Annotated in this window: 45 protein-coding genes, 1 tRNA gene and 1 pseudogene (1 of these 47 running past the window's edge); 12 read left to right on the top strand and 35 right to left on the bottom strand. The window is 61.0% G+C overall.

The window, feature by feature from the left end:
• The first annotated feature begins 84 nt into the window (after positions 1-84).
• Positions 85-903, top strand: a complete 819-nt coding sequence (locus O4H62_RS23725; RefSeq protein WP_269391363.1) for a lysylphosphatidylglycerol synthase transmembrane domain-containing protein — start codon at positions 85-87, stop codon at positions 901-903.
• Here the strand turns inward: O4H62_RS23725 and O4H62_RS23730 are convergent.
• The 3 genes from O4H62_RS23730 to gmd are packed head-to-tail and all read right to left on the bottom strand — an operon-like array spanning position 881 to position 4630.
• Positions 881-1693, bottom strand: coding sequence for a class I SAM-dependent methyltransferase (locus tag O4H62_RS23730; protein ID WP_269391364.1), 813 nt, complete (start codon positions 1691-1693; stop codon positions 881-883). The two genes, O4H62_RS23725 and O4H62_RS23730, sit on opposite strands and share 23 nt — an antisense overlap.
• Positions 1671-3530 (bottom strand): hypothetical protein, encoded by a 1860-nt coding sequence (locus O4H62_RS23735; protein ID WP_269391365.1) that lies wholly within the window; start codon positions 3528-3530, stop codon positions 1671-1673. Before O4H62_RS23735 ends, O4H62_RS23730 begins: the two co-directional genes overlap by 23 nt.
• Before the next feature lie 26 nt (positions 3531-3556).
• Positions 3557-4630 carry a GDP-mannose 4,6-dehydratase gene (gmd, locus tag O4H62_RS23740; RefSeq protein WP_269391366.1) on the bottom strand — a complete coding sequence of 358 codons (1074 nt, stop codon included), beginning with the start codon at positions 4628-4630 and terminating at the stop codon, positions 3557-3559.
• A gap of 221 nt (positions 4631-4851) precedes the next feature.
• Here gmd and O4H62_RS23745 point away from each other — a divergent pair, with 221 nt between their 5' ends.
• A complete protein-coding gene (locus tag O4H62_RS23745; RefSeq protein ID WP_269391455.1) occupies positions 4852-5241 on the top strand; it encodes an SxtJ family membrane protein in 390 nt (129 codons plus the stop codon).
• 93 nt (positions 5242-5334) lie between these two features.
• Positions 5335-5409 (top strand): DUF5989 family protein, encoded by a 75-nt coding sequence (locus O4H62_RS26565; RefSeq protein ID WP_269391456.1) that lies wholly within the window; start codon positions 5335-5337, stop codon positions 5407-5409.
• A 107-nt stretch (positions 5410-5516) separates the two neighbouring features.
• On the opposite strand, the gene O4H62_RS23755 is transcribed toward O4H62_RS26565, so the two are convergent.
• On the bottom strand, positions 5517-6272 hold the full coding sequence (locus tag O4H62_RS23755) for a hypothetical protein (RefSeq protein WP_269391460.1): 756 nt from the start codon (positions 6270-6272) through the stop codon (positions 5517-5519).
• Between O4H62_RS23755 and O4H62_RS23760 the strand changes: the two are divergent.
• Positions 6260-6469: pseudogene (locus O4H62_RS23760) on the top strand (transposase); the annotation flags it as partial. The gene O4H62_RS23755 and the pseudogene O4H62_RS23760 overlap by 13 nt on opposite strands.
• A 182-nt stretch (positions 6470-6651) precedes the next feature.
• Here O4H62_RS23760 and O4H62_RS23765 read toward each other — a convergent pair.
• The 20 genes from O4H62_RS23765 to O4H62_RS23860 form a co-directional block, all read right to left on the bottom strand.
• Positions 6652-7569 carry a glycosyltransferase family protein gene (locus tag O4H62_RS23765; RefSeq protein WP_269391367.1) on the bottom strand — a complete coding sequence of 306 codons (918 nt, stop codon included), beginning with the start codon at positions 7567-7569 and terminating at the stop codon, positions 6652-6654.
• Positions 7570-7599: 30 nt separating this feature from the next.
• The gene (locus O4H62_RS23770) at positions 7600-8574 is read right to left on the bottom strand and encodes a Gfo/Idh/MocA family protein (RefSeq protein WP_269391368.1); all 975 of its coding nucleotides are present in this window, start codon (positions 8572-8574) and stop codon (positions 7600-7602) included.
• Positions 8575-8577: 3 nt separating this feature from the next.
• Entirely contained in the window at positions 8578-9453 is an 876-nt protein-coding gene (locus O4H62_RS23775; protein ID WP_269391369.1) for an aldo/keto reductase, read from the bottom strand.
• 45 nt (positions 9454-9498) lie between these two features.
• A complete protein-coding gene (gene pseB / locus O4H62_RS23780) occupies positions 9499-10512 on the bottom strand; it encodes a UDP-N-acetylglucosamine 4,6-dehydratase (inverting) (RefSeq protein WP_269391370.1) in 1014 nt (337 codons plus the stop codon).
• Positions 10513-10600: 88 nt separating this feature from the next.
• The gene (locus O4H62_RS23785) at positions 10601-12274 is read right to left on the bottom strand and encodes an ABC transporter ATP-binding protein (protein ID WP_269391371.1); all 1674 of its coding nucleotides are present in this window, start codon (positions 12272-12274) and stop codon (positions 10601-10603) included.
• A 15-nt stretch (positions 12275-12289) separates the two neighbouring features.
• Positions 12290-13129, bottom strand: coding sequence for an ABC transporter permease (locus O4H62_RS23790; RefSeq protein WP_269391372.1), 840 nt, complete (start codon positions 13127-13129; stop codon positions 12290-12292).
• 162 nt (positions 13130-13291) lie between these two features.
• Entirely contained in the window at positions 13292-14335 is a 1044-nt protein-coding gene (locus O4H62_RS23795) for a hypothetical protein (RefSeq protein WP_269391373.1), read from the bottom strand.
• The gene (locus O4H62_RS23800; protein WP_269391374.1) at positions 14328-15338 is read right to left on the bottom strand and encodes a Gfo/Idh/MocA family protein; all 1011 of its coding nucleotides are present in this window, start codon (positions 15336-15338) and stop codon (positions 14328-14330) included. The genes O4H62_RS23795 and O4H62_RS23800 overlap by 8 nt, the downstream gene beginning before the upstream one ends.
• Positions 15335-16192 carry a Gfo/Idh/MocA family protein gene (locus O4H62_RS23805; RefSeq protein ID WP_269391375.1) on the bottom strand — a complete coding sequence of 286 codons (858 nt, stop codon included), beginning with the start codon at positions 16190-16192 and terminating at the stop codon, positions 15335-15337. The genes O4H62_RS23800 and O4H62_RS23805 overlap by 4 nt, the downstream gene beginning before the upstream one ends.
• A complete protein-coding gene (locus tag O4H62_RS23810; RefSeq protein ID WP_269391376.1) occupies positions 16189-17319 on the bottom strand; it encodes a sialidase family protein in 1131 nt (376 codons plus the stop codon). Before O4H62_RS23810 ends, O4H62_RS23805 begins: the two co-directional genes overlap by 4 nt.
• 143 nt (positions 17320-17462) lie before the next feature.
• Positions 17463-19625 (bottom strand): hypothetical protein, encoded by a 2163-nt coding sequence (locus tag O4H62_RS23815; RefSeq protein WP_269391377.1) that lies wholly within the window; start codon positions 19623-19625, stop codon positions 17463-17465.
• A gap of 146 nt (positions 19626-19771) precedes the next feature.
• Complete coding sequence (locus O4H62_RS23820; RefSeq protein WP_269391378.1) at positions 19772-20644, bottom strand: glycosyltransferase family 2 protein; 873 nt, start codon at positions 20642-20644, stop codon at positions 19772-19774.
• A gap of 40 nt (positions 20645-20684) precedes the next feature.
• The gene (locus O4H62_RS23825; RefSeq protein WP_269391379.1) at positions 20685-22433 is read right to left on the bottom strand and encodes a UDP-N-acetylglucosamine 2-epimerase; all 1749 of its coding nucleotides are present in this window, start codon (positions 22431-22433) and stop codon (positions 20685-20687) included.
• Positions 22434-22439: 6 nt separating this feature from the next.
• On the bottom strand, positions 22440-23093 hold the full coding sequence (locus tag O4H62_RS23830; RefSeq protein ID WP_269391380.1) for a glycosyltransferase family 2 protein: 654 nt from the start codon (positions 23091-23093) through the stop codon (positions 22440-22442).
• The gene (locus tag O4H62_RS23835; protein ID WP_269391381.1) at positions 23075-24157 is read right to left on the bottom strand and encodes an N-acetylneuraminate synthase family protein; all 1083 of its coding nucleotides are present in this window, start codon (positions 24155-24157) and stop codon (positions 23075-23077) included. The genes O4H62_RS23830 and O4H62_RS23835 overlap by 19 nt, the downstream gene beginning before the upstream one ends.
• A 41-nt stretch (positions 24158-24198) precedes the next feature.
• On the bottom strand, positions 24199-25041 hold the full coding sequence (locus O4H62_RS23840) for a dTDP-4-dehydrorhamnose reductase family protein (RefSeq protein WP_269391382.1): 843 nt from the start codon (positions 25039-25041) through the stop codon (positions 24199-24201).
• A 35-nt stretch (positions 25042-25076) separates the two neighbouring features.
• Positions 25077-26273 (bottom strand): DegT/DnrJ/EryC1/StrS family aminotransferase, encoded by a 1197-nt coding sequence (locus tag O4H62_RS23845; RefSeq protein ID WP_269391383.1) that lies wholly within the window; start codon positions 26271-26273, stop codon positions 25077-25079.
• Positions 26270-27013 carry a glycosyltransferase family protein gene (locus tag O4H62_RS23850; RefSeq protein ID WP_269391458.1) on the bottom strand — a complete coding sequence of 248 codons (744 nt, stop codon included), beginning with the start codon at positions 27011-27013 and terminating at the stop codon, positions 26270-26272. The genes O4H62_RS23845 and O4H62_RS23850 overlap by 4 nt, the downstream gene beginning before the upstream one ends.
• 20 nt (positions 27014-27033) lie before the next feature.
• Positions 27034-28896: a hypothetical protein gene (locus tag O4H62_RS23855; RefSeq protein ID WP_269391384.1), complete on the bottom strand. Its 1863-nt coding sequence runs from the start codon at positions 28894-28896 to the stop codon at positions 27034-27036.
• Positions 28889-29875, bottom strand: coding sequence for a Gfo/Idh/MocA family oxidoreductase (locus O4H62_RS23860; RefSeq protein ID WP_269391385.1), 987 nt, complete (start codon positions 29873-29875; stop codon positions 28889-28891). Before O4H62_RS23860 ends, O4H62_RS23855 begins: the two co-directional genes overlap by 8 nt.
• 151 nt (positions 29876-30026) lie before the next feature.
• Here O4H62_RS23860 and O4H62_RS23865 point away from each other — a divergent pair, with 151 nt between their 5' ends.
• On the top strand, positions 30027-30956 hold the full coding sequence (locus O4H62_RS23865; RefSeq protein WP_269391386.1) for a hypothetical protein: 930 nt from the start codon (positions 30027-30029) through the stop codon (positions 30954-30956).
• On the opposite strand, the gene O4H62_RS23870 is transcribed toward O4H62_RS23865, so the two are convergent.
• On the bottom strand, positions 30947-31915 hold the full coding sequence (locus O4H62_RS23870; protein WP_269391387.1) for a hypothetical protein: 969 nt from the start codon (positions 31913-31915) through the stop codon (positions 30947-30949). The genes O4H62_RS23865 and O4H62_RS23870 overlap by 10 nt on opposite strands.
• Before the next feature lie 86 nt (positions 31916-32001).
• Positions 32002-33300 carry a DUF2793 domain-containing protein gene (locus O4H62_RS23875; protein WP_269391388.1) on the bottom strand — a complete coding sequence of 433 codons (1299 nt, stop codon included), beginning with the start codon at positions 33298-33300 and terminating at the stop codon, positions 32002-32004.
• Positions 33301-33503: 203 nt separating this feature from the next.
• Between O4H62_RS23875 and O4H62_RS23880 the strand changes: the two genes are divergently transcribed.
• Complete coding sequence (locus tag O4H62_RS23880) at positions 33504-34991, top strand: hypothetical protein (protein ID WP_269391389.1); 1488 nt, start codon at positions 33504-33506, stop codon at positions 34989-34991.
• A gap of 66 nt (positions 34992-35057) precedes the next feature.
• Here O4H62_RS23880 and O4H62_RS23885 read toward each other — a convergent pair whose 3' ends face one another.
• Positions 35058-36203, bottom strand: coding sequence for a glycosyltransferase family 4 protein (locus O4H62_RS23885; protein ID WP_269391390.1), 1146 nt, complete (start codon positions 36201-36203; stop codon positions 35058-35060).
• A gap of 310 nt (positions 36204-36513) precedes the next feature.
• Here O4H62_RS23885 and lepA point away from each other — a divergent pair, with 310 nt between their 5' ends.
• Positions 36514-38322 (top strand): translation elongation factor 4, encoded by a 1809-nt coding sequence (lepA, locus tag O4H62_RS23890; protein WP_269391391.1) that lies wholly within the window; start codon positions 36514-36516, stop codon positions 38320-38322.
• Positions 38323-38431: 109 nt separating this feature from the next.
• On the opposite strand, the gene O4H62_RS23895 is transcribed toward lepA, so the two are convergent.
• A complete protein-coding gene (locus tag O4H62_RS23895; protein ID WP_269391392.1) occupies positions 38432-39373 on the bottom strand; it encodes a DMT family transporter in 942 nt (313 codons plus the stop codon).
• Positions 39374-39624: 251 nt separating this feature from the next.
• Here O4H62_RS23895 and O4H62_RS23900 point away from each other — a divergent pair.
• A tRNA-Leu gene (locus O4H62_RS23900) sits at positions 39625-39711 on the top strand.
• A 345-nt stretch (positions 39712-40056) separates the two neighbouring features.
• Here the strand turns inward: O4H62_RS23900 and O4H62_RS23905 are convergent.
• Positions 40057-41994 carry an FAD-binding monooxygenase gene (locus O4H62_RS23905; protein WP_269391393.1) on the bottom strand — a complete coding sequence of 646 codons (1938 nt, stop codon included), beginning with the start codon at positions 41992-41994 and terminating at the stop codon, positions 40057-40059.
• Between the two features lie 154 nt (positions 41995-42148).
• On the opposite strand from O4H62_RS23905, the gene O4H62_RS23910 reads away from it, so the two are divergent.
• Positions 42149-42589, top strand: coding sequence for a MarR family winged helix-turn-helix transcriptional regulator (locus O4H62_RS23910; protein WP_269391394.1), 441 nt, complete (start codon positions 42149-42151; stop codon positions 42587-42589).
• Here O4H62_RS23910 and O4H62_RS23915 read toward each other — a convergent pair.
• Positions 42580-45141: a hypothetical protein gene (locus O4H62_RS23915; protein ID WP_269391395.1), complete on the bottom strand. Its 2562-nt coding sequence runs from the start codon at positions 45139-45141 to the stop codon at positions 42580-42582. The genes O4H62_RS23910 and O4H62_RS23915 overlap by 10 nt on opposite strands.
• Before the next feature lie 148 nt (positions 45142-45289).
• On the opposite strand from O4H62_RS23915, the gene O4H62_RS23920 reads away from it, so the two are divergent.
• The 3 genes from O4H62_RS23920 (at position 45290) to O4H62_RS23930 (ending at position 47284) form a co-directional block, all read left to right on the top strand.
• A complete protein-coding gene (locus O4H62_RS23920) occupies positions 45290-46249 on the top strand; it encodes a hypothetical protein (protein ID WP_269391396.1) in 960 nt (319 codons plus the stop codon).
• 226 nt (positions 46250-46475) lie between these two features.
• The gene (cutA, locus tag O4H62_RS23925; RefSeq protein WP_269391397.1) at positions 46476-46793 is read left to right on the top strand and encodes a divalent-cation tolerance protein CutA; all 318 of its coding nucleotides are present in this window, start codon (positions 46476-46478) and stop codon (positions 46791-46793) included.
• Positions 46790-47284, top strand: a complete 495-nt coding sequence (locus O4H62_RS23930; protein ID WP_269391398.1) for a hypothetical protein — start codon at positions 46790-46792, stop codon at positions 47282-47284. The genes cutA and O4H62_RS23930 overlap by 4 nt, the downstream gene beginning before the upstream one ends.
• A 23-nt stretch (positions 47285-47307) precedes the next feature.
• Here O4H62_RS23930 and O4H62_RS23935 read toward each other — a convergent pair whose 3' ends face one another.
• The 5 genes from O4H62_RS23935 to O4H62_RS23955 form a co-directional block, all read right to left on the bottom strand.
• Complete coding sequence (locus O4H62_RS23935; RefSeq protein ID WP_430538515.1) at positions 47308-47466, bottom strand: hypothetical protein; 159 nt, start codon at positions 47464-47466, stop codon at positions 47308-47310.
• Positions 47467-47689: 223 nt separating this feature from the next.
• Positions 47690-49924: a hypothetical protein gene (locus tag O4H62_RS23940; protein ID WP_269391399.1), complete on the bottom strand. Its 2235-nt coding sequence runs from the start codon at positions 49922-49924 to the stop codon at positions 47690-47692.
• Positions 49925-49961: 37 nt separating this feature from the next.
• Positions 49962-53357 (bottom strand): FtsW/RodA/SpoVE family cell cycle protein, encoded by a 3396-nt coding sequence (locus O4H62_RS23945; RefSeq protein ID WP_269391400.1) that lies wholly within the window; start codon positions 53355-53357, stop codon positions 49962-49964.
• The gene (locus O4H62_RS23950) at positions 53354-56194 is read right to left on the bottom strand and encodes a penicillin-binding transpeptidase domain-containing protein (RefSeq protein ID WP_269391401.1); all 2841 of its coding nucleotides are present in this window, start codon (positions 56192-56194) and stop codon (positions 53354-53356) included. The genes O4H62_RS23945 and O4H62_RS23950 overlap by 4 nt, the downstream gene beginning before the upstream one ends.
• A 5-nt stretch (positions 56195-56199) precedes the next feature.
• Positions 56200-57671: the 3' portion of a hypothetical protein gene (locus O4H62_RS23955; protein WP_269391402.1), read on the bottom strand. Its footprint extends 40 nt past the window's final position; only the last 1472 of its 1512 coding nucleotides appear in the window; its start codon lies beyond the right edge, outside the window; its stop codon occupies positions 56200-56202.

A 57671-nucleotide genomic window follows, 5' to 3' on the forward strand; every position in this document is an offset into this window, starting at 1 on the left:
AAGGCCTACATCAAATGGGAATGCCAGGATGCATGATCACCCCATCCGGGAATTTCCAGACAACAGGTTGCTCAATCCCTGATAATGTCATTTGTTCTGCTGCTCTTTGCGCTGGCGCTCTCCGCGATAAGATGGGTCCTGGTGTGCAATCTTACCGGAATCGGACTCAGCATATTGATGTCCGGAGCGATTGTCCTGATCGGGCATTTCTTCAATCAGCTCCTTCCAACCTCTTTCGGTGGCGACGCAATGCGTGGCTGGTGTCTGTGGCGTCAGGGAACGACGTTGAAGATGGCTTTCGCAAGCGTTCTCCTCGACCGGCTATTCGGTTTGACAGCACTCTTGCTTCTTGTAATCGGTGGACTGCCGCTATTGGCCATCCGTTTGGAGACAAACCTGCCGTTCGTTCTGGCCGGAGGACTCGTTGTCTCCGGAGCATTTGGGCTATTCCTGTTGCTGAATCTGCACGTTGCTCCATTAGCGCTTCGGCGCCGACGCTTTTGGTCGCTGTTTGAGAGACTGTCCCGTCATGCACGACGAATTTTGGGCTCACCAAGTAAGATAGCAATCATCATGGCCCTGTCTCTGGCGGTTCACGCAAGTGCTCTTTACACAACAGCCCTTTTGTCAAATGCGCTTGGTGCGCCGCTTACGATGACCGACGCCCTGCTCATTGTGCCATCCGTCCTCGTGTTGTCCGCGTTGCCGATTTCCATTGGCGGTTGGGGCGTACGCGAAGCGGGCCTTGCCGGCGGTTTCGCGCTCATCGGACTGGATCCTGGCATCGCGGTTACAACGTCCATTCTCTTCGGAACCGTCAACATCCTGGGAGGCGTCATCGGCGGCCTGGTCTTTCTCGCCATGGGCCGTCCCGGGCCGGTTACGTCCGAGGACGCTTCCTGAGCGCATAATAGACTAGGCATTCGCCCTCGTCCCTCACAGCCCGGTCCACGGCGCCAGCCAGCAAAGTCTCAATCACCGGCGCGGTAAGCGGACGCAATCCCGGCAAGAGAAGCCACCGCCTGAACAGTTTCTTTGCGATCAACGCAGGCAGCGCCAGGGGGGTCAGCAGGTCATACAGCGTCGAAATGTTCCTGGGAACATACGGGCGTTCAACCTCAACCTCGAACCCGGCCTGCTCGAACATCTGCCGCCACTCGGCCAACGTATGAACATTATAGTGTTTCCAGAAACGGTTATAGAATTTTCCATATCGTTTCGCCTGCTCCCGAAGACCGATGGCAGCGAGGAAACGTGCAATGAAGGTCGCGCGCTCAAGCTTGTCCGTTGGTATGGTGATGTAGAAGCGAGCGGTGTCGCTCATAAGCCGATGCACCTCCTTCAATACCGGCATGAGATCGGGAATGTGCTCCAGCACACTGTTTGAGAAGACGGTGTTGTAGGCGCCGTCCGGCTTTGGAATATCGTCGCCAAAACAAACAATCAGTTCATCATATTTGTCGAGACCTTTGGCACGCTCCACTTCACTGGCATCCGGATCAATGCCAGTCTCAATCCTGTCGGCAAACAGAATGTCTGCGAAGATTCCATCACCACAGCCGATGTCCAGGATGGGTGAAGGCCATTCCTTGCCGACGTGCAGGCCACACTCTATGGAGCGCTCCAATGCAAGGGCCGCCGGCGCGATCTTCAGATACTGCTTCAAAAAATCATTGTGAAACCGCACGATCATTCCTTTCCGGGGCGTAAACCACGTATGTTGAGTTCTGGAACACCGGCGTGAAATCCTCCGGGGATTTCAGCAAGTCGGTTTTCCGCAATAGCAGGTATTTGTAACTGTATATCCGATCAGCGCCCTCCTGTCGGACCCTCTCGATCCTCTCAACGAAGTCGGGGGCGACTTGTCCGCTTGCGAACAGGTCTGGGATCGCTGCATTGTAATTCTGGTAAATCAACAGCTGGTAGAAACCCACCGCCTGAAAGGCATCCTGGTCGTAAAGGGTTTTCATCGGGCCGTAGAGGTAGTCGTAAAATGCCGCGATCTGATCCTTCGTCGCATTCAGGATCGGCTCGATAATGTCCCGATTGTTGGCGATGAGATCAACTACGTGGAAATAACGCTTCATGAGTTCGTCAAATGGCAACGCAGTCATCCCATACAGACCGACAAAAGCCGTTGCATCCGTGTAAAAATCGATCAGCGTGGTGTCATCGATATTCCCGGAAGCCACGACATCACCAGACTTCGTATGTGCCGCCACCCACGATATTGCCTCATATCGATCACGTTCGAGAAACCCATACCACTTTTGCGGATCGTAAGGCCTGTTCATCTCGGATAAACCGATAAAGCCAACAATCAGCACAATGCTTGCCGGTATCTGCCAATACCACACGCGCTGCCTTGTCGATGCCGTGAACCTCTTTTCAAGTGCTCGTCCCACGATGCTCCACACCCACGCGGCCGCGGAAATGCACAAGGCGATACACAGGACGAGCGCAATCATCGTTGCTCCGCGCAACCAAAGCCGATCACCGAGCGTGACGCTGGTGCTCAACAGACCTATCAACATCGAGCCGAACAGGATCGACTTCAGCAGGACTTCTCTTGTGCCCCATTTGTATCCAATACGACCGATCAGGATGGGAATGAGCAGAACAAGGAAATTCCAGTTGATGTTGACGCCAATGAAACTGCCATGTCCGAGCTGGGCGCCCAGTTCGGTGTGGTAAAACCGGTAGAACGCCAACTGCTGCCATGCCAGCCCGACCAGTAGCGCAAGGGCGGCGGCCAGAAGCGGGAAATGAATGCGCCGCTGCCAGACGAGCACGAGCAGGAACGCAAGACCTACGCCCGCTCCAATATTCGCTCCCACAGCGATACTTGACGCAGATGTCAATGCGAGCAGTGCGCCCGCTACAAGGTACCGCGCGACGGTTGGTTTCTCCAGAAGAGCCAGGAGGGAGGCAATGGCAAGAAGGCCAAAGCTCCAGAACAGCGTCGGGCTCACCAAGCGCACGACATTGGCCTCGAAACGCCAAATATACTCGAAATTGGTGTAAATGGTGCCGGAGAACAGGCTCCACGAAAATGCATCAGAAACAAAGATGATGAGCCCGGCCAGCGCCAATGACGACGCGATGCCGAAGCGGTGATGCAGGATCTGCTGGAGAGCCACGAGCGCGGCGAACGCAAGCAGAGCCGTCTGGACCACCATCAATCCACCGAGAGACGCTGCTCGGTTGGGTGCGACCAACACTATCGCCTCGTAGATCAAGTGATCAACGATCAGTCCCGCTACATAGGTGCAGGCCAGTGGATTGCCACTTGCGTCGGGTTCATTTTCGTCCGCAGGGCTACGGCATGCGCTGGCGCCGCGCTTGAGCAGGCTGAAATAGAGATAATTGTCATTCAGGTCGGTGCTGTGGCCGGCGATGGGTACGCCGACACGGGTCTCATCAGACGACACACTCCGGCGCAGCATGTTCTGGTGGGCGATCAAAGCAATCATCATGGCGGCAAGCGCGTAAACGACGATGGAGCGCCATGTGGAGCCGCTATTGGTCATTGCCACTGTCCCGGGTTCAATCGACGTTACAGGTGCTCGATTCGCGACTCCAGCTCGCCCAACTGGAGCCTGCGCCGATCGGAATCGACCATTTGCCGAACCATGTCTTCGAACGACGTCTTGGGTTCCCACCCCAATACACGTTTTGCCTTGCTTGCATCGCCGAGCAGGTAGTCGACCTCCAATGGACGGAAATACTCCGCCGAGACCTCGACCAGGGTGCGGCCGCTTTCCCGGCAGATTCCCTTCTCTTCTACGCCACTGCCAACCCAATCGATTTTTCGGCCGCAGTGTTCAAAGGCCAGCTGGGTGAATTCGCGCACTGTCTGTGTCTTGCCGGTGGCAAGCACGTAGTCGTCGGGTTGATCCTGCTGCAACATCAACCACATGCCTTCCACGTAGTCACGCGCATGTCCCCAGTCCCGGCTGGCGTCGAGATTGCCCAGATAGAGAACCTCCTGTTTGCCTTCATCAATGGCAGCCACGGCCCGCGTGATCTTCCGGGTAACGAATGTCTCACCTCTGATGGGGCTTTCGTGGTTGAACAGAATCCCGTTCGAGGCGTGGATTCCGTAAGCCTCCCGGTAATTCGCGGTGATCCAGTAGGCATAGAGCTTTGCGACAGCGTAGGGGCTGCGTGGCTCGAAAGGCGTCGTCTCGGTCTGCGGCCTTTGGGGAGAGTTTCCAAACAATTCCGAGGTTGATGCCTGATAGAACCGCGTGCGCTCGTTGAGTTTCAGGATCTGGATCGCCTCAAGCAATCTCAGCGTGCCGAGCGCATCGGAATTGGCGGTGTATTCCGGCGTTTCGAAGCTTACATGCACATGGCTTTGTGCCGCGAGATTGTAAATTTCGTCCGGTTGAACTTGCTGGACAACCCGCAACAGGCTCAATGCATCCGTCATGTCTGCGAAATGCAGAAAAAGCCGGGCGTCTGGGTCGTGACGATCCTTGTAGAGCGGATCGATACGGCCTGTATTGAAGGAAGACGAGCGGCGCTTGACCCCGTGAATGACATAGCCTTTGTCCAACAGGAACTTGGTCAGATATGCACCATCCTGTCCCGTAATTCCGGTTATCAAGGCAGTTTTACGAGACATCGGTCACTCTTTCGGCAATTGAGGCAGGCACTATTGATCGAGGTATTTGAGTACGCCGGGTTCATACAGTCTCGACACGACCGAGTCCAATAAATGTTGCCTCGCTCACACGAGGTCATCGACACCTTCCAATCCTACAAAACCGTCCGCTTAGACTGGTCCGGCCATCCAACGCCAACGCAAATCGGACGGAGGGACCAGATGTCCAATCCCGCGAGGACATCGTCAAGGGATCGACGAACCGTAATTTCGGTACCGTCTTTGCAATCTTCTTCAGATTGATCGCCTCCTACGGTATCTACGCATCCACCCCGCACCGGCACTACTGGCTGGGCGCGGCGATTGTCATGGCTGGCATCACCATCGTTGCCCCCGGACTGCTCACGTACCCGAACCGGATGTGGGGCAAGCTCGGTGTGCTGATGTCTAAGGTCATCAGCCCGGTCGTCATGGGGCTGCTTTTCTACGTGATCATAACGCCGATCGCCGTGTTCATGCGGCTGATCGGCAAGGACCTGCTGAGCCTGAAATGGCATCCCGAAGCCAAGAGCTACTGGATCGAACGCGATCCGCCCGGCACCGCCGCTGAATCCTTGCGCAATAAATTCTAATCGACAGGTGTAGACAATGCTTTCGTTTATCCGCGAGTTCTGGCGTTCCTGAAGCATCGCAAGAAATACTGGCTTCTGCCGATCCTGATTGCGATGGCCGTGTTCAGCGGCCTGATCGTTCTGACAAAGGGCAGCGCCATGGCGCCGTTCATTTACACCCTGTTCTAGCAACAGGCTCTTGGGGCGATGGCCAGGATCGAGCCGGGTCACGCCGAAAGCAGAACCGAAAATCCTGACCTCGCGGGCAGGATCGGGATGAAGGTGACATCCGGGTACTAAAGCGCGTCGCGACTATTCAGATTCGGGATTCCCTGACTGATTGATTTGTGATTCACTTTGGCCATGGAAGGAGAACCGCCATGGGCAAGCCGCATCCGGTCGAGTTGCGTGCGCGTGTCGTTGGATTTGTAGAAGAAGGCAACAGCCATCGGGAAGCGGCTCGGCATTTCCGGGTGTCGCCGAGATTTGTCAACAACATGATGATCGTGCATCGGGCCACCGGCTCGCTTGCGCCTCAAAGGCAAGGCCATCCGCCTGGATGGCAAGCTAACACCGCATGGCGATTGGATTGGAGCCCGTGTCACCCAGAATGGTGAAGTGACGCTCGATGAACTCTGCGTCGAACTCGCCGGGCGTGGCGTTGGCGTGCACCGCTTGACGGTCGGCCGGTTTCTCAACCGGCTTGGGCTGAGCCATAAAAAAGTATCAAGGCAAGCGAACAGTTGCAGCCGGAGATCGCCCATGCCCGTGATCTCTGGATCAGGCGACGCCAGCGTTTCTTCAACGAGGCATTGGCGCGGCTGTTTTTTATCGATGGTGAGGCGGATCAGCAATCGATCCAGTGAATTGATAGCCAGCCGAACGCAACCATCACCAAGCTGACCAAACGCACCGGATGGTCTGCCAAAGGGCAGCGCTTCAGCGCCGGTTTGCGCAGTCACGGGTTGACCGCGCCATAGATCGTCAACGCGTCGATGAACGGCCGCATCTTCGAGACCTGGGTCGAGAAGATGGTTCGGCCAAAGGCGCATGGCTTCTCTTCCTGCCGCCCTACAGCCCCGATCTCAATCCCATCGAGATGGCCTTCTCAAAGCTCAAGGCGCTGCTGCGAAAACACGCTGCACGCAGCTTCGATGCCATCAGCATGGCGCTCGGAGAAATCGTTAGCCTATCCTCTGTCGCTGAATGCCGAAATTTCTTCAAGGCTGCAGGCTATGAGACAGAATAATGCGACACGCTTTAGGGATCCCTCTCCTGGCAAAACACAGCCCTGCTGCGTGACACACTACCGAAAGGCAGAATACGTACATCCTCGTATTCGAGGCCGTTCGCATCCCAGTGCACGCTGGGCTTAAAGGTGGGGAGAGCTTCCTTGCCGTCAGCCTTCAGATCCCGGAGCCGAAACCGCTCTCAGGTCGATGCATATTGTTCCAGAGCGCCGGCGATCAGACCGACTTCCCTGTAGCAGCGATGGGTCATCTCACGATCGCCGCTGGCGAAGGCCTCGTGCCCCAGCCGGCACAGTTCGATGATGTCGGCGTTCATGTCGCGGATGATGCCGGGGGAATTCCAGAAGGCGTGTGCCACCGGCGGCCGCTCGAGCCTGGCGCTTGCCGCTGCAACCTCGGGGTCGGTCTCTATCAGGGAGAGCACATCGGCGATCTGGATCACGCCGCCGGGCTTGTAGAGCCGGTCATAGACAAGCTTGAGGAAATCGAAATCCTCGGGAAAATCCAGCGACCAGTGGTGCCGCGACAGGTCGGGATCGTGGGTGTAATTGTCGATCCGGCAGGAGCCCGGGTGCAGGCTGAGATAGCTGAAGGCGTGGATGCGCTGCGACGGAGCCAGCGCATTGGCGTGCGCCAGAAGTACCGCGTCCCTGGTGATGACGTTGACATCCAGCCCTTCCGGGAAGGTCGGCGGATCGTAATTGTTGAGATAGTCGCAGCCGCTTTCGAAGAACCGGTCGATGGCTGCGCCGAGCATCATCGGATCAAGCAGCGGACAATCGCCGCCGACATAGACAATGATGTCGGCCTGGCATTCCTCGATGGCCTGGACGATGCGATCGAGCACGAATTCGGGATGTCCACGGACGACCGGAACGCCTGCGCCAGCGCCCAGTTCCGCAAGCGGATCGTCCTTTTCAAGATCGGTGGTGACCAGCGCCACTTCGTCGACGCCGGGGATCTGGCGGGCTATGTCGATCGCGTGTTCGACGACCGGCTTGCCGGAGAGCTGAAACAGCGATTTTCCCGGCACCCGCGTGGATCCCATCCGGGCAATGACCATGGCCACGACTTTCAGGCCTTCACGCTCTCGAGACATGACCATCCTCCCTTTCACCGCCGGTCGGGTTCAATCCGCCGGGATCCATATGTCCAGCGGCTGGCTCGCCAGGCTTTCGCAGATCGCCTGGGTGGCGACGGCATCGTCTATCGTTGCAGGCAGCGGCGCACCGGTATCGAGGAAATCGCCGATCGCAGTATAAACATCACCAAGCGCGGTCGATAAAGCCGTGGGGCCCGATCCGACCGGCAATTGCTCGAAATAACCCGGGAAAACCGGATCCGGGCGCACCTCGAAGCGCTCCAGTTGCATGCCGGACTGGGAATAGCGGTAGCGGCCCTTTTCGAACAGAAGGTCGATCTCGAAGATCGAGAACAGCCGCTCGTCGCCGACAAGCAACTCGATGTCGACGTCGTTGAACCGCACGGTGCCGGCAACGCTCGGATCAACCTCGGTGAAATCGAAAGTCTTGCGCCGGGCGATGCCGGCCTGCACCTCGCCGAAGAGAAACCGCAACAGATCGATGGCGTGCGAACCGTTGTGGCGGATCCCCTTGGAATACCAGACAGCGCCCGACAGCGGCTTGCCCAGAGCGCCGGAAACCATCTCGGACCGCAACTGGCGGACGCTCTGCTCGAAGCGCCGCTGATAGTTGACCATCAGCGTCTTGCCGGCGGCCTTGTAGCCTCCCGCGATGCTGCGGGCCTGCGCGATATCCTGGGTCAGCGGCTTCTCGCACAGCACCAGGCCTGTGTCATGGCGGAGCATATGTTCGAGATAGGTCGCGTGATGCGGGTCGGGAACTGCAATGACCGCGACGTCGAACGACCGCCCCATGACTTCATCCAACGTGGCCGCCACCGGCACGTCCCAAACTGCGCCCATGCGGCGCGCACGCTCCGTGTCGAGATCGAACAATGCCCCGCACTCAAAGCGGGGTTCGGCCTGAATGGCATGCAGATGGGTGAGGATTTGCTTAGAGGCGGGAGTGTCATATCCGCCGGCAATGTTACCGGCGCCGATAACCACGACGGAATAAGTCATTCTCTACCACATGCGCGGATCGATGATGGATGCATCATTGCAGGAAAGCCCGGCGAAGTCGATCTCGACACTTGCGGCAAGCGCCAGCGCGTCAGTGATCTCCTCGAGTTCCGCTGCACTGGTCACGCCGCAGACGACGGATTCGACATCCTCGTTGCGGGCGATGAAGGCCAGGCAGGCCGCCAGCGGGCTGATGCCGGCCTGTTCCGCCGCCGCGCGGAAGCGGTCGATATAGGGCATGGCCGCCCGGCGCTTTTCAGGGATGGCGGAGCGGTCCATCAACAGCAGTCCCTGCAGGAACGCCGACCTGATGTGGCTGCTCACCCCGTTGGTGCGGGCGACGCCCAATGCGCCGCTTGCCTGCATGCGCTGGTCAAGCACGTTCATCGGGGCCTGCATCACATTGACCGGATAGCGCTCCATCAGGGTCAGGAGTTCGGCGGGATCGTAGACCGATACGCCGATGGAGCGGACCAGGCCTTCGCTCTTGGCGTCGCTCAGTGCACCCCACAACAGGTCGCCGCCGCGGGCAAGCAGATCCCCCGGCCAGTGCACGAGCACACCGTGGAGGCTTTCAGTGCCAAGTCTTGTGAGCGATGTTTCGATCGACCGCCGAACCTGGTCGGCATCCTCGGCAAGGATTTCCTCGCGCCTGAACTGCGGCGTCTTGCTGATCAGCTTGAAGTCTGAAGCCGCCTTGAGTTCACCGAGCACCTGCTCGGACGTGCCATAGGCCGGCGCGGTATCAAGAATGTCGATACCGCGCTTCTTTGCCACGTCGAGAATGGCATGGGCATCATCCAGCGAAATCTGCCCCCGGGTGTTGGACACACCGTAGTTGAGGCCGAACTGCGCCGTTCCAAGCGAGAGCTTTGCCATGCACGTCACACCCTGCTGGAGTTCAGATACAGCGGCTCAGCTGGCCTATTCGGTTTCCACCGTCCGGTTGAGCATGTCCAGCAGGCCGGCGGGGCTGAGCCATTCGGTGTTGTTGTCGGAGCTGTAGGAGAAACCCTGCTGCACCGGCTTGCCCTTTTCGCCCAGCGCACTCTCGGTGTAGTCGGCGCTGACGGTGAAACTGATCGTCGGCTGAATGACGAAGTGCTCGTCGAATTCCAGCACGAGATGGGAGTCGTCGGCCGGGCACATGACTTCATGCAGCTTTTCGCCCGGGCGGATGCCGATGATCTTGTGCGGCAGGTTCGGCGCCATGGCCTGGGCCAGGTCGGTCATCTTCATCGACGGAATCTTCGGAACGAAGATTTCGCCGCCATGCATGCGCTCGAAGCTCTTGATGACGAACTCGACACCCTGGTCGAGGGTGATCCAGAACCGGGTCATGCGCTCGTCGGTAATCGGCAATTCGGCAGCGTTCTCCGCCAGAAGCTTGCGGAAGAACGGCACGACGGAGCCGCGCGAACCGACCACGTTGCCATAGCGGACAACAGCAAAGCGGGTCGAATGACCGCCGGCGATGTTGTTGCCAGCCACGAACAGCTTGTCCGAGCAGAGCTTGGTGGCGCCATAGAGGTTGATCGGGTTGGCCGCCTTGTCGGTCGACAATGCGATCACCTTTTCAACTTCGTTGGCAATCGCCGCGCGCACAACGTTTTCCGCACCGTAAACGTTGGTCTTGATGCATTCGAGCGGATTGTATTCAGCCGCCGGAACCTGCTTCAGGGCAGCCGCGTGGATGACAAAGTCAATTCCGCTGAATGCCTGGTTGACGCGGTCGTAGTCGCGGACGTCGCCGATAAAGTAACGGATCTGCGGGTATTTCGATTCAGGAAAGATCTGGCTCATCTCGAACTGCTTGAGCTCGTCGCGAGAGAAGATCACCAGACGCTTGACCTGGTATTCCGTCAGGAGCCGCTTGACCATGCGCTTGCCAAACGAGCCGGTGCCGCCGGTGATAAGGATGGATTTGTTGTTGAACATCGATATTCCCTTATTTGTCCTGTTGGCTCTTCAGCGCGTCGAGGCCAGCCCCATCGAAAGCTTCTCTATGCAGTCAGGTTGCTGCCGGTCAGCCCGTTGCAGCAACGAACTCGGTAGTTTTTGAAAGATCGCCAATCCGCAAGATGTCAAGATAGCGTGCGACTGCGGCATGCGGGCTTCCGTAAACCATTTGTTGCCCGTGATGCAAGAGCAACGCCTTGTTGCAGCGGTTGAGCACAAACGGAACACTGTGGGTAACGATGATGACAGCCTTTGCACGATCAATGGTTTCTTCCATCCGGCGCGCGGCCTTCTGCTGGAAACCGATGTCACCGGCGTTGAGCAATTCATCGAGCATGATGATATCGGGAGCCACGGCGGTCGCGATGGAAAACACCAGGCGGCTCTTCATTCCGTCCGAATAGAACTTGTAGGGCTGGTTGATGAACTCACCCAGCTCCGAGAATTCGACGATACTCTGATAGAGAGCGTCAGCCTCCTTGGTAGACATGCCCATGAAGCAGCAGGCCAGCCGGATGTTTTCCGAACCGGAAAGCTCGTCGCGGATGCCGAGGCCGGGGCTCAGGAGCAGCGGTTTGGCGTAGAGCGAGATGGCCCCTTCCTGGATCGGCACAAGCCCGTTGATCGCCTTCAGAAGTGTACTCTTGCCGGCGCCGTTGGCGCCGATGATACCGAGAATATCGCCGGGATAGACGTTGAAACTGACCCGGGAAACGGCATCGAATGTGGGCGCCTTGCGGAACCTGAGCAGATTCTGGGGCGCCCATTTCTTGGCCGGGTTCTTGAAGAGCCTGATCGTGACGCCCTCGACCTTGACCGATGGAACCGGCAGGTCATCGACATGACGCTTGCGCCAGGCGGCCGCGGTTTCCGCGGGCAATGCCGACAGGATCTGGTCGACGCCCCAGTCCGGGAACCCCTTGTTGACGGTGAGGCTCTTGTCGAGAAGGACAATCAGCTTGTCGCTGAGCGGCGCAAGATCGACGTCGTCGAAGGTTGCCAGAAAGTCGCAAACTTCGGTCAGATCGCCCGAGTCGATGATACCGTTGAGCTCGTCCTGCAACGTACCGCTTGCCGCGTGTTCAAGCCCAGTGAATTCACCATCCAGGCTCCACACCTCAAGGCCGTGTATCAAGGCCCCCAGATCCGCGGACTCATCACCCAGAAGATTGATCTCGAGCCGGTCGCTCTTCAGTTCGCCGTCGATCTTCTTGCGAAGCTTGAGCGTTCCGTTCACATAGATGCTGACGCGTGTGGGCGAACGCACCAGGGTGATGAACACCAGCTTGTTTTCCAGATGGATTACCGATGCCGTTTCAACCCAGGTAAGCGACTTGTTGCTGACCCGCAGGGAGCGCTGCTTTGTGCCGTCCATCGAGATGTAAAGATTGTGGTCGATGTTGGACGACAGGTCGATGAGCATGTGCATCGCCACCGAGCCGCTCCGGTCAACTGCACCCTGCCAGTTCAGTTTCACCGTCTCGCGAGACATGGCCACCATGTGAAAGCCACCCTGTTCAAGGAGAGTAGCACTGCCATCCCCTTCAACCTCGGCGCGGTCGAGCCAATGCTGGCTACCGTGCTCATAGGTCGAGAGCGTACGCTTGGCGTTGTTGACTTTCAGCAGCTGCTCAAGTTGCGCATTGTAAAGCGCACTGTCAGTCTGACCCTTAAGAGCCAGCTCCCTGATCCGCGCGCCCGTAGCAGGGGCGGCGCCCCGGTTCATGTTTGTCTCGTTCATAGTGAACTCCGGCGATCAGATAAACGAAAAGAAGTGCCGGCGGGCGCGACCCAAAAGCCTCAGCGCCCCGAAGGAACAAAGCAGCCCGATAACCGTGATCAAGAAGAGCGGCCAAAGTGGCGGCAGCTCATGCCTGAGTATGATTTCCCGATAGGCTGGCAGGATGTGCGCGAAAGGATTGAGGTAATAATAGGTAAGATACTGCTCCGGAATCCGCTCCACCGGATAGATGCCGGGAGAGAGATAGAACCAGATACCGGTAATGACGTTCACGCCTCCGGCAAGATCGCGCACAAACGCACCCGCGGTGGCAAACAGCACAGTCAGGAACAGCATGATCGAGAGCTGGGCCATCATCGGGAAGACAAGGTAGACGTAGCTGGGATGCGGCGGGTAACCCATCATCGTGGCAAACAGGAAGAGCACCATCAGGGCTACAAGGAACATCGCGAACTCGACCCCGATATAGGCCAGGATAAGCGAGAACACCGAGAAATTCGTCTGTTTGAGGACCGATGAATAGCTTGCAAAGGTAACGGGGGAACCATCAACCGTTTTGGCGAGCCAACGCCAGAACACCACTGCGATGTAGATGTTCAGGAACTGGCCGCTGGGCAGATTGCCGCGCATCAGAATTTGCGTCAGGAAGAAGTACACAAACGCCATGAAGATCGGCTCGATCGCGAGAAAGAAAATGCCGAGCGCTTTCTCGAAAACCTTGCTCTTCATTTCGGACTGAACGATCAACCGGATTTTTGACCATTCGGACGCCATCGTGCGCTTGGAATCTTCCCAGGTCAGCGGCGCGTAAGTGCTACCTTGTGGCGTGATTTTCTTGTAAAGGGACTTGTCCAACTGCCACTCCAGTTATCGGCATTTACCTGCCTTTAGAGGTCGGCCCGTCTCTATCACCCGCCTTGTCGCAAAGTCAAGGAATACACCCCACGGCAACGGCCATGGTGATCGGGCCGCGGAAGTCTGGATCTCCAGGCGAAATCCGCCGGCTTGGGAACCGGTCTAACGGCCCAAAACCGAGCGAATGGCTGCGCCGCATGCCTGCACGTTTTGACACTCGTTGACCCAGCTTGCGAACCGGCTGAGCCGAAGCCCCTGATAGGATTGATCAGGAAACCAGGAATAGCTCGGGACACCGGCACGGCCCGCCTCGGCCAGCAGCATCGAGTTGAGGCCGAAGGCGATGTCGGCGATCGCGAACAGTTCGGGCTTGTCGAGGTTATGCCCCTGAAGAACCAAACCGGCTTCATGCCGGGCGGCGAACGCCCCCCAGTCATGGGATTCCGCCGGGTGCGGACGGATCATCACATGCATCGGTCGCTCGGCATCTACCGACATGGACCTAACCTGCGCGACCAGTTCGTCGGCAGCGAGGTAGATGTCTTCTTCCTCCGCCTGATCCCATTGCCAGCCTTCTGAATCGGCAAAACCATATTCGGAGACGAACATCACCACGACGGCATCGGGGGCAATCCCGAGTCGTTCGCGAACCCGGGGCCCGAGCGCAGGGTCCGCCGGCGCCAGGGAAGCCCAGAGCAACGGATGCTCGAACGTTACGACCGTATCCACCGGACATCCCAACTCCTGCAGCCGGTCGCGGCACCATGGATCCGGAACGGCGATCGCGTCGGGCTGGTAGCGCCATCTGTCGGTAGGCGTATCGCCGGCAAACCGCTGCCAAAGGTTCCAGTAATGGTCGACAATGGAGATGACCGGGACGCCGGCCTGGCGGGCCGCCTCGATCAAAGCCTTCTCGATCGTGAATCCGACGGAGGCGCCGACGATCACACGGTCGGGCCGATGCTGTTTGACTGCCTTGCGGGCGATATCGCGAAGGTCCTCAGGCGACAACCCCGCCGCGAGCGCCTGAACCTGATCGGCGCGGTCTTCGAAATAGCGGTCAGCGGGACTTTCAAGCAGTACAAGCAGGGTGTCGTCGGCCGGACGCCCGCTCATGAAACGCGCTATCAGCGAGCCGGCGCCCGCCTCCCGCGCACCGACAAGCAGCCGGGGCGCGTCGAAGGCATCGGCCAGCAGGCTAGCCATCGCGGACAACCTGTCCGGTTTCCAGCGAGCGGCGGATCATGTCGCCAACACGGACGGTTTCAAAACCGTCGTTGACTGCCGATCCATCCCAGGGTCCGTTCTTCACCCGATCCAGGAACCGGTCGATCATCGGTTCGAAAAATCCGCGCTTGGCACCATGAATATCGACATATTCATAGGTGTCCGGAGCGATAACCGCGTTTTCGTCCTTGAACAGGCGCACGTTCATGTCGAAGTCGGCGACTTCGAGCGCTCCGCCGGATCCGCGAACCTCGAACACTGCCTCACGCGACGTGCCGGACAGGGGCGGCGTGACCCAGGAGATCTCAAGCACCGCATCGACGCCATTGGCAAAACGCAGGTTTGCGATCAGATAATCGTCCTTGTCGCGCAATCCGGCGCGGGACCGTGCGAACACCTCGACCACTTCACTGCCGGTTACCCAGCGCATGATGTCGACGTCATGCGGGGAGAGCCAGTAGACCAGATCGGTCTTGCCGAGCACGCGCTCGGCCCGCTTGCGATTGGAGTTGCGCCTTGCAAAGATGTGGCGCACCTCGCCGACTTCGCCCGCGTCCACCAGGCGCTTCATTTCGGAAAAGCGGGAACTGTAACGCAACACGTGGCAGAGCGCGCCGAGCTTGTCTGGCCGGTCCAGCAAAGTGACCAGCTGCTCGGCATCCGACATCGAGGTGGCGAAGGGCTTTTCCAGAAGGATATGCTGCCCCGCATCCACGGCGGCGCGTACCGGCTCCACGCGCACCCACTCGGGCGTCGTGATGATGGAGGTCGTGGCGTTGGGGAAATCCTTGTAGGGGGCGGCAAAATCGCTGCCCGGATATCCGGCAATGCCGTAGCGGTCGGCAAAGTCCGCGGTTTTCTCGGGGGTATTGCCGACAACCGCGACCAGTTTGCAATCGGCACGCTGGGCGATGATGCTGCCGTAGATATCGGCCATCAGGCCGGTGCCGATCATGACGATTTCTATGGGGGCCTGGCTCACGAGCGGTAAGTGTCCCTGTTGTCGATTTCCTCGAGCAGTTCGATAGCTGCCAGCGAGCTTTCGAGCGCGATTGACGACTTGCCGGGCAGGAACCCGTTCAGCAGGTGGTCCAGTTCGGCATGGTAATAGGCGCCATCCAACTCGACTGTCTCGATCTGCTGGCCGGCTTCATCGATGCGGCCGATGGAATAGAATTCCGGCGTATCGCGCACGAGGGTGAGCGATCCGGCATTGCCCGACTTCATGTCGAGGTGCAGGTGAATGAAGCGCGGACCGAAGGTGATCTGGTGTTCGGTAATGTCGTGGCCGGCCAGTTCAAGCAGCATTTCGAGGGCATGAATGCCGTAGAAGAATGCGCTGTTGAGGCGAGGATCCGGCCCCAGGTCGGTGCAGGCGGCCGGCGCCGACGCCAGATAGGTCGCCTTGCCCTTCGCTGCATTGCGGACGCTGACCAGTTCGGGCGTGAAGCGCAGCGGCGACGCCGAGCACAGGGCCACGCCCCTGGCGCGAGCAGCCTCGATCAGCTTGCGGGCATTGGCCGCGTTCTCGGTGAACGGCTTGTCGACGAATGTCGGGACGCCCGCCTCGATCGCTGACAGCGCGGGAGCGGCATGACCGTCGGCAAAGCGGCCGATGACCATCGCGAAGTCCACGTCCTGCAAGGCTTCGGCCGGCGTGGCCGCGACCTTCTCGATGCCGAGCGCCTTGGCCTTGCTGGCAGTCTGCTCGGGGTCTTCGCCCCAGATCGAGGTGACCCTGGCCACCGACGCGAATGGTGCGTCGGCGCCGTTGATGCGATTGGCGAAGGCTTCGGTGTGGGTGCTGTCGGAGCCCAGAAAAGCGATACGGATCATGGCAGCTTCCAGTGCGTGCCGCAGACGTGGCGGGTGCCGGTGTCATCAACGAAATAGTAGACCGTGAACATCTTGCCCGGCTCGAGTTCGATGCTGAACGGGTAGCCGCAATCCCAGGTCGGGCTATCATCGCGGATGATGATTTCCTCGTCGACCAGCCAGGTCTGGCCGCGGTCCTTGCTGATGGCGCAGCGGATGCCGTAAGGCGCGCGGCGGTAGCCGTAGGTCGCCAGAAGGTCGCCGTTCGACAGCACCATCAGGCTGCCGGGCTGGCCCCAGATCCCGGTTTGCTGCGGGAAAGTCCAGCACAGTCCGCCATTGAGGCTGCGTGCAGTGACCAGGTTGCCGACCATGCCGACCGGCATGAACTGGTCGCCGCTGGTGTGATAGGTCTCGTCGGCGCGGATCATCGCCAGCATTTCGCCGCCACCAAGCGAGATCAGAGACGTCTCGTTGTAGTTGATGCCCTGCAGCTCGGAGAAGCGGCCTTTCTCGTCCGAGGCGATGCGGATCGGCTCGCACCAGGTCCGGCCGCGGTCGAACGAGCGCACCACCCAGGAGATGTCGGAGCGCTGCGGCGCGCCGGTGTAGACGGGTGCCAGCCACGATCCGTCGGCCATCTCAACGATCGGGTCGCGCGAGCAGGACCCGCCGATCTCGGGCACGTCCTCGACGCCGATCTCCGTCCATGTCTCGCCATTGTCGGTCGAGCGCATGATCATGTTGCCAACGACGGAGGTCACCAGACCATGCTCGGCGCGATGCGAGAAGATCTTGCGCGGAGGTTCGCCACCCACGGCGCTGGTCGGGCGGATGTCGAGCGCGACGAAGCGGCAGATCACGCTGCCGTCGGCCAGCACGGTCATCGCCGGATCATTGACGCCCCAGCGGCCCTTGTAGACCAGGCGGCGGTTCTCTTCCGGCCAGGTCTGGCCCATGTCGTCGGACGTGATCATGTAGATCGCGCTGTCCGGATCGTGATGGGTGGCGACGTTGTTCTTGGCCGCGTCCGAGCTGAACTTTCCGGCCCGGCGGAAGGCGACCGCCAGTTTGCCGTTGGGCAGGATCACAACATGGGGAAAGGAACTGTAGGCGTCGCTCTCGCGATAAATGGTGACGTGCTTCACTTTTTAGCCTCGGGCTGGATCATTCGACATCGGTTTGGTGCCCTGAAACGGGCGGATGGTCCTCTAAGACGCGATTTTTTCATCGCTGGCCTTCGCTCTTATCTGTGCAATACGGTCTTTCTGCAACCCCGGTTTTGGATTGTTCATGCCGAATCGGCGGGATTTTGGGCGGTCCCGGTATCCGGCTTCGGGTACATCGAGTTCGTTATCATCTGCCGGAGTCCGGATAGCCAATTCGTTTGTGGCCTTACGATAATATCGGCAATGCGTTCGCAGCTCCGACCGTCATTGGGACCATTGAAGCGCCGGATACCGTGCCGCAAAAGCTCCCGCGCCCGTGCCGCAGTGGCCTCGTCGAAAAGCATGGCATGCACCATTTCACCGACACGGCTCGGATCACTACACCCCATGCTCAGTCCCTCCGCGACGAAATCCACCACTTCGGTCTTGCCGCTGAAATCGCAGATCAGGGTCGGGGTGCCGATAATGGCGGCTTCAATGGCAATGTTGGACACCACCACGATCAGCAGATCGCTGGCGCCCAGCAGCTGGCCGAGAGGATATTGCTTGACGATATCGATCCTGTCGCGAACCCCAAGCCGCTCGGCCATTGCCTCGAAATCAGCGATCTGGTCGCTTGGATGCAGCTTGAGAACGACATGCACGCCTTCGAGATTTGGCACCGCACCAAGAACGGGATCAAGCTCGGTTTCGGGGTCCGGGAAGGCTTCCGTCCCAACGGTGACCAGCTTCTTGCCTTTTGCGCGTGGGAAATCTTCCTCGACACGGTGCCGGTCGGCGTCGCGGTTTCCCCCGTGGTGCTTGTCGTAGGTATGGGCACCCACGACTTCTATCGTGTTTGGCTTTACTCCCGCCTTTACCATGTGGTCACGGATTTGATCACCATAGGCGAGATGATAAGGCGCCGGGAAGAAATAACCGTCTGGCCGATGTCCCAGAAGGATCGGGAAATGCCCAATCCACGGGGTGTGGTGCGCGACAGCCTTGCGCCCGAAAGCGACTGCAAGCGGCAAAGTTTCATTTATCGACAACACCGCGTGAACCCGGCCATTTCTTGCTATATGTTCGTAGAGATGATGCAAATCGCGCTGACGCCGCATGAAGTAAGGCCAATTCATTTCGAAATGGAACCGAATCGCCGAGGCCAAAAGTGGTTGGTCTTTGTTCAATTGCATGAGTGGCCAGTTCAGCTTTTCCCCGCGCAGCTCGCTCTTCTGCAGTGAGGTGTAAATCAAAGACAAACCTTGAACGTCTGTTCTATCCACGGTGAAAAGCGAATCTGTGACAAGCACAACTTTCATGCCGCGCGCTTCAACGGCCTGCGCAATTTTTATGGCCGGGTCCAGATTCACTTTTGAGCCGGAGTCACTGACGGTTATCAGAACCCGTTCTTGTTTATCAAGATTAGGTATTTCCTCGAAAGGTAACGACTCGGAGGTCGGCTTGATACCTATTAGAAATTCGGCAAGCTGCAATTTCCATTTGTTTAGGCTCGAGTTTTTGTCGGCATACTTTGATGTTTTCTGCCGTTGATAAATTCGTTCGCCGATGCGGTTACTCAACTGCATCAACCGTACGCCAATCCGCTTTCTTTTATTTGCAAAGAACTCGCTGATGTCACCTGTGTGAATTGCCCTAACGTTACGGAGGAATCGTAAGAAGCGGATTCTCATGCGCTTCTTGAAATTGCGTGCGCGCTTGTCGTTTCGGATCAGCGATTGTGGCAAAGTTAGGCGACGAACGAGGAGCGGATGTACTTGAACAAAGTGATTCACCATGAAGCGGAGACGCTTGGCATGAACAATCGGAAGATGCCTGTTTTGCCACCCGATCGCGAGGTGATCTGCGAGTTCCCGGCTTAGTCTTCGGGACGCCAGGCGAAAACACTCATACGTGTCTCGATCTACCAAAATCACGCAATTATGTGTGTTTGCAGCGGCTTTGTAGGCCAGCATGATGTGAAACCAGCTACTAGCAATCTCATGATAGCTGGTGAGCAACACGTCGTGTTTAGATCGCCACCTCACGGCCGAAACCAAATTGTCTACTAGTTGATAAGCCTGCCACTCGACCTCATTTATTTCGTGAGTCGTCAGCGTAGTGCGAAAGGGCTTAGCATCCCACCTTCGCTCTTCATACTCAAGTACAGTAGGGCTATTCGCAAGCAAGTTAATGCTGTCCGCTGGCCAGCCCATAATCTCGTCGAGCTGCCCAAGAAGCTCCAGATCATTTTTGTGGTTTCTAATGACCACAAAGTTGGCACGGTCAGGTTCAATGATAAGCATGCAAGCCTCTTGGGACCAACCGGTGTGGATGCCGAATGGCAAATCCCGCTCAACGGTGCCTCTGCGATTTCGCGCGACTTATCGGACATTTTGTCTGCCAGCGCAACACGATCAAGCGCCGGCAACCCGCCGAAAACCGATCTCTCTCACGACCAGAATCTGCGCACCTGCAGGTGCATGCGCGGCACCATCAGCCAGGAGTAGAGAAGGTTCCACACGCCCCTGGCCATCTGTGTGCGGGTCTTCAGCCGGCTGGCAGCATATTCGAGCGCTACATAGGCAAACAGGTGCCTGCGGATGGAACGATCAAGACGCGGATCGGACCGGTATTTTTGCAAGAGGTAATCGCCTGCGGCCTTGACCCTGGCGAAAACCGGCCGGCCTCCGAGATGGATGATTGCCAGCGGCTCCGGCACGACGGCAAGATCCCCACCCGCCAACGCGAAGCGGGCGAACCAGTCCACATCCTCCAGCCGCAGCATGTTCTGGTCATAGGGGCCGACTGCCTCGAACGCCTCGCGGCCAATCAGGACGGTCGAGCCCGGACAGAACCAGCAGCCGGAAAAGAACATCGACGGATCTGCGCTTGGGACCGGGACGCGCTGCTCGCGCCGCCCGTCCGCGAAGCGGTATTCGAAGCCCGAGGCAATCGCGGTCCGTTTCGGCTGGGCCCCATTGGCTGCAATGAAATCAATCTGGCGCTCAAGCTTGTGCGTGACCCATTCATCGTCGGAATCAAGCCAGGCGATCCAGGTTCCGCGCGCGGCCCGGGCGCCGGCGTTGCGCGCAGCCCCCGCTCCGCTGTTGACGGGCTGCCGCACCAGCCTGATGCGCGCATCGCCTTTCACGTCATCCGGCAGCGCGAAGGGCGGCGTGGAACCGTCATCGACCACGATCAATTCGAAATCGGCGAAGCCCTGCGCCAGAACCGAGCGGATCGAGGCGGTCGCCGTATCCTGGCGGTTGAAGACGGGAATGACCACACTGACCAAAGGAGTGTCATTTTGCGGCAAGCTCACGATACGATCATCCCATCAGGTCCGGTGCACACTGACACTCTCACGTGTTTAGACCCTCTGCTGCTGCGCCCGCATCGACCCGATCGGCAGTCAACCGGGCGATGCGTCTGGCGCTGTGCCCGTCGTTCGGCCCGTTGAACCGCTCGATACCGTCGTGCATTTTCCGGTTGGCAAGCTCCGCCGTCGCAGGGTCGAACAGGATGGCCTCGGCCTGCCGCCGGACTTCGGCGGGATTGGTGCAGCCCAGGCAGAGCCCCTCCCCGACGAAATCCAGAACCGCCGACTTGCCGCTGAAGTCGCAGACCAGCGTGGGCGTGCCGACAACCGCGGCCTCGATGATCACCGTCGACATGACCGACACCAGCAAGTCGGCGGCGCCGAGCAATTGTCCGAGCGGATAGCGGTGAACCATGTCGATCCGGTCCGCGACGCCAGCCCGCTCCGTCATTTTCTGCATGAAGGCCGGATCATCGTCCGGGTGCAGCTTGAAGATCACATGCGCGCCGGCGATCTGGGTGACCGCCTGCAATATCGGAACCAGTTCCGTCGCCGGATCGGGAAAGGCCTCGCTGGTCACGACAATCAGGCGATTGCCGGCCAGGCGCGGGAAATCGGCTTCCACCGCGGTCCGGTCCGCCGCCCTGTCGCGGCCCAGATGCGCATCGAATGCCGGGCTGCCTACGACATGGATGCTTGCCCTGTCCTTGCCGGTCGAGGCGATATGGTCGGCAAGCTGGCCCCCGTAGGCGAGATGCTCGCTCGCGGGGAAGAAATAGTGATCCGGGCAGCGCCCGATGGTGGCGCCGAAATGCCCCGACCAGGGCAGCGACCGCGCACGCGCCCAGAGCCCGGCGGCGATCGAGACCGGCAAGGTTTCGGGGATTGAAAGAACGGCCCGGATGCTGCAGAGCCGGCCGGCAATGCCGAGGACGCGCTGGCCCCGGTCGAAGCGGGTGACGTATTTCGGCCAGCCCCAGGCAAGCGACCTGTCAAGCGCGGTCACGAGCGTCTGCGGCAACGAACCCGCCGCGTCGACCGACTGCCATTTCGGCGACGCCGACGTGACCGGGAAGACTGGCAGGTCACCGTCAATCGTCAGCACGTTGCGCCGAGAAAGATCGGGATCTTCGGCAACCAGTGAAACTTCCGTGAGCAGCAGGATCTGCACCTTGAGGGCATCCAGCTCGGGAAGGATCGCCTTGAGAGGCCTCAGATTGATTCCGGTTCCCGAGTCATTGCACGTCACAATGGCAACCTTGCGGCCCGCAAGCCGGACCGCCGCGCGGGCTGCGGCAGGAAGTTGCCGCGCCAATCGCAGGCCACGCCTTGCAGGGCGCAGCAGCGAACGGATGCGGCGCAGCACGGAGGGCGGCGGTTCCGCGCCATTCTCTCCGGCTGGATCGAACGCGGCCATCATCGGCTGATCCATCAGCGCAAGTGCTACATCGCCCTGCATCAGGACTTCATGCATGGCGAGAACGCGCAGCGAACCGGTGGCGATTTCATGATAAGCGCTGGTGAGGATGTCCTTTTGAGCCCCGTCGTGTTGGGCATCGAGCAGCGCATCCGCCATCCCGTAGGCCTGCTCTTCGAGACGGGAAAGTGCGGCGGCACCAAGCGCTTCCTCTATGGGGACAATCTCCCGCTCGCCATCGGCGACTGCAAGCGAACCGGCGGCGGTTCCCACCACCCGACCCGCAGGCAGTTTCATACCGGCCAGCGCCGCTCGTGCCGCCTCGTCATCCCTCGCGATCAGGGTGGAAGCGCCATTCAGAGCCAGCCTGCGCATCGGCACTTACCGTCCGAAATGCTTGAAGAACGCGATGACGGCGGCACGCCCGATGATATAGTTGGCCTTGAGGTTGCCGCCGATGCGGGCCTGGCCGACGCGCGGCGCTGTCGGGACAGGCAGCTGGTCAAGCTTGCCGCCCTGGCGCACGATGAACAACATGAATTCGGTGCCGATCGAGCGATAGCTGTCGAACCAGCCGAGCTTTCGGTAATAGCTCATGCGGTAGGCCTTCATGCCGCAAAGCGGGTCCTGCAATCCGTAGAATTTGCGCGCCATGATCTGAAACGCCAGTTCCGAAACGCGCGGCACGAAGTCGCGAATGCCGACCACCAGGTCGGCACCTTCGTCGAGACGCTTGACGAACTCGGGAATGAGATCGCCGGGCAACTGGCCATCGGCATCGATGGTGATGGCGTAGTCGAACCCGAGCGCATCGGCACGGGCAAATCCGGACGACAAGGCGCCGTCATAGCCCTGGTTGACCTCATGGGTGACCACATCGGCGCCAAGGCTGCGCGACAGTTCGGCGGTGCCGTCGGTCGAACCGTCATCGACAACGATCGGCTGTCCGAAGGCGGACACGACCTTGAGCACCGGTGCAATCGTGTCCGCCTCGTTGAGAGCCGGAATGATGATGGCTAGTCGAGGTGAGCCCATGTGAGATGCTCCCCTTGCTTGACCGCTGACCGCAATGTTTTTCCGACGATCCGGTCTTCCATGTAGGGCGCAAAACCATCTCTGGGACAAGGACGCAGAGCCTCGAGATCGGCGCTGGTCAGAACCTCGCCCGGAGCCAGGTCACGCTTTGCACGCAGGCCGCGGCGCTGAACCACCACGGTGTCGATCTCGTTGTCCTCGACCTTCTTGATCCCGTCGCCGAGCGCCATTTCGAGCTCGCGGGTGCGATCCATCATGTCGCGCCAGGTGCGTGGGTCCATGGCGAACTTGTGGTCCGGACCGGTGCGGGTGGTGTCGTCGGTGAAGTGCTTTTCCATGATCCTGCCGCCCAGGGCGACCGCTCCGAGCACGGTTGCATGGCCGGGCGTGTGGTCGCTCAGCCCGAGGATCATGCCCGGATACATGGCGGCGAAGGTCTTGAGCACGTTGAGCTTGATGTATTTGAAGTTCTCGAGGCTCGCGGTGTAGTTGGTGTTGCACTGAAGCAGGGCAACCTTCTCGTTGACGGCAAGTGCTGCCTGCACGGCGCGGTCGGCATCCTCGGCGTTGGCGGCGCCACAGGCGAGAATCGTGGGTTTGCCCTTCCTGGCGACATACTCGATATATTGCGGCCAGGAAACATCGCCCGAACCGATCTTGTAGGCCGGCAGGTGCGGATCAAGCTCGTCGACAAGATCATAGGAATAGGGTGTGGTGAAAAAGCTCACGCCGGCGGCCTTGGAGGCCAGCTTCAGTTCCTCTGTCCAGTCGGGATTGACCGAGGCCGCCTGATAGACTTCGAAAACCGATTTCTCCCACTTCGACTGGTGCGACATGGCTTCGGCCGGCATGCTTCTGAAGCCGACATCGGAGACGATCGATTTCGCCTGGAAATGCTGGAACTTGACCGCGTCCGCCCCTGCGTCGGCCGCCAGCTTGATCAGGTCCTTGGCACGCTGCAATTCGCCATCGTGGTTGGCGCCAATGTCGGCAATGAAGTAGGTCGGATGATCGAGGCCGATGGTCTTGCCATCAATTTCGAATTCGGCGGCTGGCTTGTTCATTGTCAGTCTCCCTGGCGTCTTTGCATGTGACCTGACCGCCTCTAGAGGGCAGCGATCTCGTCTTTCAGATCTGGAAGCGTTACGGAAAACGCCTGTTCGAAGCGCGTAACGTTCATTCGCATGTCCCGTGGCCTATAGGCCATAAGCGACATGTCGGCAACGCTGCCCTTCTTCATCGCCCCTGCATCGAGCCCCAGATGCCCGGCCAGAACCAGCGCAAAATCGGCCTTCGACATGCCGCCGTGCGAACCGAGATTGAAGATGCCGGGGCGGCGCGCCTCGATGGTCCGGGTGATCATCGCAACCAGGCTGTCGAGCCCCAAGGGACTGAACAGCACATCGGTGAAGCCGGTGAACTCCGTACCCGCCCGCAGGGTCTTTTCCAGCCAGTCGCTGAAACTCGGCCGGCCCTCCAACTGGCTGTGACCGAAGAAGTTGGTCCGCAGTACCGTGGCCGGCATCCTCAACGCCGCGAGCTCCCCGGCATATTTCGAGAAGGCGTAGGTGTTGGCGACATGGACATCGTCCTCCCCGAACGGCCCGTTGCCTTCGTAGACCTGGTCGGTCGAGATCTGCACGAGATGAGAACCGGGTCGCTTCTCAAGGGCTGAGACCAGGTTTTCGACCAGCTTGACGTTGATGCGGTAGGCTTCGTTGGGGACCTCTTCGCAGCGGTCGACATTCGTCAGCGCCGCCAGGTTGACCACAACGTCGGGTTCTGAGGCGGCAACCAGATCGGCGGCAACAGCCGCATCGGTCAGGTCGCCGGCGACGTCCATTCCCTTGCTGTTGCCGTGAGCAACAACGTCCATGCCGGCAGCACGCAACGCCGGCACGAGGCTGTGCCCGAGCATTCCACTGGCTCCAGCCAAGAATACGCGCATTGAAGTCTCCCCCGGTGGCTCGAAATTGCTGCCGGTCAGGACAGGCTGGCGATGGTCTCTGCCAGGATTTCAGCCTGGCGGTCGGCCTCGGCGAGATCCCAGTAGTTGGTCTTGAACTGCATCAGCCGCGGCTGCAGGTCTTCGGCCACCGGGCAAAGACCGCGCTGGTATTTCGCCTTGTTGTCTTCGGAAATGAAGCGCTCGCGGCCGAGCAGGTTCATGTCGCGGAACATCGGCTCGAGATAGGTGAGCTGCCATGCGCCGTAGACGCCGTGACCGCCGCGCGACTTGAACGCGTCGCGGACCTTGTTCCAGCTGTGTTCGGGATGGCGCAGCTGGACGACATAGGTCCAGTAGCTGTTGACGCAATCGGCCGGCGTGAACTGCGGAATGAGCCATTCGCAGCCCTGCACCGCGGCATCGAGCTTCTTCGCCGCGTCGATGCGGGTCTGCACCAGCGGCTCGATGTTTTCGACCTGCGCAAGGGCAACCGCGGCGCAGAGTTCCGGCATGCGATAGTTCCAGCCCATGGTGACATGGCGCTCGTAGGTCGGCTCCTGGATGTCGTCCTTGGTGATCTTGCCCTTCTTGGCGCCGACGCCGGCATAACCCAGCGACTGCACCTTGCGGGTACGATCGGCGAGCTCGCCATCGTTGGTGATGACCATGCCGCCTTCGCCGGAGGTCAGGTGCTTGGAGCTCTGGAATGAGAAGCTGGCGGCGTGGCCGAGCATGCCGACCATGCGGCCCTTGTACTTGCCGAGGAAGCACTCGGCATTGTCTTCCATGACGAACAGATCATGCTTGCGCGCAAGCTCCATGATCGGATCCATGTCCGGTGACAGGCCGTAAAGCGCGACCGTGATGATCGCCTTGGTCTTCTCGGTGATCCGCTCGGCAATCGATGCGGCCGAAATCTGGAAGGTGTCGGGTTCGACGTCTGCGAACACCGGCGTGGCGTTGGCCTGCAACACCGCGAATGTCGTGGCCGACATCGTCAGCGGAGGCACGATCACCTCGTCGCCGGGGCCGATGCCCTGTGCCTCAAGAAGCGCATGCATGGTTGCCGTGCCATTGGTGAAGCTGAGGGAGTAATCACAGCCATACACCTGGCAAAACAGGTCTTCCAGCCGGCGGGTCATTATCGAGCCCTTGGAACTGCGGAAATCCGTCGCCAGCACCTCCAGGACATATTTTTCCTCGTTGCCGAAAAGACGCTTGGACGTGGTCATGAATTTTCCTCGTTCAGGGATTTGAGATAGCCTTCGTTGCGCACGGTGCCTGCATTGATGTCCCGCAATTCGGGCTTTTGCTTGAGCAGGGCGATCACGTCGCGATACGAAAACAGGTTGCTGCTTTTCCCCAATGCGGCGAAAATGGCCCGCATCAGTTCGAGATCATCGGGCTTGTCGACGGTCAGCCGCCAGTCACTGATGTTCTCCCGGTATTCGAAGTTCTTCACCTGGAACAGGTCCGGGTTCTTCCAGATGTAGGGTGTCACGTGTTCCCGCTCGGACGCAAGCCTGGCCTCGCGGTCCGCGCGGTCGAGTGCGGAAAACCGGAACACCTCGATGTCCAGCCCCTCGGGGAAGGTCGGATTGAGCGTGTTGCTGCAATAGTCGAGCGAGGGATCTGCCAGAAGCGCATCGATGGCCTCGTCGATCACCGCCGCATCCTTGAGCGGGTCATCGGCGGTGATGCGGACGATCATGTCGGCGCCGGCCTGGCGCGCGGCGCCGATGAAGCGGGACAGCACGTCGTCGGTCGATCCGCGGTAGACCGGCACCTTCAGCTCTTCATCGAGGTAGCGGGCAAGCCGGTCGTCATCGGGCTCTTCGGTTGTCGCCACGACGATCTGCTCGATGTGTTTGGAGGCGGCGCAGCGCTCGACCACGTGCCGGATCAGCGGACGGCCTTCGATGTCGAGCAAGACCTTGCCCGGCAAGCGGCTGGAACCAAGTCGGGCCTGCACTATTCCGATGATTTTCAAGGCTAAACTGAACCTTTCAGCTCGTGGTCCGCAAGAGCGTGCAACAGCCTTGCAATTCTGAGCGCGCTACGCCCGTCCGACGGTTTATTAAACCCTTTCATACCGGTCGGCAAGAGTTCCAGAGCCCGGCTGCGGAGACCATTTTCGTCGAGCATCGAGGGAAGAATCTGCGGCAGCCGGTCGGCTGAAAAGCACCCCAGCGCCAGCCCGTGACTGACGAAATCGAGCGGCGCGCGCTTGTTGGAAAAATCGCAGACAAGCGTCGGTGTTCCGAGCAGCGCGGCGTTGACAATGATATTCGACAGAACACAGACGAGCAGGTCGGCGGTGTGCAGCAGCGCATCGAGATCGCAACGCTCGACCAGCGTCACCCGCTCGGTCAAGCCGAGCCTGAAGAGGAAGTTCCTGAAATACTCGGCCGAATCCGCCGGGTGCAGCTTGAGCACAATCGTGACGTTCCCGATCCCGGCCAGGGTTTCGAGGACCGGCTGCAATTCTTCTTCCGGGCGCTGCAACGCTTCGGTGGCGACGACGACCAGCGGTGAACGGCCGTCCCATTCGGGTACGATGCCATCCCTAACGCGAGCGATATCCTGATCCTTGCTGCGCCCGAGCGAGACGTCGTAGTTCACGGAGCCGACCGACTGGACGGCGCTTTCCTCAAAGCCGAGCGCGATCACGTGGTCGCGCAGCTGATCGCCATAGACCAGGTGGGTCGTGGCCGGGAAATAGTCGCAGTCCGGCCGATCGCCCAGCAGCGCCGGCCAGTAGCCGCAGTCGGGAATGCCCTTCTGCTTCAGCCAGGAGAGCGCGAGGCCGGAAATGGGCGTGCCCTCGTTGATCAGCAGGCCGGCGCCGATCGGCGCGACATCGTGATGATAGCTCTCCAGCATCGCGGTTGCCGTGGCATGCAGCAGCAGCCAAAGCGGCAGATCCCCTTTCAGCGAACGGGCGAGGCGAGCGATATCGGGATCAACCGCATCCTTGCCGGCAAGAGCGCCCAACTGCGCAAAACAGGCTCGTGCGAATGCGATCCATTTCGGGCGCAGCAAGGTCGGCGACAGTTCGACCGGGCACAGGCAAGCAACGCCTTTGGCGGCTGCGAGCGCGTGGATGGTGCGGTTCGGCGTGAGGATCAACGCATCCCGACCTTGCGTTCGCAGCTGTTCGGCCACGGCGAATGCGGATGGCGAGTTGATCGCCGCCACCCCTTCCTGCACGGCGATCAGGACATGGGATTTTTCAGATGCCCTTGTATCGATCGCTCCAGCCGTCTGGTCGGCATCCGCATCCGCTCCGGCCGGAGCCGCAGCAGATGGCCGCAGCCGCCGCGTCAGCTTGGAGGTCATGGCCCCGGTGACGAACTTCACGCGGCGCCAGAAAACACGCAGCCTTTCGCCCAGGGAGCTTACCCGCCAGATCGTTGCAGGCATGGTTGAAAAGGGTCTTGTCGAGCGCGACGGGAAGATGACCATCGTCGGCCGGGCTGGGTCGGCAAGCAGTGCATCAAGCTGCAGAAACTGGTGCGACCGGTCGGCGATCGAATGGTAATAGGGCTGCAGCAAGCTCCGCAGCTCGCCATGCAGGCAGGCCATGAAGTCGTCCGCCTGCTGATAGGACTGCCGCCAGGCCCGGTTGTAGGCCTCGCCCCCCAGGGCGCTGCGCCAGTTCTCGATGCGCCGGTTGCCGCCGATTTCCGCAGCGTCGAACTCATCAACGAAGGTGACGACGCGCCCCGCGGGATGGCTGGTCCCGAAGGCACGGGCCTTTTCGAGAAGCCGGTCCCGCGCCGCCGGGGACAGCCGGGCAATTGCGCAAATGAGGTGTGCGGGCGGTTGGTTATCCCGCCCGGCCGTTTCAGCCATGAGTGGTTCTCGCGTAGCCGCCGATACGCTCGGCAAGGCCGACCAGGTCGATCGCGCTGTCAAGATCGCACAACCGCGTGTCCGCGGCGCCGCTCAGCCAGGCCTCGTGCTGGCGATAGAGCCCCGGCTTGAAGCGCTGGTCGAGATCATCGTCGAGCGGGATTTCGTTGACGGCGACCGAGCCCTTGTCGGTGACGTGCAGCTTCTCCAGCGGCCTGAAGATATAGCGGCGCGACGGGGTCAGCCATTCGAAGCCCCAGCGGCCAGGCGCATCCCAGTTTGCAGCATAGCTGAACGGCACGCCTTCGACCGTCACTCCAGAACCGGCAAATTGCGCCGTCGGGTGCCAGTCCAGCTCTCCCGAGGCGATGAACTGGCTGCGCACCGCATCGGGCAAACCCACGGGCAGGAAGGCGGTGTCGATGACGTGCATGCTGTTGGCCAGGATCCACCGCGCCTTGGTGGCCTCGGACTGGTTGGTCAGCGTGCGGATGATGTGCGACCACTCGGTGAATTCGAAATTGATGCTGGTGACCTTCTCGCCGCTCTCGGCAATCAGCGCCAGCGCCTTGGCCACGGAGCCGTAGTAGCGGCGGTTGTATCCGACCACCAGGCGTGCACCGGCTTTAGCCGCTGCGGCCTTCATTTGCTCGCCTTCCTGACCGTAAAGAACGGCCGGCTTTTCAATCATGATCTCGCGCACGCCTGCTTCGATGGCGTTGACCGTCTCGGCGGCAAGGCGCTCGACCGGCGCCGCAACGACGAGATGGCTGGGGGCGAATGTCTCGATCGCATCGCCAAGCGTTCCGGCGAAGAAATCCGCGCCCAGTTCCTCGACGGCGTCCTTGTTGCGCGCACTCGGAGCGCATACCGCGACCGCGCCGACACCAAGCCCCTGCAGCGCCGCGACATGGGCCCGGCCCATCTCTCCGGCTCCGGCGACGAGAACGCGGTGTTCGTTATTGGGGGACGTGGGCATGAAACAGTTCCTTTTTCTCTAAGCCACATACATGGTATCAGGGCATGGCTCACCGGGCTCGAATTCGCGACCTTGTGCCATGCATACAGTGTATATTGCACGCTTTTTTTGCGAGAAATCGCCCCTCATTTTGACAAAGGTGAAGGCTCCGATGGAAGTGAGATCTCTGCAAACCGATAGTTTTTACGGCTACGACAGGACAGCCGGAAAATTTTCGGACGGTGACGAGATTGGCGAACTCGTCCTGCAGGTCAAGCCTGCCATGCAGGCGCTGATCGAGCGGTATGACCTGGCCGATAGATCCATGATATCCATCGGCGCGGGCCGGGCTCACGAGGAATTCCATTTCCTCGAAGCCGGGTGCAAGGTCGACCTCCTGGACTTGCTGGACCCGGTGATCGATCCGCTTGCGGACAGCATTCGCCAGCGTATCGATGCCGGGCAAAGCCCGACCGAAACGTCGCTGAACTACATCATCAGCGATCTTTATCTGTTTCTGGAAGATGCCGTGACTTTCAGCCAGGCTAAATACGATGTCAGCTATATTTCCAGCTTTGCACCGGATGAGCTCGATCGCGAGGCTATTCAGCTTTCCTATCGCCGCCGGCGCACCAAAGCGGAAGCCTATGCCAGCTACCAGTCCTGGCCGGAGGGGATGCCGCCGTTTCAACAGGCGATCATGGATGTCGGCCAGTTGGTAAAAGACGGCGGGCTGTTCCTGCTTCAATCCTATCGCGGTGGTGTCAACATCCAGGAGAACCCGCATTACGGCCAACTGGTCCGGGACCAGCTCGCGCGCAACGATCTTTACCTCCTCGAGATCCACTATTTTACGCAGTCACCCAGCATTCTCCTGATTGCCGCCGTAAAAGGGAAAGATCAGCATCAGACTTGGATGGAACGCCTGGCGTCAAAACCCGGCCTGCCTGAGTTTCACGGGCGCTATCCCGATCCGGACATGCGGCGCGATATCAGCCGCTGGGAACCGGAAGCCGAAAAAGACGCCACGCCTGCGGAGGAAACAGAGGTCGAAACGGCTCCACCCCGCAAGACACGGTCTCCGAAGAACGCTCAGGTGTAGCGGAAGGGCTTTCCAATGCCGGCTTTTTCAAGACACTCATGCAAAAGGCGATGCGCCGTCAGGATCGTTGACAGGTCGGGGAGCTCGATTTCCGCTTCCGCCCAAAGCCCCGATACATGGTCCATCGGGAGATAATCCATGACGCCGCTTTCGATCACCTCGTAGTCCGCGCCACACCGATAGGGTGGCAATGTGGATTCGGGTTTCCGGACTGCCAGTTCCCATTCAAGCGTCCGCTCGTTGATGATCGCGGAGAAATTTTCCCCGGTGATCATCACCAGCGGGGCGACGCTGGAGGTGGGCACGCAGACATTCCGCATCATCCCGCGTTGGTTGCGAAGTTCGAATGTGCCGCCATAGTCCACGAAACGGTCGCCACGGCCGCTGCGGATGGTCGGTTCGAACAGTTCCACGCCACTCACATGTGTCGGAAGGTCTCCGGTCAGATAGAGGAACAGATCCATATGGTGGATGCCATTGCCGCCAATCCCGTAGGCTCCGCCATGAACGCTCATATGGATCTTCTCGGCAGTATCGCAGATGGCCTTCAGCCGGTGGAAAGGCGCCCAGGCTCGGCGGGTGAAATTCCCCGAGACCTGCGCGTCCGACATGCCTTTTCGGGCAAACAGACCGGCATAGGCTTCAACCTCGTCGGGATCGGAGGACAGGGGTTTTTCCAGCAGAACCCGTTCAGCCTGCGCCAAGTCCAGGAAACGCCCGACATTGCCAAAGCGCAAGTCCGCATGTTCGGTGAAAATCGCGGCTTGATAGGAGCCGGCGCCGGCCTCGACACGCTCGACAAGACCTTTATCCAGGCTGTTCCGCTCGAGATCCGCTGCCAGCGCTTCATGGGCGGCATCGCTGGGATCGAAACAGTCAACATGGTAGCCCTTGCGAACAAGACCGACGACATGGCGCCTTCCCATGATGCCCAGTGCCGATACATATGCTCGTTTCATTTCAGACCCCGTCGTGTTGATGCTTTTGACATGTCCGGCTCACGGACCGACCGATGCGGCCTTCATGCCGAGGCAAACCCTCCGCGTCAATAATATTCCTCGACCATGACAGCACCGGGCGCGCCGCTGCCACCCGCACGCGTGCCGGCTCCGGGCAAGGCTTCGCCACCGCCACCGCCGCCGCCATAGTTGCTTCCGTTCCGGGCCGGGTAGCCTCCGGCTCCGCCACCTCCACCGCCGCCCAGAAGGGCAGCACCGCCGTTTCCGCCGGCGATAGTGGCGGCCGATGCGAAGGAGCCGGAAATCCCCCATCCGCCCTGCAAATTGAGATCGCCGCCGACGCCTCCACCGAGAGTTCCACCGGCTCCGCCGGAGCTCGGCCCAGCATAGGCGCCGCCGCCGCCGCCGGTGGCGGAACAGTGCCCGCCAAAATGAGAGGCCGTGCCCGGACCTCCGGACGCGCCGCTTCCGCCGCTTCCGCCGCCGCCGACCGTGACCGCGACTGACGGCATTGCGGACACGTCGATCATCTTGATGCAGGCGCCTCCTGCCCCGCCGCCACCGCCGCCGCCAGTGGATGCCGCTCCACTGGCGCAACCGCCGCCACCACCACCGCCACCCTGCACGGTGACCTTGATGCGGACACAGCCGGACGGCCGCGTCCATGTTCCTGAACTGGTGAAGACCTGCAGGGTGGGAGGTTGACTTCCGGCGCCAATCCCGCTCACGCCGGATGGAAAGCTGACGATCCCGGTTGCATTGTCGATGACAAGGGATTCGTTCCAGCTCGCGCCATCGGCGCTGACCTTGAGATGATAAAGATCGTCGCCGGCAAGCCCCATTTCCGCCCTGCCGGAAAAGCCGTTCTGCATCAGCACGGAAGCCGTGTCGCCAACTCCGGCCTTGTTGATGATGAGCCGATGGCCGGCCCCTTCATGGCTGAACAGGCTCGCCGGACTGGCTACACACAACCGGTTGGTCGTGTCGGCCGTGGAATTTATCCCGACCAGACCACCGGTTGCCGGGTTGAGAATGCCTCCAGCTCCGCCACCCAAAGCACTCCATAGCGCGCCGTCCCACACCACGAGTGCAGCTTCGTCGGCCACCCAGCATCGCCATCCCTCTTGCGGCGTGTAAAACTCCCAGGCCCCGTTCTGGAAGGCCGCGATCAGGTTGTCCTTGCCTGTCCAGGCGCCGGAAGCCGGGTCTGCAACGATGTAACAATCGCCCTCATCGGGTGCTCCGGGAGGGCTCGCCAGATCGCGATCGATGGCAGACAGTTGCGCAATCACGTCCAGGCTTTGCAGCGCCTGATTGTGGGTTACATGCTTGAGCGCCTGGGCGGGCATGATGTAGGGCAAGGACAGTTTCGGGGTGGTATCCATGTCGTTTCATCCTGTCTGGTGGTGTGAAAACAGACGTCCATTTTACAACCGTGGCACCGCGCGTGGATGAAATGGGTTTGTCGGCGAGCCGTTTCCTTGCTAGTCGTCGATCGTCAAGCACCCCGGAACCGCTTTGAAACGATCGCGGCAATGCTCCAGAAATCACCATGACAGCGCACGCGGACCCATTGCCGGATGAAAAATTGTCCAGGCTGGACAAGGTGTTGCTGGACATTCCGCGTTCCACCGACGTGACCACGTGGCGGATCGACGGCCTGGACCTCTGGCCGCTGTTTGTCACCGTGATCGCCGGCCTGGCCTTGCACATCGATATCGGATACCGGCGTGGACGCATCCGCGTTGGAAGCCGGGCCTGGCAGGCGGCCATCCACGCGGATTACAGGCTTCGCCCGCTGCTCGCCAGGCTGTTCGGGCACCGGCATGCAGCCCCAGGGGAGTTGTTCGGGGACCCGCTGTCCGGCACCAACCTGCTGGTTGGCACGAAGAACCACGGTCGCAGGGTCGGTGACTATCACGTCATCCCGCCGCTGGATGTGCCGTCCCTGGCCTTGCGTACCGCAGGTCAGGACACCGTGCAATGGCTCATTGATGCCGACCTCGATGATCCCGTCCTGGCCCGGCTGATCCAGCAGCCGGCAAGCGGCATCGCGGCCATGATGCGGGAAATTCAGGCGGACGCGCTTTGCGCCCAACAAAGCCTCGGGCGTCTTGAGACCCTGCCGGGTCTGCGCACCTCGCTTGCGCGCACCGGTGCGCTGCTGCAGCTTAAGCCGGATTTCCTGATGATGTGGTTTGCCCGCCAGGTCGATCTGATGCTGTCCGCCCACCGGTCTTTTGGCGAGATCTTCGACCGGCAGGGCCATCCGAAGACCCTGATTATCGTCGCAGGAGGCTACTGGTGGTCCGCCGGGCTTTCGGCGGCAGCCCGTGAACGCGGAACCGTGGTTGTCGAGATCGAGCATGGCGCCGAACGCCCCTGCGCGCTGACGGCACAAGGGCAGTTGCATCATTTTTCCCGGTTCAACACAGCTCCCGAAGCTCTGGTCTCCTGGTCCGTCCAGGACCGCAATGACCCGCGTTTCCTGCCACTTGGTCCAGTGGGAAATCTGCTTCCGGCATTGGCCAAAGCCCGCCCCGCGCTGGACGGGACGATTCGAGCCCAGGAAGAGGCGCTGGCCAGACGGGCAGAACCGTTTCGGCGCGAAGTGCTGATCTCGTCCGACGATGCCAACGCCGATGCGTGGATTGCCGGCATCGTCAACAAGCTGCCGGAAGATGTGTTCTGCTGGATTCGCCGTCACCCCGCCGAGCGAGACCGGCCGTTGCCCGACGCCGGCACGCTGGATCCGCGCCGCTGCGACATCGACCTGGCATCCGGCGTCCTGTTGCCGCTGCTGCTGGCGCGTGTCGATGCGCATTTTACCCGGTTTTCCGCGGTCACGCTCGAGGCCGCGGCCATGGGCGTTCCTACCTTGGCGACCCAGCCCTATGCGGCGGCCCTGTTCGCCTCGCACGTGCCTGCGGATCTGTTCACCCTCATAGACCCGCAAACGGATGTTGCCCGCGAGTTGGCCGGGCTCAAGCCACGCCGGGAGAGGGGCGAGCCCCTGCCGGGCCACTCCGGCGACGAACTCGCCGGTTTCATCCAATCGCTTACCGCGACCGGGTAATCGAAGACCTTATGCTCGTCGCCATCCAGGGTCTTTGATTTGCCCAACGGACATCGCCGGGGGGATTCACTCCGGCCCGGCCACCTCCCGGTAAACCTCAAGCGTCTGCCGCCCGATAGGCTCGTTGGCATAAAGCTCTTCGGCGAGCTTTCGCCCTGCGGTTCCCAGCCGGTGCCGCAAGGCGGCGTCACCGCACAGTGACGCCAGCGCCGCGGCGAGTGGTTCCGGTTGGCGCGCCGGAACGATAAGGCCGTTGACGCCGTCCTGAACGGCCTGACGGCAACCGGGAACATCGGTGGTCACGATCGGCTTGCCGCTGGCCATGGCCTCAAGCAGCACCTTGGGGAGGCCTTCACGATAGGAAGGAAGGCAGGCTATATGGCTGTTCGCAAGCACAGCCGCGATGTCGGTGCGGTGACCGAGCCATTCGGCGACCCCTTCCTCTGCCCAGCGCTTCAGCTCGTCCTCGCCGATCGTGCCGCGATTGTGCGGGTCCGGCGCGCCGACAAGCTGCATCCGGACAGCGACCCCGTCGCGTTTCAGGATCCGGGCTGCCTCGACGAATTCGCGAACCCCCTTGTCGATCAGCATGCGCGCGACCAAGACCACCACCGGAGGGCCTTCCGGTTCGGGACGGACACTGAACTCATCGATATCCACACCGGCGCCGGGGATGAGCCGCGCATCGTTGCGCCGGATCGTGCCGCTTTCGACGAGGGCTTTCAGGTCGTCGGAATTCTCGAACACCACCTTGCTGCCGGCAGGATTGAGAGACGCCTTCAGGGCCAGAAAGAGAAGCGGTTTCAGTATTTGCGCCCGCAATGCCGAGGAGGAGAAGAAGTAGCCCATGCCGACCGGGGCATTGACGATCCGACTGATCCCAAGCGACCGGGCCGCCAGCGCCCCCAGAACGATTGGCTTGAGCGCGACATTGTGAACGATCGACGGGCGGTGGCGCTTGAAGATCGCCCGGACGGCAAGAAAATCCTTGATCGCCGCAAAGGGATTGAGGCCACGCCGGTCGATCGGCACGGATTCGAATTCGAACCCCATGTCCCTGATCCTGGCCGCCGACCCATTGTCACGTGCAACGATGATGCACCTGTACCCGGCTTGCCGGGCCAGACGGGCCCGGTCGAGAAAATGGGACAGGAAAAACCAGTCTTCGGACACAAAGAGGATCAGCCGAGGCTTGTTGTCATCTGACTGCATCAAATCTCTCTGTTTTCTGCGCCGCCTAGCGCAAGTGGCTCGTTCCCCGGCTCCGCGCCTGTATAGCCGCGGCCCGCCAATTTGCAAACGGGCATGGCCGGTGCAATTGAGCCCCCTGAAGCGCACCGCCCCTTCGGAACCGACCGGCGCGCCGCAAGGAAGCGGATTGCTGCAAATACCGGGATCAATTGCCGCAGCGCCCATCTTCTGCAGTAATGGCATCCGTCAAGCGAGATTTTTGCAACTGGATCAATGTCTCGAATCTGTTTCCGCGATTGCGTTTTTCCACCGGACTGCTAAATCGCCAGCTATGACAAACACGCCCCTTTCCCATATTCGCAATTTTTCGATCGTCGCCCACATCGACCACGGCAAGTCGACGCTGGCGGACCGGCTGATCCAGACCTGTGGCGGCCTCGCCGACCGGGAGATGAGCCAGCAGGTTCTCGATTCCATGGATATCGAGAAGGAGCGGGGCATCACCATCAAGGCCCAGACGGTGCGCCTGCACTACACCGCCAAGGATGGCGAAAACTATGTGCTCAACCTGATCGACACGCCGGGCCATGTCGACTTCGCCTACGAGGTGTCGCGGTCGCTCAGGGCCTGCGAAGGCTCGCTGCTGGTGGTCGACGCCTCCCAGGGCGTCGAGGCGCAGACGCTGGCCAATGTCTATGCCGCGCTCGACGCCGACCACGAGATCGTGCCGGTTCTGAACAAGATCGACCTGCCGGCGGCCGAACCCGACCGGATCAAGGAACAGATCGAGGAAGTCATCGGGCTTGACGCGTCGGACGCAGTGATGATCTCGGCTAAGACGGGCTTGGGCATTCCCGACGTGCTGGAAGCCATCGTCACGCGCCTGCCGGCGCCCAAGGGCGGCACCGTCAAGGATCCGCTCAAGGCGATGCTGGTCGACAGCTGGTACGACACCTATCTCGGCGTCATCGTGCTGGTGCGCATCATCGACGGGGAAATGAAGAAGGGCCAGCAGATCCGGCTGATGGGCACCGACGCGCGCTACACGGTCGAGCGGATCGGCGTGATCACGCCCAAGCTGGTGGCGACCGAGTCGCTCGGTCCGGGCGAGATCGGCTTCATCACCGCCTCGATCAAGGAAGTCGCCGACACCCGCGTCGGCGACACCATCACCGAAGAGCGCAGGCCGACAGCAGCGGCGCTGCCCGGCTTCAAGCCGGCGCAACCGGTGGTGTTCTGCGGGCTGTTCCCGGTCGATGCGGCGGATTTCGAGGATCTGCGCGCCGCCATGGGCAAGCTGAGGCTCAATGACGCCTCGTTCTCGTTCGAGATGGAAACTTCCGCCGCACTTGGTTTCGGCTTCCGCTGCGGCTTCCTCGGGCTGCTGCACCTCGAGATCATCCAGGAGCGGCTTGAACGCGAATTCAATCTCGACCTGATCGCCACGGCGCCGTCCGTTGTCTACCGGATGAACATGACCAATGGCGATGTGATCGAGCTGCACAACCCGGCCGACATGCCGGACGTGGTCCGGATCAAGTCGATCGAGGAGCCGTGGATCAAGGCGACAATCCTGACGCCGGACGAGTATCTCGGCGCCATCCTGAAACTCTGTCAGGACCGCCGCGGCATCCAGACCGATCTCTCCTATGTCGGCAAGCGGGCAATGGTGACCTATGCGCTGCCGCTGAACGAGGTGGTGTTCGATTTCTACGACCGGCTGAAATCCATCTCCAAGGGCTATGCCAGCTTCGACTACCAGATCACCGGCTACCAGGAGGGCGACCTGGTCAGGATGTCGATCCTGGTCAATGACGAGCCGGTGGACGCGCTGTCGATGCTGGTGCACCGGACGGCTGCGGAAAAGCGCGGCCGCGCCATGTGCGAGAAGCTGAAAGAGCTGATCCCGCGGCACATGTTCAAGATCCCGATCCAGGCGGCGATCGGCGGCAAGGTGGTGGCGCGCGAGACGATCTCGGCAATGCGCAAGGACGTGACCGCCAAGTGCTACGGCGGCGACGCCACCCGCAAGCGCAAGCTTCTCGACAAGCAGAAGGCCGGCAAGAAGCGGATGCGCCAGTTCGGCAAGGTCGACATCCCGCAGGAAGCCTTCATCGAGGCCCTGAAGATCGGCGACTGAGGCCTTGCAGCTTCGCCCGGCTTGACCTTCGCCTGGCTTGACCGGCAGACATTGCCCCGAACGCGACCCCTCATGCCTTGCTGCATGGGAGGCGTTCTGTCCTGTCCGGTCAATTCGGCAGCGGCAGCGCCGTGCGGCGGCTCATGTGCCATTGCCAGAGAATGTGGCCGACCAGTGCTAAAAACACCATGCCGCCGCCGACAAGCGTGCGGGGCGCGGGGACTTCGGCATGGATCAGCCAGACCCAGATAGGCCCCAGGACCGGCTCCATGGTGGAAATCAGCGCCGCCAGTGCCGAAGGGATCAGCCGCGCGCCGGTGGCGAACATCGCCATGCCGAGCCCGAGGTTGAAGGCGCCGAACAGGAACAGCAGGCCATAATCGCGGGCGCTGACGATCAGTCCCGATGACAGCGCCACGCCGACCAGGGTGCCGATGATCACCCCGAGGCAGACCGCCGGCGTCATGCGCACGCCGGAGAAGCGCCGGGTGATCACCGTGGCCGCGGCAAACACCACCGCGATCACCAGCGCCAGCCCGTCGCCGATGAACGACACGTTGGCGGCAAACGAATCGGACACCATGACGCCGATGCCGGCTATCACCGCCAGGATCGCCGCCCAGGTGACGCGATCGACCGCTTCGCGCAGAAAGACGACGCCGAGCAGCGCCGCGATCAGCGGCACGCCGGCCTGCATCAAGAGGATGTTGGCGACGCTGGTGTAGCCGAGCGCCACCACGAAGGAGATGGAGGCGGTGGCGAAACAGAGCGCCACGCCGATGCCGGGCAGTCCCATTGTGCGAAACAGCTTGACCGTACCCGCCGGGCCGTCGCGCCAGAGCATGAAGCCAATGAGGAACAGGGCTGCGAAGAACGACCGCCAGGCAATGATCGTCCAGGGATCGCCGACATCGAGCCCGCGGGCAATGGCGCCGCCGAAACTCCAGACCAGCGCGGCGCCGAAAACCAGCAGCACGCCATTCCTGGCGTCCGCGGCACCTGGCAGCGGGGACGTGGGGGGTGCAGCGGTGGCGGCGGTTCCAGAATCCATCGAAAATCCTTAGTCAGCCCGGCAATGTTTGAAAAGCCGGGCAGCGCGACATTTCGGGGCGCGAACAGACTGGCGAGCCGCGCCAGACCTGCCGCAGGGTCGCTGTCCGGCAAACCGTTCCTGCACGGGTGGCGGAAAATCACCCGAAAAGCAGCAATCGGTCCGCAGGCCGAAACAAAAACGAGATAAATGCGATAGCCGTGCATTCAGGCGTTGACACGGCCACGCGCAACCCCTAAATCGGCCCGCATGCCCAGATGGCGGAATTGGTAGACGCGCCAGCTTCAGGTGCTGGTACTGGCAACGGTGTGGAGGTTCGAGTCCTCTTCTGGGCACCACTAATTGGTGCTAACGCATTAAAAAGCCGTCGTAATCTGAAACAGATTGCGGCGGCTTTTTGTTTGTGTGCCCTGGTTGGGCGCCAGCTGGCCGGCATCGGACGCCGCGATGGAGCGGAACGCTCATGCTTCATAGCGCAATCACCCTTTTCCATGATCATCGCGCCGGAACTTGTGGTCCGGCGGCCCTTGCGGCGCGACCAGGATCGCCTTGGGTTTGCTCGGGGATCGCAGATGCGATGTCGGCTATCATTTCCGTGACCGCGGACCGTTTGCCGGGGCTATGGGATGCAAGCGGGCAAGGCGGCCGCGGCATGGATCTGGCTACCAACTCCGCCGTGCCGCTCAGTCCGCGTCGATCCGGGGAGCCTGCTCCAGCATGAAACCGTCAAAGAAAGTCTTGAGCGCATCATGGGCATCGATCGGCAGGACATGGGCGACATACTGGTCGGGGCGGACGATCACCAGGCAGCCCTCGCCCCGGTCGATGCCGCGGGCATCGAAGATGTCCGGCCCGTGCTTGAGATCGGAGCAGAACGTCTTCTCGTAGTCGACGAGGCCGAGCCTGCCCTTTTGCGGCTTCAAGAAAGCCGGCAGCGCTTCAAGCGCAAGCTCGTGCGGGGCCTGCTGGAAGATCGCGCGGACATCGAAGACAGCATCCACGTCCTGGTCCGGGCGGGTGAAGCGGCGCACGGGGGATGCGGGATCTTCGGAGAGGAAGCAGCACAGGCGGGCAATGGCGGAATCAGCCGATGACGGATCCTCGCCGGGGCAGAAGGCAAAAAGCCGCCACCGCGTGTCCGCCTCGATGACATGGCCGAGCTCGACAGGCTTGGCGTCAGCAAGACGGATGACCGGCGCCGAATGGAAGCGGGCGCCGATCTCGAAGCCCCGGGCAAGCGATTGCCATTGAGTGCTGCCGGTCAGCTGCGATACCTCGTATTTCACCGACATCCCGGCGGTGTAGCGGCCATGCTGGATGAAGTAGCGCTGGAACCGGGGCGCCTGGCCATTCTCGCCATCGCCCGCCTCGGGCGGCTCGCTCATGATGCGCGACCACTCCCGGTCGAAGTCGATCAGATCCTGCGCCACCGCCTGCCGTTCGGCGGAATAGCTGTGCAGGATGTCGGCGGGACAGAGCCCCCGCAGCACCGAGGCCAGTTTCCAGCCGAGATTGAACCCGTCACCCATCGACACATTCATGCCCTGGCCCGCCTTCGGGCTGTGGGTGTGGCAGGCGTCGCCGCAGATGAAGACATGCGGTAGGCGGGCGCCAACCTCGCTCTCGGGTACATCGTCGAACTTGTCGGTCAGGCGCTGGCCGATCTCGTAGACCGACCACCAGACCACCTGCTTCACGTCGATCGAATAGGGGCGGAAGATGCGTTGCGCGGCGGCGACCAGATGGTCGACGGTGATGTTGCGGGCGGCGACGCGTTCGCCGGATTTGAGCTTGTCGAGCTCGATGTAGAGCCGGACCAGATAGCCGCCTTCGCGCGGGATGACGATGATGTTGCCCTCGCCGGCGGACTGGATCAGGGTCTTGCAGCGGATATCCGGGAAGTCCGTGACGGCGAGGACATCCATGACCCCCCAGGCCTGGTTGGCGGAATCGCCTTCAAGTTCGCGGCCGATGGCCTTGCGCACGGCGCTGCGGGCGCCGTCGCAGCCGACGACGTAGCGCGCCTTGAGCTCGACCGTCTCGCCTTCACGGCCGGGATCGAGCCTTTCGAGCGTTGCCGTCACCGGGTAGTCGCCGGCAGCCGGATCGACGGTCAATCCCGCAAGCTGGAGGGAATAATCGGGTTCGAGCCGGGAGGGCGAATTGCGCATCACCTCGAGATACATGTCGTGCACGCGGGCCTGGTTGAGAATCATGTGCGGCATCTCGGAAAGACCATCCTCGACATCCTGGATGCGGCCGTTGCGGACAATGTTCTCCGGCGCCCGGGGGTCCGGCTTCCAGAATGTCGTCTCGTTGACCCAGTAGCCCTGCCTGAGGATCTTCTCGGCGAAACCGAAGGCATTGAACATTTCCATCGAACGGCAGGAAATGCCGTCAGCCTGGCCCTTGTCCATCGGGCCCGGCCGGCGCTCGACGAGCCGTGTTTTAATCTCCGGGAAGGCAGCAAGCTGGGCGGCGAGCGTCAGGCCGGCCGGGCCGGAGCCGACGATCAGCACATCCACCGGCGCGTTGAAATCCTGAACGGTAGCCGGCCGGCCGGCAGCGGCTTCCGACACTTCGGGATCGCCGGGGCGAAATCCGTCGAGATGGTACTGCATGATCGCTCCTCCAAATTAATATGTTGACTTATTATTATCCCGGAAATGTCCGCAAGGCAAATAGTATGTGTAATTATCATTTTGGGATAAGATGGCGCCGGGCGTGCCTGTGCCGAGGCCGCGTCCCGATGACATGCGAAGAAACGGAGAGACGATGACAGATGTATCGAGAATGCCCGGGCACCTGATCCGGCGGCTGCATCAGATCTCGACCCATGTCTTCATGACGCGCACCCGGGAGGCGGGCTTCGATCTTACGCCGGTGCAGTTTGCCGCCCTCGACACCATCCGCGAAAGCCCCGGAATCGACCAGGCGGGGCTTGCCGAGGCGGTTGCCAAGGACCGGGCCACCATCGGTGCAGTGGCCGACAGGCTGGAACAGAAGGGACTGGTCAGCCGGAAGGTGAATGCGCGCGACAAGCGGGCGCGAAAACTGGCGCTGACGGACGAGGGAGAAGCGCTGGTCGCGGCGCTCAGGCCGCTGGTGGAGCAGCTTCAGGCCGAGATCCTGCCGGGTCTCGACGAGGCAGAATACCGGCTGTTCGTCGAACTGGCCGCCAAGGCAGCCAAGGCCGCGGGCACGCCTCAGGCATAGAGAACCGAATCGTAGCCGTAGGTCTCGCTCAGCTTCTGGCCGAGGATGTGCTTGTGCTTGTGCTCGAAGGTGAGGAATTCGCTCAACGTCGTCGAGCTCTCGCGCGGCCAGAGCAGTTGCAGGCGACGGAGTTTCGTCGGCACCCTGATCCCCGCCGCTTCCGCACGCATAATGATGTCGGAAATGTCGTCCCAGGTCTTCTGCATTTCATGGGCTGCCGCGAACTCGATGATGGCGGCCTTCTTCTTCTCGTCGGTCGGGGTGTTCAACGAGGCGTTGTCAAGCTCGACCTGCGCCATCTTGCGCATGTTGACCGCGTTCGGCAGCAGCCAGGGTTCGATGTTCTGCATGTTCTCTGCAACGCTTCCGACCAGCTTCTCGTCGAAATTGCGCATGTCGAAATTGCAGCCGGATTCGGTCAGCAGGCCGCGCAGGAACTCCATCAGTTTCTTGGAGTCGTTGGGTAGAAGATCCGGATAATTCTTGTAGATGTCGGCAGCGATCCTGCTTCGGTAGTAGGCATTGCGGCCAAAGCGGGCGAGAAGGGATTCGTAATGCTGGCCGGCGACCTTGTCCCGCGCCAGGTCGGACTCGGTCAGGGTGGCGATCAGGTTTTCCAGCATTTCCTCGCTGGCGCCCTGCGGCTGCCAGCGTCCGCCGGCGGTGACGCCCGGGGCTGGACGCTTGGCGGTTTCGCCGAGCGCGCCATGGAATGCATCGAACACCTCACCGGCGTGCATAAGCTCCCCGGACAATTGCTTGAGCATGCCGCGCTCGATTGGCCTGGAACCGCCGTTGGGCTCGCACAGCGCCTCGAACAGCCCGGGTTCGCTGAAAGACAGCCACTCCCGGAACTCCTCGTCGCTGAGCCGGTCATCGATCAGATTGACCAGTTCCGCCAGTGCCGGCAAATCGTCACCGGCCGGGCTGAGATGGTTGATCCGGTAGATGCAGGTCTCGAGAACCGGGGTTCTCGCCAGCCGCATGATCAGGAATGCCGCGACGATCTGGTCTTCCAGCTGCGGCAGGGCGACGAATGCCTCGTCACGCCCAAGCAGGCTCAGAGCCCTGACAAGGATATTGCCGTCCCGCGCAACCCGGAAATCATCCTGGCCCGCCCAGAAATTCGGATTGATGGCATCCGCCAGCAGCCACGGCGCCGGATCGCGGGTGAACGCATCCCAGGCAAAGGCGCCCTCGGCGCTGCCCATTCCGTAATGAAGCGCCGAGTGGACCTTCAGCGGCGTGAAGTCGAACGGCGTATAGGGTGCTCCAACCCAGTCATGCTTCTTGCTCAGCGACGCCGGCAAGGATTCGAAATCGTGCGGTTCGGCCAGGGACGAGCGCTTGGCAGGCCGGTGCGCGTCGATTTCGGCAATCTTCTTGTGGCTGGTGGTGTAAACGCCGCGCAACAGCTGCAGACCGGTCGTGTTGGCCTTGAAGGCAATGATGCTGTCGGAGCTCAGATGCTGCCCGGCGCGCAGCTTGCGGCCCATGGTGTCGTAGAAAACCAGGTGGTCTCCGGCCGAAATCTCGTAGACGGAAAGCTTGACCTTCTCCCCGTTCTCGTTCGGCAGCACGTCGACAAAATAGTCAGGCGACGACAGTTCGAACCAGCGATGTTCCTGGGTGAGGATCTCGATGAGGTTCTGCCCGGCGTCTCCGACCTCGGCCTCGTCCCAGTCGCCGGTGCTGGCGAGCAGCTGACGGTAGGCTTCGACCAGATTGTCGCTGATCGACTGGAAGGTACCCGGATCGATATCGATGATATCGCTCCACTCGTTGGCGCGCTGGCGATGTGCCGAGACGTGAAGGAAATACAGGCCCTGCAGCAGGGGCCGGCTGCCCTCAATGGTCAGGACGGCGTTCTGTACCCGGTCGTTCTCGACCGAGGCCCGGGTGATGGCAGTCGCGTCGTCATCCCTTGCAACCAGTTCGGCTTCGGTGATGTCATAGCCCACCGGGAATATCTGCAGGGCGTCCTCGAGATGCGGGATCTCGAGCCGGAAGCTGGAGACGGCGACCACGTTGCCCATGCCATCGCCCTCGTGGGCACCCTCATGGACTGGCCAGGAAGTAAAATATCCTGCCCAGCCGATGGGGGCATTGGGCTTCTTGACATGATGAATGCGCTTGTCGGACCAGACGAAGCGGGCGTCCGGATTGTCGCCGGGCTCCTCGGGAAGCGCGATCACGACATTGCCGTAGCGGGCGTTGGGGACGAGGCCGTCCGTTTCGCGCGCCAGTTCGAAGGCCTTGAGCGGCCTTGCTGTCTGAGCGTCGTCAATCAGCAACTCGACCGAGTGGGTGCCGCGTGGCAGCCGAAGCGTCCTGAGGAAACTTTCCCCCGGACCGATCGAGAAAACGTCAACGACGATTCCCGAGCGATTGCCTTCCCGGAAGGCGTGCGGCTTGAGATGGCACAGGACGATTGCACCCTTGCGATGCTTGACCAGTTCCTCGCCCTTCGACGCAAAATATCCCAGAACCGCCTGGTCCTCGCCATCCCAGGCCAGCCAGACATTCTCGCAACCCCCACCCCGATAACCCATTCGACTCTTTCCTGTACTATTCAAATGGTTTATTGCTTTGTGGAACTTACAATGAAATTCAGCAAAAGGGAAAGCTGAATTGGCTGTTAATGATAACAACGAGATACATGTCGGGCTCACAGGACCTGTGAGGTCAGGTAAGACGAACTTGTTCGTCGACTTCGCAAAATGCGTCGAGTTGAACTTTCACGGGTTCCGGCAGCTGCACAATATCAAGATCGAGACCGACAGGGTAAACCGGAAACTACTTAGGAGTTACTATCGGAACCTGCCGGAGGCGACCGAGGGGGTCACCGACATCCGGTTTGATCTTGAACTGGATCTGCCGTCGGGCGACGGACTTCAGTCCGCCGCCACGCTTGATCACAGGCAATTCACCATTCACGTGCGGGACGCGCCGGGCGAAGCCGCGTTTCCAAGCAGCGACCTTTCGGGCAAGGCCAATCCGCACGCGGAAAAGGCCAAGGAGCTCGACGAATGGTTCTCAAAGGCCAAGGGGATTGTCCTGGTCATATCCGCCCTGAATGCCGGCACGGACAAGGGCTTCGAAGCACTGATCGACAAGGTGGAAGACTTTTTCGAGCGGGCCGGAAAGCCTGAATTCCAGAATCTTGAACGAGTGGCCATCGCCATCAGCATGTTCGACCTGTTGCTGCTGCGCTTTGGCAACCGGTCGCGGGATATCGCCACCGAGCCCGAGGCGGTGCTGGCGATCCTGCATGCGCACATGCGGCCAGCCTTTGACATCATCAAGGATTTCAGGCCGTTTCCCTCACAGGAGCGGGATATCGACCTGCGCTTCATCGCCACGTCGAGCTACGGCTTCCACCCGCAACTGGGCTGCGCCAACATCGACGCCAACGCCGAAATACTGGATCCGGGCAATTCCCGGTTCCCGGTTCCGTTGACGCCGGACAATGTCCGCTATCCCTACATGACCGCCGATCCCTTCATCTTCGCAGCACTCGGGCTCGACAGTCCGTTCCTGTTCACGCGGGACGAGATCCTCAGCGGGATCCTGAAGGAACGGGAACCGGTCGTCGTCGCGCCGCCCGCTGCCAGTCCGGCGTCGCCGGCGGCTGAAAACGCCGACAGCACCCAGGTCTGATCTCGGGCTGCCTGATCTCGGGCCTCCTGAGTTCAGGGTGAAACATGCCCAGTTCGGGGAAATATATCATCGCAGGGAAACGGTCGATCTCATTCTTTAGGTGCGTTCCGAATTCGATATTAATCTGCTCGTCCTAAATTCTAAATCTGAGCCACATTTCGGTTGTCTACAACGCCCTGCGTCACTACGTTAGACGGTGAAATGTCAACAGAATAAAGAGGCTAGTATGGCGACGATGGTCGGAACCACTGTATCTTCAATGGAAGAAGCACGAAAAATCGCGGCAGCGTGTGTCGAAGCAAAACTGGCAGCATGTGCGCATATAGACGAAATAAATAGCATGTTTTTTTGGGACGGTAAGGTCCAGGATGAGAAGGAATTCCGAGTTTTCCTGAAGACAACGGAATCATCGTACGATGAGATCGCAAAAATCATATTGCAACATCATAGCTACGAGGAACCCGCCATTTTTTGTATACCTATTACCCATGGGAGTGTAACATATTTAAAGTGGATCGATGACAATTCAACTCCAGTGAAATGATATTCGACTTAAAAATCATTGAGATCGCGGCACAAGTCGCAACAATTTTCGCCTTATTCTTGGCAATAATTGGCTTTTTCAAGGAAAGAAGAATCCGAAAAGAGCTTCAATATAGAGCCAAGGTGTTGGTCTGGTCTGACATTGCGAAGATTCGAGGATTAATGACAGACCTCGAAAAACCGTGCGATGAGGGTTTTGATTACGGTAAGCATCAAGCGGTTGGCAAGCTGACATCAATGTATAGGGATAAGATCAGGCAGGTCTATGAGCTTTCGCCGAACGTTACGCCGAACGACATACAGTTGTGGCGAAAGTCTGGAAAAATTGCCTCGGACTGGCAAGAGGGATGTTTCTGGGAGGTATTTCCACAGGGCAATCTGGACAGCGTGGCTACATACAACAAATTTTCCGCGGTTGATGAATTACCAGAGACGCACTCGATGGCTGCAAAGCCAGTAGAAGCGAATAGGTCTAGTAGCGAACCGCTCTAACGGGGTTTTGAGTCGACCGTGATCTACGCGATTTTGGCGGTTTGATTGATGATCGATGTGGCCCAGATTTGGAGCCAAAGAAGCCTGATCCATTTGAGGATGAGACGGAAGTTGTATCCGATGGCAGCGAGGATCGGGTTGATGGCGTCGTCTTGTTCGTGGGCGAGGTAATTGCGGTCCATTCACGCTGGTTTCTTGCAAAAACGAATACTCCAGTTGCCTCAATCAGTCAGTCAATTCATAGGCTTGTGAATTCTTGACGGACGACTCCTGATCTCCGGGGAGCGATTGGCCGGGATATCCGCGCCGGGGCTTGCCATGCCATGAAATGCCGACGGTGCCCGGTGAAATCCGACCGGACGCCGCGCTTGTGTTGCCGGTTGCCGCGCCCCGAGGCGCGATGCCTCAGATCTCGCGCCTGAAATTCGGTCTGACCACCACCGGACGGCGGCGGCGCGGCCGCTGCGCCGGATTTTCCTCGGTCTGATCGAATGCCTCGGCCCCTGAAACAGCCACTCCCGGCTGGGCCGCGATCGTCTTTCCGGCCTGCCTGTCTTCGCCGACAATGCGGGCAGCGGTTTCGCCTGGGACAGTGGCGGTATCGCGACTGTCACCAGCGATGCCGGCGTCGACGGCGGCGATTTCCGGTTCAGGCTGCGCATTCCTGTTCTCGACGGCTTCATTGTGCTTTCGGATCCGGCGCCCGACTTCCGCCAGACCCTGTTCCGATATCAGAATTCCACGGCTGGTTTTCCTGGCCAGCTGCTTGCGGAACAGGTTGTCGACGATCAGCCGCATCTGGCTGCGCATTTCGTGGGAATAGTCCTCGTCATAGAGCAGCGGCAACAGATAGCCCTGCTTGTCGAACACGGCGTTGAGGATCACGTTCTTGGCCGCGAGCACGGAATCCGGATCGTCGGATTTTGCATCGAGATCAAGGTCGGCCGTGTCGAAATCATCCTTGCGGCGCGAAGCCTTGGCCACGACATTGGCATCCCAGAACAGTTTTGCCAGCAGCAGCGACAGCTCCTGCAGCAGCGCCAGCAGTGCCGGGAAGTAATCCCGGGCCGATGCCGTTCCATTGAACAGCGCCTCGACCTTACCGATGGCCTTGCTGATCGCGTCCTGCGAGGGATTGATGCGATCGTAGAGACTGGCGAGATCCTCGCGGTAGGGGCCGCCCTCAAGGCCCCGCTGCTCGGCTGCGACAAGGCAGGTCTCCAGCACTTCCGCGCGCATCTGGTCATAGGCCCGGGTGATCGGCTTGAGCCGCTCGGAGCCGGACACATCCAGCATTTCCGTCCGCAGGTTGTCGATGATCTGCTTGCGGCGGTCGGTTTCATCGCAGGCCTGGCCAAAGGCGGCCTGGTCGGTTTCCAGCGTTTCGATCTGCCGGAACACGGCCATCAGCGGCTGCGGCTCGCAGGCGGGAAGGTCGGAAACGGACTTGAGATCGGACAAGACCTCGGTGACCACCTGGCAATAGCTGGCGGTCTGCTCGAAGCTGGTCTGGGATGGCGTGTCGATGAACGCGTTGACGCTTTGCAGGAATCCGTCGGCATCGAGGGTGTAGCCCGATGCAACGTCCTGGCTGAGCTGGGTCGTGGCGGACTCCAGCTCGGCGGTGATCTTGACCAGATCCGACTGCAGCGCGGCCTGCTGCTGATTTGCGTTGAGCAACTGGGTGCGCGCGGATTTGTATTCCTTGTCCGCATCCGCAAGCTCGGCCCGGGTTTCGGCAAGCTTTTCTCCCAGCGCCTTGTAACAGGTCCCGGCAAGCCCGCCGCCGGTGCCGGCGCGGCGACGGCGATTGCAGGCCGGGTCGCTCACCAGTTGACCGGCAAGCCCGTCGGCCAGAAGAACGGCCTTGTCATTCGGGGCCACACCGGGTTCGCCTTCCTCTTCCTTCAGCGCGGTTTCGAGTTTGCCGACCAGGTCGGCGGTGGCGGCCACGCGGGCCTGCTTTGCGGCAGCCTGCTGCTCGAGATTGCCGATCTGGGCCGCAAGTTTGGTCAGATCCCGCTCGACTTCGCTTTGCCGGGTTGTCAACTGGGCCTGGCGGTTGCGCAGCTCGACCTTCTTGGCCTCGATCAGCGTCTGCAGTTCGGAGGCGATTTCCTTCTTCCTGTCGCGGTCGCGCAGCTCATCGGTCAGCGCTCCCATTCTGGCCGAATAGTCCTTCAGCGCTTCGTCGCCCAGCAATGCGGTCCTCTTGTCGGAATACCGGTCGTTCATTTCCTGGCTGATTTCATGGGCGTATAGCCCCATCTGCCGCAAATTGGTCTCGGCATTGGCAAGGTCGGAGCCGCCAACGCTAAGGAACTGCTGATGGTAGGAGGCGAAGGAGGAAATCCAGCAGATCGCCACGGCGACGAGATAGAACGGCATCACCAGGGCAACCTGTGTCAGCCGGTTGGAGGATATGCCGTCGCCCAGAACAAGCGAGGTGAAGGCCAGGAAGCCGACAGCAAGCGCGGTAATGCCGACCCAGGCATAGGTCTCGGTCATGAAAATGCGCGCGCCACCACTGGTCGCGTAAGCAGTCATGAAGAAGGCTACCGCGGCGAAGACAATAATAAATGCCTGCTTCAACCGTGTCGTACTTAGGACGGCATTTCCGTCATTGGGCTTCTTGTCCATCTCAACGCCTGCTCCCTTGACTCAAACACTAACGGCATCAACCCCGGCGTCGTGGCGGTATACGAATTGTTAACACGGGTGCTTTCATTCCTGCAAGGCGAGTTGCCACGAGGAGCACCAGCGACGCCGGGATTGCCATGAAAAGATGATGACTTGTACCTGCCGACAGCCAGGTCATCGGCTGCCCCATGACGGGCAGCAGCCCGAATGCGTTCGACCACGCCAGGATCCACTGCATCAGGAACAGCATGCCTGCGCCAAGCGCAATGCACGCCAGCGCCTGGTCCGCGCCGGTCTCGACCGGATCCCGCGACCGCTTGGCCTGGAGCTTCAGATAGAGCCCGATGACGAAGAAGATGAAACAGGCCTGAAGGGCGATCAGCAGCGTGGCTGCGGCATTGCCATGGCGGGTTGCGATATAGGTCGCGGCAAAGTCGCTCTGCACCACAGGCACGCAATGCGGCCTGACCGGCCCCTTCAGGGTCGAGGGCGTGCACCGGAGCGTTTCGGCCTGCTGCGCCTCGTCCGGGCAGGAAATCCCCAGGCTCCTGGAAATTCCGTCGCCAAGCCATCCAACCGCGTAACCGATATTGTAGGGCGCCGCGGTCAGCTCTGTGCTGAGCCCGCATGGCGCATTGGCCAGCGTCGCGCGCGAACGCAGGACGTGGAAGTTCATATCCCTGAGAACGAGCTGCCGCGGCTCCTCGTAGCCGCCGGTGCGGCCAAAGCGCAGATCGGCCCAGCTCATCAGCCGCTCCACCGGCAGCCGGCGTCCTTCGCCCAGAACCTTTTCCAACTCGGTGATCTGCTTGTCGGGTCCGTCGAACCAGGACCAGTCCTGCACCCCGAGCCCGGCCTTCGCCGGCACGTCCCTGAGCGCCACAGCCATGACCAGGGCGATGAGCGGCGCGGCAATTGCCACGCGCGCAAGCGTCCAGTTCACGCGGTTCCGCATCGCAACGGCGAATGCAATGGTGCCGAGACATGCCACCGCGATTGCCAGGATCACCATCTCGTTGCGCATGAGCGCCCAGGTGCCCATCAGCGCCAGCGGCAGGCCGAGCAGCAGGATGAACACGGCACGTGGGACGGCCATTGTCCTGACGAGCAGGACAAGGACCAGCATCAGGGCCACACCTGCCGCAATCGTATACTCGACCTTCCCCATCACCAGATCGATGATCATCCGGCCCTGGTCGGTTGAAAGCAGCGGCGCGAGAATAATGGCCGCGAACAGCAGCAGCAGCAGCAGGAACTGGCTTGAACTCAGGCGGAAATCCTGGATGGAAGGGACATAGGACAGCGGGATCCGCCTGATGTCCCTCAGGTCGTCGAACTCTTCCTCCCGGATCCGCCAGCCGATTGCCATCACCCCGACGACCGCGGTGATCCCGGTCGCCGAGCTGATGATGATCAATGGCGAGTAATCGGACTTCACGGCCGGCACGAACAGCAGGGCCGTGATGAACAGGACCGATAGAACAACCCCGATAAGTGTTATCCCGAACCAGGCCTGCGCGAGCAGGCGGGCGCGGATCAGCCATTGGGCCAGCATCGCCCCCAGAAGCACGACGATGGCGAATTTTCCCGCCTCGACCGGCTGGATCGAGCCACCCAGACCTGTCTGGTTGCCAAGAAAGAACCAGGCCGCGAACAATGCAAACACGATGGCGAGCAGCCACATGGTGGGAGAAAAGAAGGACGGACGGCCGGCAAAATCATTGCCGATCCTGAGCTTCAGCGCCGTCGGAGACACGATGGTCAGCGCCATGACGAACAGCGGCAGGATGTCGAGCACGACCAGCTTGTGCTTGATGAAGAAGCGTTCCCAGTCGGTGTTGGGTCCTTCCGCGCTGAGACTGAACATGGAGATCGAGCTCAATGCGATGATGGCGGTCAGGACGAGCCAGAAGACGGAGAGGCTGGCGCCGCCGGAGCGGTCAAGCGTGACGACGATCGTCGCGCAGACCCACAGGGCGCCCATTGCATAAAACAGCCATCGAGAGGCATCCGGAATCTCGGTGACCATCCGCGCGATCGCGACCAGATCGGGAAGAAGCGCGAGGGTGAGCACGAAACCGCCGGCGAGAACCAGGAACGCCGCCCGCACGATGCTGCCGTTGGAACGCCAGATCGTGGCGCCGGGAACCGCCAGCACGATCAGCAGGGACAGGCAGATCGCGGCTCCCCTGGCCAGTATCTCGGCGCTGACAAGGCCTTCCGGGCTGGCCACGAACAGCCGGTCGAGGGTCGAGGGCAGCTGCAGCTTGGCAACCTCGATGCTCGCTCCGTCCGGCAGCGCGTTGGGCGAACTGTCGAGCGGCGGCGGGCAATCTTCCGCGGAAGCGGTTTCCACATCGCTTTCGGACGACTGGGCGCACACGCTCTGGTCAAACAGCGCCGCCCGGCGGTTGGGCTGAATGTGGACTTCCCAGCCACCCTGCTGCAGCGGGGCCGCATCGATCGAGTAACGGGTCTTGCCGGCGGTGAAATGCGTGACCGGCGGATAATCAAGTGGCGCGGTGGAGGCAACCGGCACCTCGATGCCGGTGCGGCCATAGTTCTGGCGTATCCGCTTGCCATCCAGCCAGGTCTCGAAGCTGACCGGGACCAGTTGGGCGTCGCGGTAGATCGACACGAACAGACGGTCGTCCGAGAGGTTCTTGCGGACGATGAATTCGAGCTCCGGGTTGGCGCGCGGCATGGCCACCAGGGCGTAGCTGTGCATCGTGCAATCGACCTCGCCGCCCAGCACGGCAATCGTCGCCCGGCCTTTTCTCCGCAGCAGATCGCTGAGCCCGATCGGCTCGAGCAAGCTGGACAGCTTGCCCACGACATAGGTGCTGAGCCTGTTGGCCTGCGAGACCACACGGCTTGCCGTTCCCTGCTCGTAGCAGGCCCCGGCCGGCTCGCCGTTGACGAGGATCTCCGCGCCGTCCTCATAGACCACGGCGGTCGAGGTGTTGCCGGCCCAGTCTTCGACGGCGAATTCGATCCCGCCGTCATCGGCCACTGCGATCTTGACGAATTGCGAACCGGCGGAAAGCAGCGTGTAGGCGCCTTTTCCCCGGGAGATCTCGTAGCGCTCGCTCGACCCCTCTTCGGTCTTGCCGCCGAATTCGACATTGAGATCGCGAAGTTCCGCCACCCGGCTGATCAGCAGCCGGCCGTTTTCAGATGCGCGCAGCCGGACATGCTGCAACTCCGCCGAGCGGGCGCCGGCCGGCTGAAGCAGTTCGGCCCGCCCGAGCACGACTTCCTCGCCTTTCGGGATCGTCAGCTTCAGATCCTTGAGCGAACTGAAATGCGGCGCGTGCTCTGCGGCGGTTTGAAGGGCAAACATCCACCAGACGATCACCACCATTGTTGCAAGCCCGAGGGCGAGGCGCATCAGAATGGCGAGGACCGAAGTGATGGAGCGGACGAGTTTCATTTGCCCGCCTCGTACAGGGCGAGGAGGAAATCCCGGACGATGGGCCCGCAGACCGAACCGCCGTAGCTTGGAGAAAACGCCACCCGGCAGGCAAACGCAATCCGCTGATCAAAGCCGGGCAGACCGGCCTGGGGCTCGACATACCCGACCAGCCAGGAAGCGTATCGTCCGTCCGGCGGGGAATTCGCATGGCCAAACACCGGCGCGGTTCCGGTTTTTGCGAAAATCGCATTCCGCAGTTCCTCGGGAATCTTGGCAAAGGCGCTGCGCGAGGTCCCGCCCTGCTTGCGGATGACGGCGCCCATGCCATCGCGTATTTCCCGCAAGAGCTGGTCCGCCAGCGCCTGCTTATCCGGCGGCGCAACCAGCAGCGGCTCGCCTTCCAGCGGATCATCCGTCGGGCCGCGTTCTGCCCGCGGCACGAGGTGGGGCCTGACAATCCGGCCCGACGCCACGGAGGCTGCGACCGACGCCATTGCCAGCGGGCTGGCACTGACACTGAGGCCGATGCCGCCGCGCGCCAGTCTCAGCCGTCGCGGTTCACCGGGAGGCACCGGCAACCCGGCTTCAACGATCACAGGGCTGGCCCGGCCGCGCCCGGTCGCCGGATAATTCACATCCAGGATATCAAGCGCGCTCTTGCGTTCGACCGCCTCGGGACTGCGAGCGGCAGGGAAAAACCTTTCGGCCTCTTTGGCCAGCAGGAGATCGGGGACAAGACGGGTGTGCTCGAACCCGGTTTCCGGATCCACCAGCTTGTCCGCATCGAGATACATGGCGATGCCGGCGAAATAGAGGTTCGAGGACCGCTTGATCGCCTCGCACATGCCGCTGCGCTTGGTCTTGGTGTCGCCACATCCACTTTCGACCCCGGTTTCCTCTATGTGGCTGATGCCGCTGCGCACGCCGGCGGAAGAGGCCGAGTTGCCCATGCAGAAGACAATGCCGCCGCGCGCACCGGGGATTGGCAGGGCATTGAGCTTTTTCGGATCGCGCTCCTCGTAGTCGGGCTTGCAACGTCCGTTGAAGGAGGGGCGGGTGGCGACGATGCCGAACAGATCGGCAATTTCGGAGGGGCTCGCCGTCCCGAGCAGGACGCTCTCCAGCGCCTTGTCGCCGCTGTCGATGACATACTGGCTTGCCGCCAGCGCAGTGATCAGCTTGAACGACGAGCCGGGCGTGCCGCGAAGGTCATAGTTGCGCCAGGCATAGGCCGCCAGCGGGCTCTTGGACGCCGCCGTCAGCTCCAGCGTCTCGATGTCCCAGGAGGACATCCCGGTTCGCGGCTGCGGCAGGCTGGCTACGGCAAGCACATTGCCGGCATCCTCGCCGTCCGCATCGAGAATGACGAGATCGGCCCGCCGGCTGCATCGCTCCTCGTCGCCGGGGCACTTGTAGTTCTCGGCCAGCGCCGCAAGCGCTTTCTCCTGGTAGTCCGGGATGATGGTCAGGGACGGATTTTCGCCCGCATCGGTTCGGGTCAGGGCCGCGGCAACCGATCCGGAATCCCCGGTCCCCAGCCCCAGCAAGGGCGCGAGACCCATCTCGAAAGCGTTCTGCGTCAGCGCGCCTTGCGAATCGAGAACCGGCAGGTCACCCAAGGCCAGGCCGGTCAGGGGCTCGGACTGCCGCTCGACCCTCTGGTTGCCGGGAACGTTCCAGTCAAGATCGCAGCCCGTATCAGGGCGGCCCCTCGCGGATCCGCCAACTTCAAAACCTGCGAGGTTGCAGGCAACCCGGATGCGTCCGAAACCGAGCGAGACTTTCTCGTCAGCGGCTTCCGGCGCGCCTTTCTCGCGACTGGCGATATAGCGCCGGAGCCCGCGGTCGATCCTGATCGAGGGTTCGATGACCAGCTCGAGATCAACCACCCGTCCCTTCGGCTCGGTCAGAGTGATCAGCGAGCCGGTCGGCCGGCCGCGGGGACTTTCGCCCTCGCAGCGCACCCGGTGGCCCGTCCCGCGGGAATCGTCGGCGCAGTAGATTGCCAGCGATGCCAGCTGTGCCTGCCCTGCAAGCTGGCGCACGTCCTGCGGCCCCGTGGCAGGATCGATTTTCAGAGGCGAGCCGTTGACCGAGATCGAACGCACCGCTCCGATTGTGCGAATGCTGACCGGCATCTCGCCGAACGCCATGGTGGTCCTGAACCGGTATTCGCCGGATTCGCCGGTCTGGGTGTCGATGACCGGCGTGATGACTTTCCAGTCGCCGAAGAAACTGTCGGTCTCGCTGGCCAGGAAGGCATAGTCGAACTGGGAAATCGTCGCCGTGGTGATCGACTGGACCGCCCTGCCGTCAGTTGCAATCGTCGCATCCCACTTGTTGGGCAGGCAGCGCGGCGGCACGAACAGCCGGGCCGTGCTGATGCCGTCGGCGCAGGCCACGCCCTCGTCGGATTTCCGCGCATTGCCGGCTTCACGGTTGTCCGAGACCGAGACGATCCGGTAGCTCTGGTTGAAATTGGCGACTTCCTGGCGAATCCGTTCGCCCTGGGCCGACTCGCAGAGTTCGCGGACATATTTACGGCCGGCTTCGCCCGCCGGACCGGAGACCAGCGTCACGGTCTCGGGCGAGCGCATCGCCAGAGTGTTGCAGGGTGCATGCCCCAGCGCGACCGACACCCCGTCCCGGATCGGCCAGATCGCACCGCCATCGACCAGGAAGTCGAAGGTCGTCGCATCGAAGGCCAGGGCGCTGGGGATCTCGACCCGTTCCATCCAGATCCGGTTGACCCTGAAGGTGTCGACGAAAAAGTAGGCGCCCAGATAGAGAAGACCGGCAATCAGCGACAGCACGGCAATCTGAAAATAGCGCACGCCGATCAGCCTGGTTCTCATCGGCCTCAGCCTCCCTCGTAGGGGGTGAGGACCAGCGGACCGACAACCTGCCGCGTCTGCCCCGGCTCAAACCGGGAAATCGGCATGCCGGAACATTTTTCAGCGTAGGCTTCTCCCAGCGACAGCACGGTGTCGCCGAAGGAAATGCGGCCGCACTGGTCCAGCCAGTCGAGGTGATAGCCACTGAACGACTGGAACGTGTCGGAGAAGATCACCTTTTCCGGCGTGTCCGGCAGCTCCAGGTAGCCGAACGGCTTGCCGTCGGCGCGGCCGACCTCGATGATGTTGTTTTCGATGGTCCGGCATTTCAGCCCGACGCTTCCGGGCGTCTTGAACGGCGCGCCGGTCTGGCCCCATTCATAGACATACTGCTCTTCGTTCTCGCAGTCCCAGACAAGCGAAACACGTGCAACCTGCAGCGCATAGGCGGTCAGGATGTTGTCGCGGTCGAGATCGATCCACAAACGGTCGACGTCACGATGGGAGAAATCCTTGAGATCGAACAGCAGCGAGCTGATGGCGGCATTGCAGCTGTTGGTCGGCGTCCAGTGCAGTCGCGACCTGCGCGAGTCCACACAGATTTCCAGCCGTCCGGGAACCTGGGCGGTGCCGACGAAATCTATTTTCCAGGCGATATCGCAATAATCGTCGGTGCACGGCACCCGCGTCGGCACGGGCTCGTTGCCATGGCTGCGGCAGAAGGAAAGCCTGGCGTCGACACCGCGGGCCCGGGGCTCCTCGTGAACCGGCGCAAGAACCGCATCCTTGTTGATGAACATGAAGGGCGACTGCACTTCCTCGTCCGACCCGAGATCGATGCCTGCGTGAAGAAGGCCCTCGCCAATGCCGATCACGAGGCCGCCCTGCCCCTTGTAGAGACCGGCCGGACGGCCATCGAGCAGTTCCGGTTCGTTGTACTGGTCCCGCCTGGTGGGGTCGGGGAAATAGCGGATCCAGCCGATCGGCCGTTCGCCGCGGCGGGGCACGAAGATGCCCTGGCCGAGATACATGTTGAGCTGATTGGCCGGCAGCGCCGGGTTGACCATGCAGTCGACCCTGACGCCGATGGTCGGATCGAAATAGCCTTTCAAGGTCGACCCCAGGCTTTCCGAAATCCGCTCCTCGAGCCCCCTTTCGGACGCGGTGTCACACACCCCGCCGGGTCCCGAGACAAAGGTAAGATGCTGGAAGGCGACCTCGACCACTTCACTGCCGTTGGCCGTTCCAATGATCAGCGTGTCGGTGATGTTGTAGAGGACCTCGTCGACCGAACCGCGCGAGACCTGGAACCAGCCGGCGCGCTTGCCGGGATCGGGGTTTCCGCCAACCACCCAGGGGAAATCGCGTGCGGCCTTGCTGCCCTTCTTGAACAGCCAGCCGAGCAGGCCGGACTTCGGAATGGCAAAGACATTGCGGCGCCAGAATGCCTGGTTGTCGCGCAGATCCAGCTTGACCGGAATCATGATGACCGGACGGT

The organism is Parahoeflea alexandrii (genome assembly GCF_027214025.1).
GTDB classification, from domain to species: domain Bacteria; phylum Pseudomonadota; class Alphaproteobacteria; order Rhizobiales; family Rhizobiaceae; genus Hoeflea; species Hoeflea alexandrii_A.

What these genes read in the sequence shown, in the direction of transcription:
- O4H62_RS23865 (WP_269391386.1), top strand. Translation starts at nt 30,027, where the DNA reads ATGGAAGTGAGATCTCTGCAAACCGATAGTTTTTACGGCTACGACAGG.
- O4H62_RS23775 (WP_269391369.1), bottom strand. Translation starts at nt 9,453, where the DNA reads ATGGCAAAGCTCTCGCTTGGAACGGCGCAGTTCGGCCTCAACTACGGT.
- O4H62_RS23945 (WP_269391400.1), bottom strand. Translation starts at nt 53,357, where the DNA reads ATGAAACTCGTCCGCTCCATCACTTCGGTCCTCGCCATTCTGATGCGC.
- O4H62_RS23835 (WP_269391381.1), bottom strand. Translation starts at nt 24,157, where the DNA reads ATGAACAAGCCAGCCGCCGAATTCGAAATTGATGGCAAGACCATCGGC.
- O4H62_RS23870 (WP_269391387.1), bottom strand. Translation starts at nt 31,915, where the DNA reads ATGAAACGAGCATATGTATCGGCACTGGGCATCATGGGAAGGCGCCAT.
- O4H62_RS23830 (WP_269391380.1), bottom strand. Translation starts at nt 23,093, where the DNA reads ATGGGCTCACCTCGACTAGCCATCATCATTCCGGCTCTCAACGAGGCG.
- O4H62_RS23840 (WP_269391382.1), bottom strand. Translation starts at nt 25,041, where the DNA reads ATGCGCGTATTCTTGGCTGGAGCCAGTGGAATGCTCGGGCACAGCCTC.
- O4H62_RS23845 (WP_269391383.1), bottom strand. Translation starts at nt 26,273, where the DNA reads ATGACCACGTCCAAGCGTCTTTTCGGCAACGAGGAAAAATATGTCCTG.
- gmd (WP_269391366.1), bottom strand. Translation starts at nt 4,630, where the DNA reads ATGTCTCGTAAAACTGCCTTGATAACCGGAATTACGGGACAGGATGGT.
- lepA (WP_269391391.1), top strand. Translation starts at nt 36,514, where the DNA reads ATGACAAACACGCCCCTTTCCCATATTCGCAATTTTTCGATCGTCGCC.
- O4H62_RS23905 (WP_269391393.1), bottom strand. Translation starts at nt 41,994, where the DNA reads ATGCAGTACCATCTCGACGGATTTCGCCCCGGCGATCCCGAAGTGTCG.
- O4H62_RS23730 (WP_269391364.1), bottom strand. Translation starts at nt 1,693, where the DNA reads ATGATCGTGCGGTTTCACAATGATTTTTTGAAGCAGTATCTGAAGATC.
- O4H62_RS23940 (WP_269391399.1), bottom strand. Translation starts at nt 49,924, where the DNA reads ATGGACAAGAAGCCCAATGACGGAAATGCCGTCCTAAGTACGACACGG.
- O4H62_RS23755 (WP_269391460.1), bottom strand. Translation starts at nt 6,272, where the DNA reads ATGCGCCTTTGGCCGAACCATCTTCTCGACCCAGGTCTCGAAGATGCG.
- O4H62_RS23795 (WP_269391373.1), bottom strand. Translation starts at nt 14,335, where the DNA reads ATGGCTAGCCTGCTGGCCGATGCCTTCGACGCGCCCCGGCTGCTTGTC.
- O4H62_RS23815 (WP_269391377.1), bottom strand. Translation starts at nt 19,625, where the DNA reads ATGCTTATCATTGAACCTGACCGTGCCAACTTTGTGGTCATTAGAAAC.
- O4H62_RS23735 (WP_269391365.1), bottom strand. Translation starts at nt 3,530, where the DNA reads ATGACCAATAGCGGCTCCACATGGCGCTCCATCGTCGTTTACGCGCTT.
- O4H62_RS23930 (WP_269391398.1), top strand. Translation starts at nt 46,790, where the DNA reads ATGATATTCGACTTAAAAATCATTGAGATCGCGGCACAAGTCGCAACA.
- O4H62_RS23785 (WP_269391371.1), bottom strand. Translation starts at nt 12,274, where the DNA reads ATGAACGAGACAAACATGAACCGGGGCGCCGCCCCTGCTACGGGCGCG.
- O4H62_RS23885 (WP_269391390.1), bottom strand. Translation starts at nt 36,203, where the DNA reads ATGCAGTCAGATGACAACAAGCCTCGGCTGATCCTCTTTGTGTCCGAA.
- O4H62_RS23875 (WP_269391388.1), bottom strand. Translation starts at nt 33,300, where the DNA reads ATGGATACCACCCCGAAACTGTCCTTGCCCTACATCATGCCCGCCCAG.
- O4H62_RS23855 (WP_269391384.1), bottom strand. Translation starts at nt 28,896, where the DNA reads ATGGCTGAAACGGCCGGGCGGGATAACCAACCGCCCGCACACCTCATT.
- O4H62_RS23950 (WP_269391401.1), bottom strand. Translation starts at nt 56,194, where the DNA reads ATGAGAACCAGGCTGATCGGCGTGCGCTATTTTCAGATTGCCGTGCTG.
- O4H62_RS23725 (WP_269391363.1), top strand. Translation starts at nt 85, where the DNA reads ATGTCATTTGTTCTGCTGCTCTTTGCGCTGGCGCTCTCCGCGATAAGA.
- O4H62_RS23770 (WP_269391368.1), bottom strand. Translation starts at nt 8,574, where the DNA reads ATGACTTATTCCGTCGTGGTTATCGGCGCCGGTAACATTGCCGGCGGA.
- O4H62_RS23765 (WP_269391367.1), bottom strand. Translation starts at nt 7,569, where the DNA reads ATGTCTCGAGAGCGTGAAGGCCTGAAAGTCGTGGCCATGGTCATTGCC.
- O4H62_RS23935 (WP_430538515.1), bottom strand. Translation starts at nt 47,466, where the DNA reads ATGGACCGCAATTACCTCGCCCACGAACAAGACGACGCCATCAACCCG.
- O4H62_RS23825 (WP_269391379.1), bottom strand. Translation starts at nt 22,433, where the DNA reads ATGCGCAGGCTGGCTCTGAATGGCGCTTCCACCCTGATCGCGAGGGAT.
- pseB (WP_269391370.1), bottom strand. Translation starts at nt 10,512, where the DNA reads ATGTTCAACAACAAATCCATCCTTATCACCGGCGGCACCGGCTCGTTT.
- O4H62_RS23860 (WP_269391385.1), bottom strand. Translation starts at nt 29,875, where the DNA reads ATGCCCACGTCCCCCAATAACGAACACCGCGTTCTCGTCGCCGGAGCC.
- cutA (WP_269391397.1), top strand. Translation starts at nt 46,476, where the DNA reads ATGGCGACGATGGTCGGAACCACTGTATCTTCAATGGAAGAAGCACGA.
- O4H62_RS23915 (WP_269391395.1), bottom strand. Translation starts at nt 45,141, where the DNA reads ATGGGTTATCGGGGTGGGGGTTGCGAGAATGTCTGGCTGGCCTGGGAT.
- O4H62_RS23895 (WP_269391392.1), bottom strand. Translation starts at nt 39,373, where the DNA reads ATGGATTCTGGAACCGCCGCCACCGCTGCACCCCCCACGTCCCCGCTG.
- O4H62_RS23805 (WP_269391375.1), bottom strand. Translation starts at nt 16,192, where the DNA reads ATGATCCGTATCGCTTTTCTGGGCTCCGACAGCACCCACACCGAAGCC.
- O4H62_RS23910 (WP_269391394.1), top strand. Translation starts at nt 42,149, where the DNA reads ATGACAGATGTATCGAGAATGCCCGGGCACCTGATCCGGCGGCTGCAT.